This is a genomic window from Marinomonas fungiae, from assembly GCF_001418205.1.
Taxonomy (GTDB): domain Bacteria; phylum Pseudomonadota; class Gammaproteobacteria; order Pseudomonadales; family Marinomonadaceae; genus Marinomonas; species Marinomonas fungiae.
In genome coordinates this window covers 1-57,094 of the sequence record NZ_LIQF01000014.1, presented here as the reverse complement: position 1 = coordinate 57,094, position 57,094 = coordinate 1, and the positions used below count along the sequence as shown (strand labels likewise).

At 46.0% G+C, this 57,094-nt stretch carries 57 protein-coding genes and 2 tRNA genes (1 of these 59 cut by a window edge); 36 read left to right on the top strand and 23 right to left on the bottom strand.

The features are described from left to right. Nucleotides 1-1,034, top strand: partial view of an MmgE/PrpD family protein gene (locus tag ASC49_RS16525; protein WP_072242157.1) — the 3' portion only. The gene continues 304 nt to the left of window position 1, outside the view; only the last 1,034 of its 1,338 coding nucleotides appear in the window; its start codon lies off the left edge, out of view; its stop codon occupies nt 1,032-1,034. Nucleotides 1,035-1,368: 334 nt separating this feature from the next. Here the strand turns inward: ASC49_RS16525 and ASC49_RS16520 are convergent, their stop codons facing one another. Next, on the bottom strand, nt 1,369-2,406 hold the full coding sequence (locus tag ASC49_RS16520) for a methionine synthase (protein WP_055464352.1): 1,038 nt from the start codon (nt 2,404-2,406) through the stop codon (nt 1,369-1,371). Nucleotides 2,407-2,434: 28 nt separating this feature from the next. Then, the gene (locus tag ASC49_RS16515; RefSeq protein ID WP_055464351.1) at nt 2,435-3,412 is read right to left on the bottom strand and encodes a DUF1852 domain-containing protein; all 978 of its coding nucleotides are present in this window, start codon (nt 3,410-3,412) and stop codon (nt 2,435-2,437) included. 283 nt (nt 3,413-3,695) lie between these two features. Here ASC49_RS16515 and ASC49_RS16510 point away from each other — a divergent pair, with 283 nt between their 5' ends. Then, the gene (locus ASC49_RS16510) at nt 3,696-4,604 is read left to right on the top strand and encodes a DMT family transporter (RefSeq protein WP_055464350.1); all 909 of its coding nucleotides are present in this window, start codon (nt 3,696-3,698) and stop codon (nt 4,602-4,604) included. Between the two features lie 54 nt (nt 4,605-4,658). Here the strand turns inward: ASC49_RS16510 and ASC49_RS16505 are convergent, their stop codons facing one another. From ASC49_RS16505 to ASC49_RS16480, 6 genes are all read right to left on the bottom strand, one after another. Beyond that, nucleotides 4,659-5,432 carry a 3-hydroxybutyrate dehydrogenase gene (locus ASC49_RS16505; protein WP_055464349.1) on the bottom strand — a complete coding sequence of 258 codons (774 nt, stop codon included), beginning with the start codon at nt 5,430-5,432 and terminating at the stop codon, nt 4,659-4,661. Between the two features lie 15 nt (nt 5,433-5,447). Beyond that, nucleotides 5,448-6,812 carry a TRAP transporter large permease gene (locus tag ASC49_RS16500; protein ID WP_055464348.1) on the bottom strand — a complete coding sequence of 455 codons (1,365 nt, stop codon included), beginning with the start codon at nt 6,810-6,812 and terminating at the stop codon, nt 5,448-5,450. Between the two features lie 9 nt (nt 6,813-6,821). Further along, on the bottom strand, nt 6,822-7,415 hold the full coding sequence (locus ASC49_RS16495) for a TRAP transporter small permease subunit (protein ID WP_055464347.1): 594 nt from the start codon (nt 7,413-7,415) through the stop codon (nt 6,822-6,824). An 82-nt stretch (nt 7,416-7,497) separates the two neighbouring features. Continuing rightward, nucleotides 7,498-8,556: a TRAP transporter substrate-binding protein gene (locus tag ASC49_RS16490; RefSeq protein ID WP_055464346.1), complete on the bottom strand. Its 1,059-nt coding sequence runs from the start codon at nt 8,554-8,556 to the stop codon at nt 7,498-7,500. A gap of 276 nt (nt 8,557-8,832) precedes the next feature. After that, complete coding sequence (locus tag ASC49_RS16485; RefSeq protein ID WP_055464345.1) at nt 8,833-10,251, bottom strand: sigma-54 interaction domain-containing protein; 1,419 nt, start codon at nt 10,249-10,251, stop codon at nt 8,833-8,835. Continuing rightward, nucleotides 10,248-11,159, bottom strand: coding sequence for a LysR family transcriptional regulator (locus tag ASC49_RS16480; protein WP_055464344.1), 912 nt, complete (start codon nt 11,157-11,159; stop codon nt 10,248-10,250). Before ASC49_RS16480 ends, ASC49_RS16485 begins: the two co-directional genes overlap by 4 nt. Before the next feature lie 119 nt (nt 11,160-11,278). On the opposite strand from ASC49_RS16480, the gene ASC49_RS16475 reads away from it, so the two are divergent. The 4 genes from ASC49_RS16475 to ASC49_RS16460 all read left to right on the top strand — a co-directional run bounded on the left by ASC49_RS16475 (nt 11,279) and on the right by ASC49_RS16460 (nt 15,389). After that, on the top strand, nt 11,279-11,977 hold the full coding sequence (locus tag ASC49_RS16475) for a CoA transferase subunit A (protein WP_055464343.1): 699 nt from the start codon (nt 11,279-11,281) through the stop codon (nt 11,975-11,977). Nucleotides 11,978-12,013: 36 nt separating this feature from the next. Next, nucleotides 12,014-12,673 (top strand): CoA transferase subunit B, encoded by a 660-nt coding sequence (locus ASC49_RS16470; protein ID WP_055464342.1) that lies wholly within the window; start codon nt 12,014-12,016, stop codon nt 12,671-12,673. An 82-nt stretch (nt 12,674-12,755) separates the two neighbouring features. Further along, nucleotides 12,756-13,937 carry an acetyl-CoA C-acetyltransferase gene (locus tag ASC49_RS16465; protein WP_055464341.1) on the top strand — a complete coding sequence of 394 codons (1,182 nt, stop codon included), beginning with the start codon at nt 12,756-12,758 and terminating at the stop codon, nt 13,935-13,937. Nucleotides 13,938-14,012: 75 nt separating this feature from the next. Then, the gene (locus ASC49_RS16460; protein ID WP_055464340.1) at nt 14,013-15,389 is read left to right on the top strand and encodes a short-chain fatty acid transporter; all 1,377 of its coding nucleotides are present in this window, start codon (nt 14,013-14,015) and stop codon (nt 15,387-15,389) included. A 308-nt stretch (nt 15,390-15,697) separates the two neighbouring features. Here ASC49_RS16460 and ASC49_RS16455 read toward each other — a convergent pair whose 3' ends face one another. Next, nucleotides 15,698-16,267 (bottom strand): TetR/AcrR family transcriptional regulator, encoded by a 570-nt coding sequence (locus ASC49_RS16455; protein WP_055464339.1) that lies wholly within the window; start codon nt 16,265-16,267, stop codon nt 15,698-15,700. 136 nt (nt 16,268-16,403) lie between these two features. On the opposite strand from ASC49_RS16455, the gene ASC49_RS16450 reads away from it, so the two are divergent. Further along, on the top strand, nt 16,404-16,979 hold the full coding sequence (locus ASC49_RS16450; RefSeq protein WP_162265219.1) for an NAD(P)H-dependent oxidoreductase: 576 nt from the start codon (nt 16,404-16,406) through the stop codon (nt 16,977-16,979). 42 nt (nt 16,980-17,021) lie between these two features. Here the strand turns inward: ASC49_RS16450 and ASC49_RS16445 are convergent, their stop codons facing one another. From ASC49_RS16445 to ASC49_RS16420, 6 genes are all read right to left on the bottom strand, one after another. Then, a complete protein-coding gene (locus ASC49_RS16445; protein WP_055464337.1) occupies nt 17,022-17,420 on the bottom strand; it encodes an acyl-CoA thioesterase in 399 nt (132 codons plus the stop codon). 21 nt (nt 17,421-17,441) lie between these two features. Then, a complete protein-coding gene (locus tag ASC49_RS16440; protein WP_055464336.1) occupies nt 17,442-18,449 on the bottom strand; it encodes a GGDEF domain-containing protein in 1,008 nt (335 codons plus the stop codon). 146 nt (nt 18,450-18,595) lie between these two features. Then, nucleotides 18,596-18,940, bottom strand: coding sequence for a translation initiation factor (locus tag ASC49_RS16435; protein ID WP_055464335.1), 345 nt, complete (start codon nt 18,938-18,940; stop codon nt 18,596-18,598). 9 nt (nt 18,941-18,949) lie between these two features. Next, nucleotides 18,950-19,678, bottom strand: coding sequence for an RluA family pseudouridine synthase (locus ASC49_RS16430; protein WP_055464334.1), 729 nt, complete (start codon nt 19,676-19,678; stop codon nt 18,950-18,952). After that, entirely contained in the window at nt 19,675-20,616 is a 942-nt protein-coding gene (locus ASC49_RS16425) for a D-2-hydroxyacid dehydrogenase (RefSeq protein WP_055464333.1), read from the bottom strand. The genes ASC49_RS16430 and ASC49_RS16425 overlap by 4 nt, the downstream gene beginning before the upstream one ends. A gap of 9 nt (nt 20,617-20,625) precedes the next feature. Next, nucleotides 20,626-21,240 carry an arylesterase gene (locus ASC49_RS16420; RefSeq protein ID WP_055464332.1) on the bottom strand — a complete coding sequence of 205 codons (615 nt, stop codon included), beginning with the start codon at nt 21,238-21,240 and terminating at the stop codon, nt 20,626-20,628. Between the two features lie 13 nt (nt 21,241-21,253). On the opposite strand from ASC49_RS16420, the gene ASC49_RS16415 reads away from it, so the two are divergent. The 5 genes from ASC49_RS16415 to ASC49_RS19665 all read left to right on the top strand — a co-directional run bounded on the left by ASC49_RS16415 (nt 21,254) and on the right by ASC49_RS19665 (nt 27,824). Next, nucleotides 21,254-21,940, top strand: coding sequence for an ABC transporter ATP-binding protein (locus ASC49_RS16415; RefSeq protein ID WP_055464331.1), 687 nt, complete (start codon nt 21,254-21,256; stop codon nt 21,938-21,940). Further along, nucleotides 21,940-24,396: an ABC transporter permease gene (locus tag ASC49_RS16410; RefSeq protein WP_055464330.1), complete on the top strand. Its 2,457-nt coding sequence runs from the start codon at nt 21,940-21,942 to the stop codon at nt 24,394-24,396. Before ASC49_RS16415 ends, ASC49_RS16410 begins: the two co-directional genes overlap by 1 nt. A 12-nt stretch (nt 24,397-24,408) precedes the next feature. Further along, nucleotides 24,409-26,742, top strand: a complete 2,334-nt coding sequence (locus ASC49_RS16405; protein WP_055464329.1) for a DNA polymerase II — start codon at nt 24,409-24,411, stop codon at nt 26,740-26,742. Nucleotides 26,743-26,860: 118 nt separating this feature from the next. Beyond that, on the top strand, nt 26,861-27,529 hold the full coding sequence (locus ASC49_RS16400) for a TetR/AcrR family transcriptional regulator (protein WP_055464328.1): 669 nt from the start codon (nt 26,861-26,863) through the stop codon (nt 27,527-27,529). Further along, nucleotides 27,522-27,824, top strand: a complete 303-nt coding sequence (locus ASC49_RS19665; protein ID WP_072242156.1) for a glutaredoxin family protein — start codon at nt 27,522-27,524, stop codon at nt 27,822-27,824. Before ASC49_RS16400 ends, ASC49_RS19665 begins: the two co-directional genes overlap by 8 nt. Here the strand turns inward: ASC49_RS19665 and ASC49_RS16390 are convergent. Beyond that, the gene (locus tag ASC49_RS16390) at nt 27,807-28,580 is read right to left on the bottom strand and encodes a TatD family hydrolase (protein WP_055464327.1); all 774 of its coding nucleotides are present in this window, start codon (nt 28,578-28,580) and stop codon (nt 27,807-27,809) included. The two genes, ASC49_RS19665 and ASC49_RS16390, sit on opposite strands and share 18 nt — an antisense overlap. Nucleotides 28,581-28,794: 214 nt before the next feature. Here ASC49_RS16390 and ASC49_RS16385 point away from each other — a divergent pair, with 214 nt between their 5' ends. The 6 genes from ASC49_RS16385 to ASC49_RS19660 are packed head-to-tail and all read left to right on the top strand — an operon-like array spanning nt 28,795 to nt 33,161. Then, the gene (locus ASC49_RS16385; protein ID WP_055464326.1) at nt 28,795-29,730 is read left to right on the top strand and encodes a chemotaxis protein CheV; all 936 of its coding nucleotides are present in this window, start codon (nt 28,795-28,797) and stop codon (nt 29,728-29,730) included. Nucleotides 29,731-29,774: 44 nt separating this feature from the next. Next, on the top strand, nt 29,775-30,518 hold the full coding sequence (locus tag ASC49_RS16380; protein WP_055464325.1) for a hypothetical protein: 744 nt from the start codon (nt 29,775-29,777) through the stop codon (nt 30,516-30,518). A 15-nt stretch (nt 30,519-30,533) separates the two neighbouring features. Further along, nucleotides 30,534-31,529 carry a ferrochelatase gene (hemH, locus tag ASC49_RS16375; protein ID WP_072242154.1) on the top strand — a complete coding sequence of 332 codons (996 nt, stop codon included), beginning with the start codon at nt 30,534-30,536 and terminating at the stop codon, nt 31,527-31,529. Between the two features lies 1 nt (nt 31,530). Then, the gene (locus tag ASC49_RS16370) at nt 31,531-32,262 is read left to right on the top strand and encodes an HAD family hydrolase (protein WP_245624745.1); all 732 of its coding nucleotides are present in this window, start codon (nt 31,531-31,533) and stop codon (nt 32,260-32,262) included. After that, entirely contained in the window at nt 32,259-32,621 is a 363-nt protein-coding gene (locus ASC49_RS16365; RefSeq protein ID WP_055464322.1) for a hypothetical protein, read from the top strand. Before ASC49_RS16370 ends, ASC49_RS16365 begins: the two co-directional genes overlap by 4 nt. A 6-nt stretch (nt 32,622-32,627) precedes the next feature. Beyond that, nucleotides 32,628-33,161 carry a DNA topoisomerase family protein gene (locus ASC49_RS19660; RefSeq protein ID WP_072242153.1) on the top strand — a complete coding sequence of 178 codons (534 nt, stop codon included), beginning with the start codon at nt 32,628-32,630 and terminating at the stop codon, nt 33,159-33,161. A gap of 21 nt (nt 33,162-33,182) precedes the next feature. On the opposite strand, the gene ASC49_RS16360 is transcribed toward ASC49_RS19660, so the two are convergent. Next, entirely contained in the window at nt 33,183-34,049 is an 867-nt protein-coding gene (locus ASC49_RS16360) for a TIGR01777 family oxidoreductase (protein WP_055464321.1), read from the bottom strand. Nucleotides 34,050-34,204: 155 nt separating this feature from the next. Here ASC49_RS16360 and ASC49_RS16355 point away from each other — a divergent pair, with 155 nt between their 5' ends. The 11 genes from ASC49_RS16355 (at nt 34,205) to ASC49_RS16305 (ending at nt 44,363) form a co-directional block, all read left to right on the top strand. Further along, on the top strand, nt 34,205-34,582 hold the full coding sequence (locus ASC49_RS16355; RefSeq protein WP_055464320.1) for a sirohydrochlorin chelatase: 378 nt from the start codon (nt 34,205-34,207) through the stop codon (nt 34,580-34,582). Between the two features lie 44 nt (nt 34,583-34,626). Beyond that, nucleotides 34,627-36,024 carry a Wadjet anti-phage system protein JetA family protein gene (locus tag ASC49_RS16350; RefSeq protein WP_055464319.1) on the top strand — a complete coding sequence of 466 codons (1,398 nt, stop codon included), beginning with the start codon at nt 34,627-34,629 and terminating at the stop codon, nt 36,022-36,024. Continuing rightward, nucleotides 36,017-36,712 carry a DUF4194 domain-containing protein gene (locus ASC49_RS16345; protein ID WP_082443864.1) on the top strand — a complete coding sequence of 232 codons (696 nt, stop codon included), beginning with the start codon at nt 36,017-36,019 and terminating at the stop codon, nt 36,710-36,712. Before ASC49_RS16350 ends, ASC49_RS16345 begins: the two co-directional genes overlap by 8 nt. An 8-nt stretch (nt 36,713-36,720) precedes the next feature. Then, a complete protein-coding gene (locus ASC49_RS16340) occupies nt 36,721-40,170 on the top strand; it encodes an SbcC/MukB-like Walker B domain-containing protein (RefSeq protein ID WP_055464318.1) in 3,450 nt (1,149 codons plus the stop codon). A gap of 20 nt (nt 40,171-40,190) precedes the next feature. After that, nucleotides 40,191-40,499: a BolA family protein gene (locus ASC49_RS16335; RefSeq protein WP_055464317.1), complete on the top strand. Its 309-nt coding sequence runs from the start codon at nt 40,191-40,193 to the stop codon at nt 40,497-40,499. Between the two features lie 20 nt (nt 40,500-40,519). Next, entirely contained in the window at nt 40,520-40,825 is a 306-nt protein-coding gene (locus tag ASC49_RS16330) for an STAS domain-containing protein (protein WP_055464316.1), read from the top strand. Between the two features lie 246 nt (nt 40,826-41,071). Beyond that, nucleotides 41,072-42,283, top strand: a complete 1,212-nt coding sequence (gene sstT, locus ASC49_RS16325) for a serine/threonine transporter SstT (RefSeq protein WP_055464315.1) — start codon at nt 41,072-41,074, stop codon at nt 42,281-42,283. Between the two features lie 131 nt (nt 42,284-42,414). Further along, nucleotides 42,415-43,101 carry a DUF4336 domain-containing protein gene (locus tag ASC49_RS16320; RefSeq protein ID WP_055464314.1) on the top strand — a complete coding sequence of 229 codons (687 nt, stop codon included), beginning with the start codon at nt 42,415-42,417 and terminating at the stop codon, nt 43,099-43,101. A 57-nt stretch (nt 43,102-43,158) separates the two neighbouring features. Beyond that, on the top strand, nt 43,159-43,641 hold the full coding sequence (locus ASC49_RS16315) for a nuclear transport factor 2 family protein (protein ID WP_211262074.1): 483 nt from the start codon (nt 43,159-43,161) through the stop codon (nt 43,639-43,641). Nucleotides 43,642-43,654: 13 nt separating this feature from the next. Beyond that, nucleotides 43,655-43,903, top strand: a complete 249-nt coding sequence (locus tag ASC49_RS16310) for a HEPN domain-containing protein (RefSeq protein WP_055464312.1) — start codon at nt 43,655-43,657, stop codon at nt 43,901-43,903. 196 nt (nt 43,904-44,099) lie between these two features. Then, complete coding sequence (locus ASC49_RS16305) at nt 44,100-44,363, top strand: hypothetical protein (RefSeq protein WP_055464311.1); 264 nt, start codon at nt 44,100-44,102, stop codon at nt 44,361-44,363. A gap of 330 nt (nt 44,364-44,693) precedes the next feature. Here ASC49_RS16305 and gcvP read toward each other — a convergent pair whose 3' ends face one another. From gcvP to glyA, 3 genes are all read right to left on the bottom strand, one after another. After that, nucleotides 44,694-47,552 (bottom strand): aminomethyl-transferring glycine dehydrogenase, encoded by a 2,859-nt coding sequence (gcvP, locus tag ASC49_RS16300; protein ID WP_055464310.1) that lies wholly within the window; start codon nt 47,550-47,552, stop codon nt 44,694-44,696. Nucleotides 47,553-47,631: 79 nt separating this feature from the next. Further along, nucleotides 47,632-48,015, bottom strand: a complete 384-nt coding sequence (gene gcvH, locus ASC49_RS16295) for a glycine cleavage system protein GcvH (RefSeq protein ID WP_055464309.1) — start codon at nt 48,013-48,015, stop codon at nt 47,632-47,634. Between the two features lie 52 nt (nt 48,016-48,067). Next, complete coding sequence (gene glyA, locus ASC49_RS16290; RefSeq protein ID WP_055464308.1) at nt 48,068-49,345, bottom strand: serine hydroxymethyltransferase; 1,278 nt, start codon at nt 49,343-49,345, stop codon at nt 48,068-48,070. 399 nt (nt 49,346-49,744) lie between these two features. Here glyA and gcvT point away from each other — a divergent pair, with 399 nt between their 5' ends. From gcvT to ASC49_RS16270, 4 genes are read left to right on the top strand one after another with little or no spacing between them, the layout of a single operon-like run. Then, complete coding sequence (gene gcvT, locus ASC49_RS16285) at nt 49,745-50,839, top strand: glycine cleavage system aminomethyltransferase GcvT (RefSeq protein ID WP_055464307.1); 1,095 nt, start codon at nt 49,745-49,747, stop codon at nt 50,837-50,839. Between the two features lie 59 nt (nt 50,840-50,898). After that, nucleotides 50,899-51,441, top strand: a complete 543-nt coding sequence (locus ASC49_RS16280) for an elongation factor P hydroxylase (protein WP_055464306.1) — start codon at nt 50,899-50,901, stop codon at nt 51,439-51,441. After that, nucleotides 51,422-52,555, top strand: a complete 1,134-nt coding sequence (locus ASC49_RS16275) for a 4-phosphoerythronate dehydrogenase (protein ID WP_055464305.1) — start codon at nt 51,422-51,424, stop codon at nt 52,553-52,555. The genes ASC49_RS16280 and ASC49_RS16275 overlap by 20 nt, the downstream gene beginning before the upstream one ends. Before the next feature lie 8 nt (nt 52,556-52,563). Beyond that, nucleotides 52,564-53,283 carry a flagellar brake protein gene (locus ASC49_RS16270; RefSeq protein ID WP_055464304.1) on the top strand — a complete coding sequence of 240 codons (720 nt, stop codon included), beginning with the start codon at nt 52,564-52,566 and terminating at the stop codon, nt 53,281-53,283. A gap of 74 nt (nt 53,284-53,357) precedes the next feature. Here the strand turns inward: ASC49_RS16270 and htpX are convergent, their stop codons facing one another. Both htpX and ASC49_RS16260 read right to left on the bottom strand, forming a co-directional pair. Then, on the bottom strand, nt 53,358-54,239 hold the full coding sequence (gene htpX, locus ASC49_RS16265) for a protease HtpX (RefSeq protein WP_055464303.1): 882 nt from the start codon (nt 54,237-54,239) through the stop codon (nt 53,358-53,360). Between the two features lie 70 nt (nt 54,240-54,309). Beyond that, nucleotides 54,310-55,524 (bottom strand): pyridoxal phosphate-dependent aminotransferase, encoded by a 1,215-nt coding sequence (locus ASC49_RS16260; RefSeq protein ID WP_141656866.1) that lies wholly within the window; start codon nt 55,522-55,524, stop codon nt 54,310-54,312. A 66-nt stretch (nt 55,525-55,590) separates the two neighbouring features. On the opposite strand from ASC49_RS16260, the gene msrB reads away from it, so the two are divergent. Then, nucleotides 55,591-56,004 (top strand): peptide-methionine (R)-S-oxide reductase MsrB, encoded by a 414-nt coding sequence (gene msrB / locus ASC49_RS16255; RefSeq protein WP_055464301.1) that lies wholly within the window; start codon nt 55,591-55,593, stop codon nt 56,002-56,004. 54 nt (nt 56,005-56,058) lie between these two features. On the opposite strand, the gene ASC49_RS16250 is transcribed toward msrB, so the two are convergent. Then, the gene (locus ASC49_RS16250; RefSeq protein WP_055464300.1) at nt 56,059-56,628 is read right to left on the bottom strand and encodes a YajG family lipoprotein; all 570 of its coding nucleotides are present in this window, start codon (nt 56,626-56,628) and stop codon (nt 56,059-56,061) included. Nucleotides 56,629-56,765: 137 nt separating this feature from the next. Between ASC49_RS16250 and ASC49_RS16245 the strand changes: the two genes are divergently transcribed. Next, a tRNA-Glu gene (locus ASC49_RS16245) sits at nt 56,766-56,841 on the top strand. A gap of 53 nt (nt 56,842-56,894) precedes the next feature. Further along, nucleotides 56,895-56,969, top strand: a tRNA-Gly gene (locus ASC49_RS16240). The last annotated feature ends 125 nt before the right edge of the window (nt 56,970-57,094 follow it).

Genomic DNA, 57,094 nt, shown 5'->3' with positions numbered 1-57,094 from the left:
GCCCGACTATTTCGGCCGCGCTTGCGGTTGCTCAGCAAGAAGCCGTTTCGCTTGACGTTTTACATCGCTCCATTATTGCAGGCTATGAAGTAGGGTGCCGCTTAGCATTGGCTATCCAGCCAGCGCATTATAAGTATTGGCACACAACTTCGACCGTGGGCACGATTGGTGCTGCTGTGGCAACTGTAATGTTGGCATCAGGAACTCAAGAGCAGATCATGCACGCCATAGGCATTGCTAGTAGTTTTGCTGGCGGACATCAAGCTAATCTACAAGGGAAAGGCATGACAAAAGCACTACATGCAGGTCATGCGGCTCAAGCTGGAATTCTAGCGGGCAAGTCAGCATTGGCGGGTGTAGAAACCTCCATTGATAGCTTGAGTGGATTGTATGGCTGGGCCAATGCGACGACTGAGGCGACGGTAAATTGGGATAAAGCCTTTGATGGCATGTACGACTGGACTCCTATCACTAGAATGACCATCAAGAATCATGGTTGTTGTGGGCATATATTCCCAGCTATTGATGGAGTTGGACATGTTTTGAAAAAGTACCAACTTACTTATGCTGATATTCAATCCATAGATGTGTACGGGTACGATGCAACCAAAAAAATGTGTGATCGTCCCTTCCCAGATGATGCCCAGCAGGCTCGTTTTAGTTTGCAGTATTGCGTCGCGGTTCACTGTTTGACGGGTAAAGCTCGTCTGCATGCTTTTAGTGAAGAAACTTTACAGCGCCAAGATATTCGGGAGTTTGCGAAACGGATTAAGGTTCACCGAGATGAAGGCCTGAGTGCTTTATACCCTAGTGTGAGATCGGCAAAAGTGATCATTACTTTGAGCAATGGAAGCCTGATTGAGCATCATCAGAAAACTCGTAAAGGAGATCCTGAAGATCCTCTCAGTGATGCGGAGTTAGTGGAGAAATACCGAGAGTTAACACAAGGCATACTTACTGAAAGTCAACAAATTCTGTTAGAGGATAGCGTATTAAATTCAGAGGATGTTCCCATTGCTATATTCCGTTTTTAGGATGTCCTAACGAAAGTATAAGTACCTCTATTAACACTCGTTAGTTTAGAGTGCTTTGATTTTTGTCTGCTTAGGCGGATAGCTTCAATGTCATATCATTTTGTCAGGAACCTGAGGCGGGCTTTCTAATGAATATAAGCTCGCAATGAGGGAAAACTTTCCGAAAAGTGATTGGTGTTTGATCTTGTTAACAAACGGAGTTTATTAACATAGGAGATATCTGTAGGGGCGTTCTTCAAGCATGAGGCTATTATAAAAATCCCCGCACGAAGGCGAGGATTTTATTATCAAGCCTGAGACGCCCAAGGGCGTCTTTTTGTTTCTTAAATTTATATCAATCGTTTGAAGTGGCTAGTTCGTTACGAATAATTTCAGCCCCAGCGCTAAGTGCTTGGAGCTTGCCGCGAGCCACTTCGCGTGAAAGAGGGGCCATGCCACAATTGGTGCATGGGTAAAGCTTGTCAGCATCCACGTATTTCAGGGCTTCTCGAAGTGTGGTCGCTACTTCTTCAGGTGTTTCGATGGTATTGGTGGCGACGTCGATGGCGCCGACCATGATTTTTTTGCCTCGGACTAACTCCATCAGCTCCATGGGTACATGTGAGTTGTGACACTCCAACGAGATAATGTCGATATTAGACGCTTGTAGTTTAGGGAAAATCTCTTCGTACTGACGCCATTCCGAGCCTAATGTTTTCTTCCAGTCTGTATTAGCCTTGATGCCGTAGCCATAGCAAATATGCACCGCGGTCTCACATTTGAGACCTTCAATGGCGCGCTCTAGACAGGCAATCCCCCAATCATTCACTTCTTCAAAGAAGACATTAAACGCTGGCTCATCAAACTGGATGATATCCACGCCCACGGCTTCGAGCTCTTTCGCTTCCTGATTAAGAATCTTGGCGAATTCCCAAGCGAGCTTTTCACGACTGTGGTAATGGTCGTCATACAGGGTATCAACCATCGTCATAGGGCCCGGTAGCGCCCATTTGATCGGTTGTTTGGTTTGTTGGCGTAAGAACTTAGCATCCTCGACAAAGACAGGTTTTTGTCGTGATACTTCGCTTACGACCACTGGCACGCTAGCGTCGTAGCGATCACGGATCTTCACGGTTTTACGATTTGCGAAATCGACACCGTTGAGGTGCTCGATAAAGGTCGTAACAAAATGCTGGCGCGTTTGTTCGCCATCGCTAACGATGTCTGTTCCGGCAAGACTTTGCTCTTGTAATGCCACGCGCAGAGCGTCTTGCTTGGCTGCAATCAGTTCATCGCCAGCAAGTTTCCATGGCGACCACAGTGTTTCGGGTTCTGCTAGCCAAGAAGGTTTTGGCAGGCTGCCAGCGGTAGAAGTCGGGAGTAATGTTTTCATAATGAGTAGCTCTTTTCCTTATCGATTTTTAAAGGGCAATATTTCTGGACCATTGTTCAAGAATTGTTTGATAAGGTTTAATAAAGTGCTCCTCAGTAAACTTTCCTTGTTTTGCAGCTAATTGGCTGCGCTCTTCGCGGTCATATTGAATCTGTGTTAACGAGTGATCAGGATGTTTTAGGCTAGGTTTAAAGCGCTCACCCGCTGCTGCATTGGCATTGTAGATCTCTGGGCGATAGATCTTCTGGAAAGTCTCCATGGTACTGATCGTGCCAATCAGCTCTAAATTGGTGTAATCGTTTAATAGGTTACCGTAGAAGTAAAACGCTAGCGGTGCCGCACTGTTGGCAGGCATAAAGTAGCGCACCTGCAGCCCCATTTTCTTAAAGTAAGCTTCGGTCAGCGATGATTCATTAGGCACATACTCGTAGCCAAGAATAGGGTGCTTGTTTTCCGTGCGTTGGTAGGTTTTGGTTTCTGACACACTTAAGCAAATAACGGGCAACTTTTTAAAGTTTGTCTTGTAAACGTCAGAGCGCACAAAGTGCTGGAAGATCTTGCCATGCAACGCGCCAAAGTCTTCAGGGACGCTAAAGTCGGTCTGACCTTTATTGTGCTCAGGCAGTACCACACTAAAATCATAGTCGCGCACATAGGATGAGAAGTTATTGCCAATCAGTCCATCGATACGTTCATTGGTTTGCTGATCAATAATCGTGGTTTTTAGCACTTCTATACTAGGAAAAGTTTCGCCTTTGCCTTCAATGTCGATGTCAACCGACACGATATCAAGCTCAAGGGCATAACGGTTGCCAGTAGGGTTGTCCCAATGAGCCAGCGTATTAAAGCGGTTATTCATCATACTCAAAGTATCTCGCAAGTTTTGCTGGCGACGCTCACCTCGCGCTAGGTTAGCGAAGTTGGTGGTGATGCGTGTTTTTGCTGAAGGTTGGTAGTCTTCGTCAAAGCGAATTTTCGAAATTGAGTAAGTAAATTCGTGGCTCATAGTGATCTGTCATCCTATCTTGTTGGGAGGGACTCCCGGTTTGTCCTTGCCTGCTTGGGGGTTCTCCCAAGTGGCTTAACAGCAACGATGTATAAGGGCACTGTATAGAATGATTTACTATGAGTAAAATTTGAGATATTCAGGTTTTGGTGAATTTATTTAATGTTTGTTTCTTGGACGAACTATTAAGCCTAACTTATTTCGACTAACACATGCTTTATCTGTGAATTGTTGCTGTGATAGCTTGTGCGTCATATTACAAAAATGTACAAGAGCGCTCTTAATGTTTCAAAACACAGTCTTGCTATGGTTGGCCCGCTGGATAGGCCCTAAAACCGCGTTGTTCATGGTGACAGTGGTCTGGGGTGGGACGTTTGTGGTGGTGAAATTTGGCATAACGCTAAGCTCTCCTATGTTTTTTGTCGCTTGCCGATTCCTGATGGCGTCGTTGGTCATTGGGATATTGTCATTCGAATCGCTAAGACGTACGACAAAAGCTGATCTGATTGCTGCAATAGCCATAGGGCTCTCTATTACTGCGGGCTATGGTTCTCAAACCGTGGGGATGCAATACATCACCAGTAGTGAGTCAGCATTTATTACGGCCCTTTATGTTCCTTTAGTGCCATTTATCTTGTTTTTGGTGTTCAAAAAAGTCCCGCATTACATGACGTGTATCGGAGCATTAGTGGCATTTATGGGATTAGTGGTGCTTTCTGGCGGTGGTTCCAGCTCACAATCCATGAACTTTGGTCACATCATTACCGCCCTAAGCACGATTGCTTTGGCCATTGAGATCATTCTGATTAGCCACTTTGCCCCAAGTGTTAACCTTAAAAATGTCACGATTTTGCAGCTGTTTTTTGCCGCTGTTTTTGCCTTTATCAGTATGCCAATCGTCGGGGAGACTGCGTTTCCTGATTTCTCTTGGGCGTTAGTGGGCATCATTGGTGGACTGAGTTTAGCCAGTGCTTGTATTCAGCTTACTATGAACTGGGCGCAACGCAGTGTGGATTCCTCTACCGCTGCTATTATTTATGCTGGCGAGCCTGTTTGGGCCGGCATCATTGGTCGCATTGCAGGAGAGCGCTTACCTGCAGTGGCAATGTTGGGCGGCGTGTTTGTAGTGTTAGGTCTGCTGATCAGTGAGTATCGACCAAGGCTAAGAAAGCGCTCAGTTGACTCCCTATAATTCTGCTATGGGACGCCTTACCTTTGGCAGTAAGATGTCCCCTATGCCTAAAAACTATTGGCAAGTATAGCCACCATCAATAACAACGGCTTGACCGGTGATGCCTTTCGCGGAGGCGCTGGTCAAATACAAGCAGTAGTCCGAGATCTCTTCCACATCCAATAATCGCTTTTGTGGCACCAAAGGCCAGATAACCTCTTCTAAAACTTCTTCTAGAGCGACACCGCGAGTGCTGGCTAAGTCTTTGAGCTGGTTGCGAACCAACGGGGTGTCCACGTAGCCTGGGCATAGTGCGTTGACCGTCACACCGTAATGAGCCGCTTCCAAAGCTGCAACTTTAGTAAGACCAATGACACCATGTTTTGCCGAGTTATAGCCCGCTTTTCCAGCGAAGCCGATTAGACCGTTGATTGACGCCATATTGATAATACGGCCAAAGCCTTGTTCCTTCATTAATGGCATTAGTTTCTTAATGGCAACAAACGGAGCAATTAGCATGATGTCGATTAACTGTCGATAGCGCTCAGTAGGGAACTCTTCAATCGGTGCCACATGTTGAATGCCTGCGTTGTTGATCAAAATGTCTACTTTGCCAAAGTGCTCAATGGCTCGATCCATCGCATTTTCAAAATGCACTTCATCCGTGACGTCACTCTGCAATAAACAAAGCTGTGTGGAGAAACGGGTCAGATCCCTAGCGACTTGATCCAAAGCAGTTTGGTTAAAGTCGATAATGGCAACATTGGCGCCTTGTTTAAGGAACGCTAGTGCGATTTCAAGGCCAATTCCACTGGCTGCGCCAGTAATTAAAACGGTTTTATGTTTCATAACGATTCTCTTAAATTAATTCCCATACATCGATTGAGGCAGCCACAGCACAATATCTGGGAAGTAAAACACCAAACTGACCGCTAAAAGCTGAATTAAAATAAATGGAATGACACCTTTGTAGATATCAAGAGTGGTGACATTTGGTGGTGCGACACCTTTTAGATAAAACAGTGAGAACCCGACCGGAGGCGTTAAGAAAGAGGTTTGTAATGCCAGCGCGAACAAAATCACAAACCACACCAAGTCAAAGCCCAACTCGACCACAACAGGACCGACTAATGGCAGTAAAATCAAACTGATTTCTAACCAATCTAGGAAGAAGCCTGCCACGAAGGTAATTAGCAAAATTACGATCACAATACCCGCCGCAGACAGCGGGATACTTTGCAGCATTTCACTGATGAACTCATCACCACCAAGGGTACGTAGCACCACAGCAAAGGCGGTTGCCCCTAGGAAGATGCCGAATACAAACGACGTAGTGACTGTGGTTCGACGACAAACATCGGCCAGCATTTCAAACGAAAAACGCTTATTCACGATCGCGAGCAGGGTGGCTCCCAAAGCACCAACGCCTGCTGCTTCGGTAGGAGAGACAATGCCTAGGAAAATAGAGCCAAGCACCGCTAAGATCAAGCCTAAAGGTGGTAATACCGCAAGCAAGGTTTCTTTGATAAGGCCCCAAGTAACAGGCGGTAAATCCGTGGGTAACTCACAAGATTTCGGGTTCAGAAATGCGCTAGAAATGACGTAAGCAATATACAAAAAGCCCAGCATCAGTCCTGGTATCAAGGCTCCCATAAAGAGGTTGCCAACAGAAAGCGACAGCTGATCCGCCATAATGATCAACATGATGCTAGGGGGGATCAAAATCCCCAATGTGCCAGAAGAGGCGACAATGCCACTGGCAAAGGATTTAGAATAGTTCTGTTGCAGCATGACAGGCATAGACAGCATCGCAAGCAGCACCACGGATGCACCTACGATGCCTGTGGAAGCGGCGAAAAGAATGCCAATCAAGATAACGGAAACGCCTAAACCACCACGAAAACGGCCAAACAGTCGAACAAAGTTGACCATTAACTTTTCGGCGACACCAGAGCGTTCCAGCATCAGTCCCATAAAGATAAACATGGGCAATGCCACGAGCACCCAATTACTCATTTGTGCGTAGATACGTTGCACAAAGGTGCCGTATATACGCCAATTGGTCATGTAGTAAGTGTCCCAATCAAGGTACTCGTAGCCAATGATACCTACGCAGCTAAAGACTACGGCTAACCCAGCCAAAATCCAGGCCACAGGAAAACCGGTGAAGATCAGGGCAATGAAGCTTCCTAGCATTGCCATAACGAGAATTTCATATGTTTCAAACATGTTTGGCTCCTACGCAGACGTTCGTGAATTGGGTTGACGTAGGAAGGCGAGACAGCGCAGCCAACGAGAAAATGCCGCTAATGCCAGCAATACAAATGCCACCACAATGGTCGATTTGATCAACCAGCGCATGGGTAATCCGCCGGGGGCAGAGGACACTTCATTCAGCTGATACGCCCGAGAAATAAAAGGAATGGCGTAATCAATGACGATAAAGCAAAACGGGAATAGCAGTAGAGTTAAGCCGATAAGCTCGATGATGGCCCGAGTACGTAACTGACTGTGCTCAACTAAGGCATCGACACGCACATGACCATCGTGGATCAAACAATAAGATAGGCCAATCATGAATCCCACGGCATAAAGGTGCCATTGCAATTCTTCTAATGCGATGAAGTTGACGCTGAAGAAATAACGCATCAAAGCGTTAGCTACGATCAACAGCATTAATAGAATCCAAACAAACGAAATGTTACGTCCAATGGTTTCGATAACTTGTTCAATGCGTCGGCTTAACGTTGTGTGTGGTAGGGCAGACCAAGTAGTGTCTGATAATTTTGCTTCGATCTCTTCCAGATCAAGGTGGTTATCATGATTCGACATACTAGAATTCCAAATCAGAAATGAGCGAACAAGGCCAGCGTAGGCTGGCCTCTTACAACGACGTTACACAGTGTTGTGTGGCTTAGTTATTGCCCCAATCACGCGGTAAGTAGCCGAATTTCTTCCATGAGCTGTGCTCTTTTTGGAATGCTTTCATAGAGGCGTAAATATCACCAAACGCTTTGTCGCTTGCTGAGCGACGAGCCATCACTTTTTGAGTCGCTTCTTCAAACGCCATTAGGATTTCTGGTGAGTACTGATGCAGTTGAACACCTTTTTTCTCAAAGTCGGATAACACAGCCCCTTGCATTGCTTCTGCTTTGGCGATAGACAACGTGTTTGCGGCCATACAGGTGTTCTCAATCAGTGATTGAGTCTGCTTGTTTAGGCCATTCCAGCTATCTAGGTTGATGTATAAGAATTGGTTTGTACTAGGTTGGTGCCAACCTGGAAGATAGTAGTGTTTGGCGACTTGATAGAAGCCAAGTTGCTGGTCCACGGTTGGGATTGAGAACTCAGTACCATCTAGAACACCTGTTTCAAGAGCCTGATAAAGTTCCCCGCCAGGTAAAACCGTTACCGACATCCCTAGCTCTGACATGATTTCTCCGCCCACACCAGCGGCGCGGAACTTAAGCCCTTTCATGTCATCGGGGGTGTTAATTTCATTTCGGTACCAGCCCGCTGCTTCTGGGCTGATGGTGCCACATAAAATAGGGTAAACATTATGTGGTTTGAAAAGGTCTTTAAGCATTTCATTACCACCATGGAAATACATCCATGCGGTGAATTCACTGGACTCTAAGCCAAAAGGTGTTGCGCCGAATAGTGCAGAAGCTGGCACCTGTCCCCATTCATAACCCATCCAAGAATAGCCCGCATCGATGGTGCCGCTGCTGACGTTTTCAAAAACGCCCAAGGCAGGAATCACGGTATTGGGTTCAAAGACTTGCAGTTTGACTCGACCGTCACTTGCGTCACTTAACATTTTGGAGACTTCTGGCATGGTGTCGCCAAGCGCCGTTAGAGTAGAAGAGAAGGACATCGGTACTTGCCAGCGAATCTTATCGAAGTCTGCATAAGTTGGGGCAGAAAGGGTAAGCGCAGACGCGCATGACAGTGCGATAAGAGTTTTCTTCATAATGAGATCCTATAGTTATTGTTGTTTTAGTGCCTGAATGCATTCCAATGCGGAGGCAATTATCTAGCAAGAATGTTTATATCAATAATGATGCCAAATATTAAAAATCATTATAAAACAGTTTTTTAGGTGGTTTTTTATGAGAGCTTTAGATTTTAGAAGAAGGTGCGGTCCGAGAAATCGGACGCTTTGTGATGGTTTGTTAGACAAAAAAGGAAATAAGAGCGTCCGAATAATCGGATAGTGTTCGGCTATTCGGACAAAATGCGTGATATTTTAGATTAGTTGGTGTTTGCTTAGCTTTTCATAGAAGGTGGATTTGCTAATGCCCAACTGTTTCGCAGCCAATGTACGATTACCAAAAGATTGACTAAGTGCTTGTTTGATTGCGTGTTTTTCAGCCCGATCCATTTGCTCTTTGAGAGTGCCTGTTGCTGCGTAGACGTTGCCATCATTATGTACAACGGAAAGCTCTGACTGCGTATGATCACGTAAATTAGCGGGCAAAAGTGACAAAGGGATTTTACGATCCCGTGCCGTGAAAAACGCCGCTTCCAAGATGTTTTCCAGCTCACGTATGTTACCAGGCCAATGATATTCCAACAGAGCAGTCATGGCTTGTGCTGTCAGCTTTGGTGCGCGACGACCAGTTCGACGTGACAAGGCTTGTAAGAAGTGCTCAGCTAATTTGGCAATGTCCTCTTGTCTTTCACGCAGTGGTGGCAGTGAGACATTGACGACATTAATGCGGTAATAAAGGTCTTCGCGAAATGTCCCTTCTTTGATCAGAGTTTCTAATGGGCGATGGGTGGCGGTAATCAAGCGGATATTGACGGGACTTGGTGATGTGCTGCCCACGGCCTCGACTTCTCGCTCTTGCAGAACGCGCAGTAGCTTCGCCTGCATAGATAAGGGCAAGTCGCCAATTTCATCCAAGAACAAAGTGCCGCCATGTGCCAACTGAAACTTACCCGCTTTACCGCCTTTTTTGGCCCCAGTAAATGCACCTTCTTCATAGCCGAACAGTTCACTTTCTAAAAGATTCTCAGGAATAGCAGCGCAGTTCACTTTAATAAACGGTGCATCGGCTCGCTCTGAAAGTTGGTGAATGGCATGAGCATAAAGCTCTTTCCCTGTCCCAGACTCGCCTCTTAACAGGACGGTGACATCGCCCGACGCGACTTGAGTAATGGTTTGATTCAATTCTTTAATGGCTTTGCTGTCGCCGACGATATCTGCCAAGCGGTAATGGCTGCTTGTGGGTAATTCTTGAGAGTTCTTCTCTTGTGCACGGAATTCATGCTCTGCAAGTAGCGCTTTAATATGACTGTTAATACGCTTCCACTCATAGGTGTCGTGGAAAATAACCGTACCCACAGCCCCGATGACTTTGCCTTGATCCGTAATCGGAAAACGACTGGCGATCATATTACTGCCACGTATTTTTTGGATGGATAGGCGCTCAGCTACACCTTTTTCAATGGTGATATGCATCCGCGTGTTTTCAATGACATCAGTGACTTTCTTTCCTTTGACCTCGTCCGCATTAACCCCTAAAAAGCGAGCGTATGGACGGTTCAGGAAGAAGATCCGCGCGTTGTGATCCACGACGACGACCCATTCTTCCAGGGCATCTAAAATGGTGCGATAGGTATCCGCCGCTTGGCGCAGTTTCGATGACTGTGATGTTTTCATGAGGCGGACTCACTCTGAGTAATCGGTTGAGTAAAAGCATCCATTAAGGTGTCGAGCATAGCGGCTGCGGCAATAGAGAGCATGGAGCGTGGCTTACAAATGACGCCAACCGTCCGTGCTATAGAAGGAGACGTAATGGGCCGTTCGACCACGTTCTGCTCGCGAATCTGTTGCCGGCACGTTGCAGGGACCACCGCCACGCCCATGCCTTCACTGACCATTCGAATCACAGTGGTCAATTGGTGGGCGTCAAAGGCAACAGTCAAATCAATATTGGCGTCTTTCAGTGTATTTTCAATCATCTTTCGGACACTGGAGGGGCGCTGTAGGGTAATGAAATTGTGTTGTAACAAAGCCGCCCAAGTGAGTTCTTGTTGGGAAGCCAGCGGATGGTGATTAGGAAGAATAGCAATAAATTCATCGTTATACAGAGGGTAAAACGTCAATCCTTCCGAATGCTGGGGCTCAAAGGTGACACCCAGTTCAACACTGTTGTTGGCAACCCGTTCCACCACGATATCCGAGAGCACATCGTCTATGGCGATTTGAATATTTGGAAAGCGCTGATGGTACTGCTGAATCGCTTTAGGGAGTAATGAGCCAGCGAATGAAGGCATGGCCGCGATAGAGATTTTTCCCATTTGCAGTGCAAAGCGTTGCTTCATTTCGTCTTCTGCGTCTTGCCATTGTGCTAACAAGCGTTTGGCAATCGGAACTAGGGCATCCCCTTCGGGGGTCAAAGCAATGGTTCGAGTTGTACGGGTGAGTAGCTTCCCTCCCAGTGCTTCTTCAAGCCCTTTGATAGCAAGGCTTAGGGCTGGTTGAGATAAGTGTAGCTGATTGGCGGCTTGAGCAAAGCTTAACGACTCTGCGACGGACAAGAAGGCCTTCACTTGTTTGATATTCATTTGTTTTTCTTATTAATAAATATGAAAAATAAAATTAATTAATCTTTACCAATAAGTCAAACTGTTTGCCGTACATCCCAGACAGCATTAATCACACAATAATAATTAGGAGTGGCGTGATGGCGGGTTTTGACAAAGTAGTCGTATCCTACGAAGAGGCCATGTCAGGTCTAGAAGATGGCATGACCATCATTGCCGGTGGCTTTGGCCTCTGTGGCATTCCAGAAAATCTCATCGCAGAAATCAAGCGTCGCCAAACCAAAGGCCTCACCGTTGTATCGAACAACTGTGGCGTAGATGGCTTTGGTTTAGGCATTTTATTAGAAGATAAGCAGATCAAAAAAATGATCGCGTCTTATGTGGGGGAAAACGCATTGTTCGAGCAGCAACTGCTGAACGGTGAGTTGGAAGTCGACCTCACTCCTCAAGGTACCTTAGCAGAAAAAATGCGTGCAGGGGGGGCTGGGATCCCAGCTTTCTACACGGCAACAGGTGTTGGTACACCCGTCGCCGAAGGCAAAGAAACGCGTTGCTTTCATGATAGAGAATACCTTTTAGAAGAGTCCATCATCGGAGACTTTGCCATTGTGAAGGGCTGGAAGGCCGACCGCTTTGGTAATGTGATCTACCGTCATACAGCACAAAACTTTAATCCACTCGCGGCAACGGCAGGCAAGATCACCGTGGTTGAAGTCGAAGAGATTGTCGAAGTGGGCGAACTTGAGCCGTCTCAAATCCACACACCAGGTATTTATGTGGATCGCGTCATCCAAGGCTCATTTGAGAAACGCATTGAAAAAGTCACCGTTCGTTCTTAACGGTTTCTCCTAATCCAACAATAATAAGAGGTTGCTATGGCTCTTTCACGAGAACAAATGGCGCAGCGCGTGGCTCAAGAACTGCGCGACGGTTTTTACGTAAATTTGGGTATCGGCATTCCAACGTTGGTGGCGAACTATGTCCCTGAAGGTATGGATGTCATGTTGCAGTCAGAGAATGGTTTGCTAGGTATGGGGGCTTTTCCGACGGAAGAGACCTTAGACGCTGACATGATCAATGCGGGCAAGCAAACTGTGACAGCAGTGGCGGGCGCTTCGATTTTCTCATCAGCTGAATCCTTTGCCATGATTCGAGGTGGTCACGTGGACTTAACCGTGTTGGGAGCTTTTGAAGTGGATGTAAACGGTAACATCGCTTCGTGGATGATCCCTAATAAACTAGTGAAAGGAATGGGCGGCGCCATGGATCTAGTGGCTGGCGCAGACAACATTATTGTCACCATGACTCACGCCTCTAAAAGTGGCGAATCAAAGCTACTGTCTAACTGTTCTTTACCATTGACGGGTAAAGGCTGCATCAAGAAAGTCTTAACCGATCTGGCTTGGTTGGAAATCGAAAATGGCTGTTTCGTTCTAAAAGAGCGTGCGCCAGGGGTTTCCATTGACGAAATCAAAGAGAAAACGGCGGGTGAATTAATCGTTCCTGATTATGTTCCGGAAATGACGTTCGCATAAGGCTTGAAATCCCGTTTGGTACGGGGTCATTCAACGCCGTTATCATTCTTATGATCATGGTTTAAGACAAGAGGAATCCATTATGAAAGCGGTAATCGTGGCAGCAGGGCGAAGTGCAATCGGGGCTTACCAAGGGGCGCTATCGCCATTGAGTGCGGTAGACATTGGTACTCAAGTGTTACAGGGCTTATTAGACAAGCAGCCTTCGTTAGCACAACACATTGATGAGGTGATACTTGGTCAAGTGTTAACCGCAGGCTGTGGCCAAAACCCTGCACGTCAAACGACTTTAAACGCTGGACTTGGGAATCATGTTTCAGCGATGACCATCAATATGGTCTGTGGCTCAGGCTTGAAAGCGGTTCAGCTTGCGGCCCAGGCAGTACTTAATGGCGGTGCAAAAATGGTGGTCGCAGGTGGTCAAGAAAGCATGAGCCAAGCACCTCATGTATTGCCGCAAAGTCGCACGGGCAAAAAAATGGGCCATTGGTCAATGTTAGACACCATGATCACTGATGGCTTGTGGGATGCTTTCCACGATTACCATATGGGGCAGACCGCGGAAAACATTGCGGATCAATGGCAAATCAGTCGTGCTCAACAAGATGACTTCGCAGCAAGTTCACAGCAAAAAGCGGCCAAAGCTCAAGAAACAGGGCGTTTTCAGGATGAGATCATTCCTATCACCATTCCGCAGCGTAAAAGCTCACCTCTTGTCATTGCAGAAGATGAGCAGATTCGTCCTTACACTACGGCTGAGTCTCTCGCGAAATTGCGTCCAGCCTTTACTAAAGAAGGCAGTGTGACCGCGGGTAATGCCTCCACTTTGAACGATGGCGCTGCCATGGTTGTGGTGACCACAGATGAAGAAGCGAAGCGTCTAGGTCTGCCAGTGCTAGCCACCATTGAATCTTCTGCAACCTCAGGTGTTGATCCGAAAATTATGGGCACAGGCCCCATTACTGCCACCCAAAAAGCGATGCAAAAAGCACAGTGGCAAGTTGCGGATTTAGATTTGGTTGAAGCTAATGAAGCCTTCGCTGTACAAGCGCTGTGCGTGGGCCAAGAGCTAGGGCTCAACCCTGAACGAGTCAACGTCAATGGCGGTGCGATTGCCTTAGGCCATCCGATCGGTGCCTCTGGATGTCGCGTATTGGTGTCACTTATTCATGAAATGCAGAAACAAAAAGCTGAAAAAGGATTGGCAACTTTGTGCATCGGCGGAGGCATGGGCGTTGCCATGTTGATCAGTCAATCACACTGAGTTCGTTCAGTAAAAACAAGTGGTAAAAATAGGGCCACAAGCCCTACCTAAAATAACTATAAAATCGGGAAACATATGTCTCATTCAATGACTCAGAAAACTGCTTTACAACGGATAAGCTACTTCTTCGTAACGCTATTACAACGTTACTTACCTGATCCATTCATTTTTGCGATTGTCCTAACACTGGTGGTGTTCGCATTGGTGATGCCCAGTACTGGGCAAGGCCCTGTACAAGTAGTTGAAGCTTGGGCAGGTGGCTTTTGGAAGCTGCTAAGTTTCTCTATGCAAATGGCTATGGTTGTGGTGACAGGTCATGCTATGGCCAGCGCACCTGCGTTTAAACGCAAATTGGCGATTATGGCTAGTATTGCCAAAACACCAGGCCAAGCCATCGTATTGGTGACAGTAGTTAGTGCCATTGCCTGCTGGGTTAACTGGGGTTTTGGCTTAGTTGTTGGTGCCATTTTTGCCCGTGAGCTTGCCGCTAAAATACGCGGTGTGGATTACCGTCTATTAATTGCCTCTGCATACAGTGGTTTCTTGTTTTGGCACGCGGGTTTGTCGGGCTCGATTCCATTGGCAATCGCAGGTGGCGCAAACATTGAAACAGTAACGAATGGCGCAGTGACCGCGGCGATCCCAACGTCTGAGACGATTTTTTCACCGATGAACATCACTATATTGCTGGTGATGTTGGTGACCATTCCGCTATTAAACCGTTTAATGCATCCTGCGCCGCAAGACACGATTGAATTCGATACCTCAGAATTACTAGAGTCAAATGACTCTGAGTCGATTGATAAAGCGTCTATGACACCTGCAGAGCGCATGGAAAATAGCCGTGTGCTTTCTGGTTTAATCGGTCTAATGGGCTACGTGTTTGTCGTGTACTACTTTATCCAGAACGGCTTTGCACTGAACCTAAATATCGTGAACTTCACCTTTTTGTTCAGTGCCATCTTGTTGCATGGCACACCAAAAAGCTTACTAAACGCTGTATCCGATGGCGCGAAAAACTGCTCTGGCATCCTACTGCAATTCCCATTCTATGCAGGGATTATGGGTATGATGACAGCAGTCGGGAGTTCTGGTGACAGCTTAGCAAGTCTTATTTCTCAAGGCTTTGTGGCGATTTCCAATGAAACCACTTTCCCACTATTTACCTTTCTAAGTGCTGGCATTGTGAACTTCTTTGTACCATCTGGTGGTGGTCAATGGGCAGTGCAAGCACCGGTCATGATGCCGGCTGGTGCTGAGTTAGGTGTGGATGCCGCGAAAACCGCCATGGCAATAGCGTGGGGTGATGCTTGGACCAACATGATCCAGCCTTTCTGGGCACTGCCTGCCTTAGCCATCGCAGGGCTTGGAGCAAAAGATGTGATGGGCTACTGCCTACTCGCTCTACTAGGTTCCGGCGTCATCATTGGTCTAGGTTTAATGATTTTCTAACGAAGTTATTCCGCTCCTTCGTTAAGCAAGCGCCCGAGAAATAGGGCGTTTTTTTTATTTGGACGGTATCTTTGAATGGAATAGCAAGGGGGAAGGGAAGCCACCCTTGCTTGGCTTCCCTGGTTTTTGTCTTCAAGACAAATGGTTGATGGTGCTCAGCCAAGGAGGGCTTTTTGACGAGTTCTACGGCGTTTGCTAGCAAATTCGGTATTGACGAATGAAAGCTGCTTCATGATCAGTAGGAGTTGTTGTCTTAAGTTGGCGAGATTGTCTCATGGTACCGACTTAATCTCATGTCCCTAAGCTTCTTATATGTTCTTACCACTTAAATACTGCCACACAATATCTGAAACCACTTGGCTCATAATTTCTAGGTCTAAAGATAGCCCTGTAACCGTAATGGTATAGCCTTCGAAGTAGGGCAGGAATATCGCTGTTGCCATTTGTGCGGATGAAGTATCTAGGGCAATGAGGCGCCATTTCTCACTGAGTGTGTCTGCAACTTCTTGGTAATAATGATCTATATATTCTTGGATCTCAGGGTTTTTACTGGCGATGGCCCAGTACTCTTTGAAAATTCGACACATATCTGATGTTTCATGGGCTTGCGTTAAGAAGCTTCGAATAAAAGGCTCTAGTTCATCTTGATGCTTTAGGCTTGGCTGCTGTTTCAGGTCATCTAGGCATTGGCGTAAGTAGCGGTCTGCAATGGCTGTAAGCAAAGTGTTCTTGTTTTTGAAGTAGTACTGGACGTTGCTTAACGAGAGTTGGGCAAGTGTCGCCACCTTACGCATGCTAATGCCGTGATCGCCTTCCGTTTTCAGTAATTCTGTTGCGACATCAAGAATGATATTCGCGGTGTCTATTTTTTTTGGCATGTTCATGGCCTTTTTGCACAGTCTTTTTATAAATAGGTTTGACATTTTAGGTCGATCGACCTAAATTTACAAAATTAGGTCGGTTGACCTAATCTTAGTTTTGTGCTCAATACATTAAATGGACTAAATGAATGCTATGAAAATTCTTAATCTTGTATTTCACCCTGATTTAACCCATTCGAGAAATAATCAAACTTGGAAGTCGCAATTTGAAGCCTCAGGTAAGGTCGCGACTAGTCGTGATCTATACAGTGAGTATCCGGACTTTCAGATAGATGTGAAGAAGGAACAAGCGCTATTGTTGGAGCATGACCGTATTGTGCTGCAATTCCCAATGTATTGGTATTCAATGCCGCCGTTGCTAAAGAAGTGGTTGGACGACGTGTTCACTCACGGTTTTGCTTATGGAGTGGGTGGCGATAAGTTGCGCGCAAAAGATTTACAGCTAGTGGTGTCTGTTGGTGGTCGACAAGAATTTTACACGGGCTTTGATATTTTTACCTCTGTGCCAGACTTGTTGCGACCGTTTCAAATGACGGCGAATTTAACACAGATGAACTATTTGCCACCGGAATACATGTTCAATTCGGATGCTGCTAGTGAAGGCATTATTCAGGCATTTGGAGAGCGCTTGGTTGAGGTGATTGATAATCCAAAACGCTCCGATGCGCGACAGTATCTTTATGAAAGTATGGATCTAGCATCTCTATAAATGTGTCATCGTGGGGCCTTGCTATGAGAGTGGCCCCTTTTGCTAGTTAAAAAGCTTTTGCACGTCTTTGTAAACAGCTGGTCGTCCGGTAGCGCTAATAGAAGCGATAATAAAGACGGCTTGGGCGCTAAGCTGATTAGTATTGTCTATAAAGATAGATTGAGTAAACTTTGACTTGAATTTACTTATTGGCTCGCATTGGCTTTCAACGCGAACAGTCATACCGCTTTTTAAAGGAAGCTTGTAGTCAACTTCAGCACGCATGACGACCAAATGAATCCCATCGCGGGTGATGTCAGCGAAATCTAAACCTTTTGATTTGATAAAAGTGTGACGAGCGTGTTCCAAATAATTTTGGTAAACCGCATTGTTCACGATGCCTTGCATGTCACATTCGTAATCACGCACTTCAAGTAAGGTAATGTGTTGAGGGGAGTCCATAAGTTAAATAGTCTATCCAGATTAACGACTGGCCGTTCGGTTGCGACCCTGACGTTTGGCATTATCCAGATAACCACCTGCACGAGCAATTAGGTTGTTGGGGCTTTCTTGACCGATAATGGTGGCGACGCCAAACGAAACTTTGATTTGCTCAATGATACCTTGGCCAGAGCGACTCTTAAAACGTTGCTTGTTTAAGTGGAGACGTAATTCTTCAGCATACTTAATGGCAAAATCCAATGTGGCTTCATGTAGAATGATGGCAAAGCTGCCACCCTCTAGACGTGCAAGGGTCGAGTTAGCGAGTTTCTTGCTGCTTAATATCCGGCTAATATGGCAGATCAGGGCTGTTCCAGCACGGCGACCGAACTCGTGATTGATCTCTTTTAAATGATCTATATCCATAATTAACAAGGATAAATCATCTTCAGAATCTGGAATTAAGCTATAAAGTTGACGTTCAAGTCCTCGTTGATTGAGCAGTTGCGTTAGCGGATCAAGGTCGGCGTTGTTCTTAATCTCATTAAGTTCGGCCTTAAGTTTCAGTACTTCAGCATTGACTTGACTAAGGGCCTGAGAAAAGCTCTCTACCTCTTCCAGTGCTTTTTTAGTGCTGTGGTCTAGGTAATGGATAACCTTGTCTAAATGCTTTTGACGATCAGCGCGACTAAGCACATGGCGACTTTTGTCCATGGCTGACTGCAGGGCCACCAAGTTTTCCGTCATGTTGTGAGTTTCATTGGAGACAGTGTTGATGAACTCTTCGAGTTTTTCTTTGTGCTGACTATTAAAGCGAGCTTCTTCTGACACCAGAAATTGGTGGAAAAGCTCTTTAGAAATGAAGCTTGGTAGACTGCCTAAGCGACCAATCGTCGAGTCGACCAATTGGTTAAGCTTAGGAGTTGATTGACGCACATATTCGTACCAAATACCGTAGTTGTAGGGCGTCGGTGCGATGTCCATTTTTCGCATCAGAGGTACTGCTTGCTGTAGCAACGCATGAGCTTGGCGTGGACTGTCGGGGTGCATTCAAACCTCATTAGTGAATTTGTATTCATATGAATTTAACAACACTGATTGAAAAATCAAAACAAAAATCATTGATTTACCGAAGTTTTTTGTGTGCAAACTGTATCGCCAAGCTGTCTAGAAAAGATTATGTAAGATTTTGTAAATTATCCACCAGCAATTTTTGCCTTAATCCCTTGGCTTTCAAGGAAGGTTTTAATCTTTTCCCGTTGATCCCCTTGGATTTCAACTGTGCCGTCTTTGACGGAGCCGCCCACACCACAATGATTTTTTAATTTCTTGCCGATAACTTTTAATTCCTCGGCCGTCATCGCTAGATCTTTAACTAAAGTCACACCTTTTCCTTTGCGTCCTTTAGTTTCTAGTTGAATTTTTACATTGCCTGAGCCCAAAACTTTTGAGCTGTCGTTGCAAATGCAGTCATCTAGACTGTTTTCACACTCGGGGCAAATTCGACCTTGATCAGTCGAGTAGACAAGCTTGTTCTTCATAAAATGCTCTTAATCGAAGGTTTGTGTTCTTAACGTGTGGAGTAAAGTGCTCATGTCCTCTGGCAGCGACGCCGAAATGTTCAGGCGCTCTTGGCTGACAGGATGTGTAAAGGATAGGTTTTCTGCATGCAGCATTAAGCGCAGATTTTCCGACCAATGGTCGCGCATGGCTTGGTTATGATGGCGACAGCCGTAGCGTGTATCACCTAATAAAGGGTGGAATATATGCTTAAAATGACGGCGAATTTGATGGGTTCGCCCCTGCTCAGGCTTGACGCTAACAAGACTTAAGCGCATTTGTTCATATCGGCTTACTGGAACAGGAATTTGAAACGTTTCTAGCGTAGAAAAATGGCTGATAGCTTCTTTTTCCGTGCCTTCAATTTTGAAACGAGCACGGCCTTTTTCTTCGTTCAATTTAGCTAAGGGGTAATCAATGACGCCTTCGGGTTGAGTGTGTCCACGGACAATCGCAAGATAGTTTTTATCGGTTGTGCGCGCCATAAATTGCTCCCCCAAGCGGCGACAAACTGTTTCATTGAGTGCCATCACCAGTACGCCAGAGGTGGCTCTGTCTAAGCGGTGAATAGGGTAGACCCAGCGTCCTAATTGTTCATTAAGGCGTTGCACCACAGCGTCCTGTTCATGTTTGGCTAAGTCAGTGCGATGGACAAGCAGTCCGCTGGGTTTATTGACGACGACCAAATCGTCGTCAATATGAAGGATTTCTAGGCTCATTTGATCTGTTGTTCGATAAAAGACGTCATATTATCACAAGCAATCTGAAGAAGGCGTGCCATCGATGACTCACTGGCCCATGCTACATGTGGCGTTAGAATGAAGTTTGGCAAATGCGCGATGGATTGGAGTATGTGATCCATTGGCATTGGTTCAACTGTCGCAACATCAAAGCCCGCACCTGCAATACGCTTTGTTTTAATGGCGTCCACTAAATCTTCTTCATTGACCAATCCACCACGCCCAGTGTTAATCAAAATAGCGGTGGGTTTCATGATCGCGAAAACGTCTTTGTCGATCACATCGCGTGTTGTGTCCGTTAGAGGGCAGTGCAAACTGATCACATCAGCCGCTTGGATCGCTTGATTAAACTCGGTGTAACCGTCTCGCACCGTATCTGCATTTCGGTGTTCGGCAAAAATGACGTGCATACCAAACGCGCGGGCAATTTCCGCCACGCGATTGCCTAAGGAGCCTTTACCAAGTAAACACAAGGTACTGTTTGCAAGGTCATTCAAAGGAAAATCGAGAAAGCCGAAAAACTCAGACTCAGCCCAGCGACCTTGCTTTATCGCCTCACGGTAGCGGGTTAAGTTACGGCGCAGCTCTAGCATCATGGCGAAGGTATGTTCCGGCACGCTAACCGTTGAGTAGCCTGCCACATTTTGCACTGTGATCCCTAAATCTTTACAAGCCTTTAGGTCTACGTTATTGGTGCCTGTAGCCATGACTTGGACGAGTTTTAGATGTGGGCATTGTTGCAAGGTATTGCGTGATAATACCACCTTGTTAGTCATTACGATGTCAGCATGTTGGATGCGTTCCAGAACATTCTCGTCACTTGAGTTATGGAAAAACTGTGTTTCTGACACGCCATCAGGCATTGGGATAGGTGTGTCTTCTGGAAATGATCCGCGATCCAAAAATACCGCTTTCATCGTAAGTCCTTATGGTAGATTGAGCAGGGGCAGCAAAGTAGGTGCGATGTTCTCAAGCACGACTGGCTGGCCGTCAGCGTTGGGATGTAAGCCATCATTTTGCATCAGAGTGCTATCAAGTGCCACGTTTTCTAGCATAAAAGGCACATAAGCCAATTGATATTCCTTGGCTAACTCGCTGTAAACATTAAAGAATTGAGTGGTATAGGTGCGGCCGTAGTTGCTTGGCAAATGATTTCCCACCAACAGTACCTTGGCGCCAGTTTGCTGAGATTGGTCAATCATGTGAGCGAGGTTTTGCTTCATTTGATTGAGCGGATAACCTCGTAAGCCGTCGTTTGCACCTAGCTCAAGGACAACCCATTTGGGCTGATGTGTTTCTAATAACTTAGGTAAACGAGATAAGCCGCCTTGCGTGGTTTCCCCACTGATGCTGGCATTGACCACGTTGACATCGGGGTGGCTGCGATTTAATTGTTGACTCAGTAAACTAACCCAACCTTGTTGCTGTCTTAGATTATAAGCAGCACTCAAACTGTCCCCAAACACCAATAGAGTATTGGCATGGGCATTAGTAAGAAGTGACAAGAAACACAGCAGTACAACACATACTTTAGACATCATAGGCAACCTATTTATGCAAGACACGGACACTATGTCGGCTTTGACAATAGAAAAGCTTAACCATTCCGTTACAACAAGCAACGGGAAATTGGATATTCTCAAAGGAATCAATCTGCACATCAAGGATGGTGAATCCGTTGCCATCGTCGGTGCATCGGGCTCTGGTAAATCCACCTTGCTAGGTTTGATGGCTGGTTTAGATCAGCATAGCCAAGGCAGCATTCGCCTATACGGGGAGGCGTTGGAGTCTCTGGATGAAGAAGGACGAGCAGTACTTCGCGGTCGTTATGTCGGTTTTATTTTCCAGTCGTTTCATTTACTACCCAGTTTAACGGCACTAGAAAACGTTATGTTGCCTAACGAGCTAAAAGGCAACCGTAAGGCCGATGACCGAGCGCGAGAATTGTTGCAGAAAGTGGGCTTATCCCATCGTATGGATCATTATCCGCGCCAACTATCGGGTGGAGAACAGCAGCGTGTGGCCATTGCGCGAGCCTTTGCCTCGGCACCAAAGATTTTGTTTGCGGATGAACCCACCGGTAACTTAGACGGAAAAAACGGTATTTTAGTGGAAGATTTACTGTTCGACTTGAACAAGCAGCAGGGTACTACGCTAGTGGTTGTCACCCATAACCCAGAGCTGGCTGGACGTTGCGATCGACAAATCGAAATTCACGATGGCGAGCTTAAGGAGTCCTAATGTTTGCATGGCGCTTATTGATTAGGGAATTCAAGACAGGCGATGTGCTGACGTTGCTGATGGCCTTGGTGTTGTCGGTCGCCACTGTGACCGGCATCGGGCTGTTTGTGGATCGTTTACAACAATCGTTTGAAGTGCAGTCTGCCAACTTATTGGGAGCGGATCGCAGTGTACGTCGCGATGATCCTGTGCCGCAGGCGTGGATCGAGCAAGCCCAAGATATGAGCTTAGAAACCGCGCAAACGGCGTCTTTTTCTTCCATGGTGTTTGGTGGGGAAGGACTGCATTTAGCTCAGGTCACAGCAGTATCTAATAACTATCCCTTGCGTGGCGAATTTATTACCGACCAAGCTTTGTTTGGTACTGGGGAAGCCAGTTCACAAGCCCCAGCATCGGGTGAAATTTGGCTATCTTCCCGTTTAGCGAGTTTGCTGTCTGTGGAGCTTGGACAAACCGTACGCGTTGGTGAAGCGCCTTTAACCGTGACGAAATATTTGGTACGCGATCCAGGCAGCGCCACGTCAGCGTTTTCGATTGCTCCACGGGCAATTATGAATGAGCAAGATTTGTCTGCCACGGAAGTGATTATCCCTGGCGCGCGTGTGCGTTATGCCTTCTTATATGCTGGTGGCGCTGATGAGCTGGAGCAGTTCGATAACATTCTAGCGCCGCAATTAGGTGAAGGTGAGCGTATTCGCACACCGATCGAACGTGGAGAACGCGTCGGTAATACGGTAAATCGAGCAGAGTCTTTTTTATTGTTGGCGGGAACCTTAGCGGTGGTGATGTCGGGCGTGGCCATGGCGCTTGCCTCTGCACGCTATGTTAAACGTCATTTAACTCAATTCGCGGTGATGAAAACCATGGGGGCAACACCTCAACGTTTGGTGCGCTTGATGGTGTTTCAAGTGACCCTTATTACCTTGCTCGGCATTGTCTTGGGTTCAGCGTTAGGCTATTTAATTCAAGGGCTGATTGCAGACTTATTATCTTCGTTGATGAGCGCGGCTTTACCAGCGCCGACACTTATGAAGCTTTGGTTAGGGGCGGCCACCGCGATCATCTCGATTCTAGCGTTTTGTGCGCCTTTATTAGCCCGTCTAGTCAGTGTGCCGCCGCTGCGAGTATTGCAGCCAAGTGCTGGTTTACAGGTTCGCTCTTCTTCCTTGTTTTTATTCGGCCTGATTGGCATGTACGCTCTGATGGTGATCTACGCGGGTGGCTGGCGTTTGCCCAGCATTGTTATGGTTGGTTTAGCCATTGTGACTGGCTTGGTGTTTCTTGTGGGGTGGGGGCTATTCTCCATTAGTCGCCGGTTGTCGAAGCAATCTACCACAGGCTGGCAGGTGGGACTTGCTGCCTTGCATCGACGCTTAGTGTCGAATCTGTTCCAACTATTAGTGTTTACCTTGATCATCATGCTCAGTTTAATACTGGTCGGTGTGCAGAGTAACTTGATTCGAGATTGGCAAGCGCAAATTCCCGAAAATACACCGAATCATTACTTATTTAATGTGCAAGAAGCACAGGTGACAGGCATAAAAACCTATACCACCGACAATGATATTGCTGCGTCCGATTGGTTTCCGATGGTGCGTGGACGCGTGATTGCCATCAATGGTGAGGACGTTGAAAAGCTTTTTCCAGATCAACGTAATGAACCTGAAATCGTTGAGCGCGAAATGAATCTGACCTGGGCTAATGAAATCGGTTCTGGCTCTACAGTGATCGAAGGTGACTTTGCTGCCGAGGGCATTTCAATCGAACAAAAAGCAGCGATTGAGGCGGGTGTTGTCATAGGTGATGAGCTAACCATCAGTATTGGTGGTTTGGATTACACCTTACCGATTACCTCAATACGCACGGTGGATTGGCAAAGTATGCAACCAAATTTCTATTTGATCTTGCCGCAGTCCGTATTGTCGGATTATCAAGCTAACTACGTCAGCAGCGTTTTTCTTAATGAAAATAATGCGGCCGATTTCTATCGCTTTATGGCGAATTACCCAACCGTATCTATGTTGAATATTGGAGAGCTTCTCAAACAGGTGCAGGACATTATTGCTCAATTAGCGAATGCCCTAAAAATCGTGTTGGCGTTTATCTTAGGTGCGGGTGCTTTGGTGCTGATGGCCAGTGTACGCTCAACCCTTGATGAACGTTTAGAAGAAGGTGCTTTACTGCGTACTTTGGGGGCGACCAAGAAAATTGTTCGCCAAGCGTTATTGATTGAGTTTGGTGCGCTTGGGCTGTTTGCAGGCTTAATAGGCGCACTAGGCGCAGAGCTTGCGTTGGTGGGTTTACAGCACTTTGTGTTTGATATGGAAGTGACTATACACCCGCAATTATGGCTGGTTGGCCCATTGGCTGGCTGGGGAATTGTGACAATTATAGGTGTATTTGCGAGCCGAGCTGTGCTAAAAGTGCCGCCCATTCGTTTATTAAGATCTATCTAAGTACACAATTTCATGTTTGAGCCACAGCAAGGATACATCGTCAGTCGTCACAGTAGTGATGTGAAGGGTCGTCTTGAGATCCATTACTATGTGAAGACTGACGCCGCCACCGTCAAAGTTTCGATTGCCAATCCAGAAACTCTGTTTTTTACCAATGCCCCAATGGAAGCTCTAGCGACCGATGTAGAAGGGGTGAAGTGTGAAGAAAGTCAGCTTAAATCCTTCTCCCATGAAGCGGTTTGTGTCGTTCGTTGCCAAAGCCTACTACTGCAACAGCAAATGGTGGCGATGGTCAAGAAACTGGGTTATTTGGTTTACGAAGAAGACATCAAGCCCGAAGATCGCTATTTAATGGAGCGACATATTCGTGGACAGGTCGCCTTTGTTGGCGTGCCGGATGCGTCAGGTATGAGTTTTAGTCAAGCCAAGCTGAAAGCAGGCGAGTATCAGCCTAACTGGCAAGTGTGGTCATTGGACATCGAAACTTCTGTATCCCGTAATGAGTTGCTGTCCATTGGCATCACTAGCGGTGAGCGCAAGGTTGTACTGGTCGTCTCACCGCAGTCCTCTCAAATTGAAAATGTCTATTGCTTTGCTGATGAGCGTAAACTGCTCATGGCATTTATCAAATTTGTACGCAAGCATTCTCCTGACATCATCATTGGCTGGAACGTCATCGGTTTTGATTTGATGTTTCTCGATCAGCGCTTTAGGTACTTAGGTATCAAGCCTGCTTTAGGGGTTCAAGGTGAGAATTGGCGCGTACGCGAAGCCAAAGACAGCGGTAAAGTTTTTGCATCGATTGCTGGGCGAGCGGTACTAGATGGCATCACCATGCTCAAGGTGGGTGGCTATCATTTCAACTCCTACAGTCTCAACAACGTTAGCAATGAGTTGTTGGACGAATCTAAGCTGCTAACCGGTGGTGATCGCTGGCAAGAGATCGAACGCATGCACCGTGAAGAGTTAGATAAGTTTGTCGCCTACAATCTACAAGACTGTGTCTTAGTTGAGCGTATTTTCGAAAAGCTTCAGTTGATAGAATTGCAGCAAACCCGTGTTGACCTCACTGGTATTCCCCTGTCACAAACTGGCGGCTCTGTGGCGTCGTTTGAGAATCTGTATTTACCACGCTTGCATCGTAAAGGTTGGGTGGCGCCAGCTTGGAGTGATGATAAGTTTGTCCCAAGCCCCGGCGGCTTTGTCATGAACTCACTGCCTGGGCTTTATAAAAATGTTTTGGTGTTCGACTTTAAAAGCCTATATCCAAGCATTATTCGCACATTCTATGTTGACCCTTTAGCACGTGTGGTAGCGCAGGCGTTGGCGCAGGACGAAGGTTTGGTACCAGGCTATCGCGGAGCATCTTTTCAACGTCAATTTGCGATTTTGCCTGAATTGGTTGCTGAGCTTGCTCAATCACGTGAAAGCGCCAAACGTAATGGTAATTCGATTTTAAGTTACGCCATCAAGATTATAATGAACTCCTTTTACGGTGTGCTCGGCTCACAAGTTTGCCGTTTTTATCATGCAGAATTGGCCAGCTCCATCACGATGCGCGGTCATGAATTGCTTGGAAGAAGCAAGCAATGGATGGAAGAGCGTGGCGCTAAAGTTATTTATGGTGATACGGACTCCTTGTTTATCACCTTGTCAGACTCGCTGTCTGAAGATGAAGCGTGGCGGGCTGGCAAAGAGTTGTGTGAGGTGGTTAACCAATGCTTGAGCGAGTGGTGCGGTGATTATGCGGATATCGACTCGCACTTAGAGCTTGAGTTTGAAACCTTATATACCCGTTTCTATATGCCGACTATTCGCGGTCAAGAAGAAGGTTCGAAAAAACGTTATGCGGGCTTAAGTAACGGCGAGATTGTCTTTAAAGGTTTGGAGGCTGCTCGCAGCGATTGGACACCTTTGGCGAAGCGGTTCCAGGTTGAGCTATTTGAGCATCTGTTTTTTGACTTAGATCTGGATAGTTATGTTTCTGAATTTGTTAGCGATTTACGACTAGGAAAGTTCGATCACGAGCTGATATATTCGAAGCAGTTAACACGCCCGCTGGCTAAGTACACCAAAACTCAGCCACCGCATGTTCGCGCAGCTAAGATGGCCGATGAGCTTCGTTATCAGCAAGGTCTGCCGCCAGAATATGATCGTGGTCGTAAGCGAGTGCAATATGTTTATACGCTCGCAGGTGTGATGCCATATCTGGGTGAAAGTGATTTAGACAATCTGGATTATCAGCATTATATAGATAAACAAGTTCTGCCGATCGCGGAAGGGGTTTTTCAAATGCTTCATTTGAATGTTGTTGATATACTGACCCCGCAGTATAACCTTTTGTGATGTATGGTAATTAGGGCTGGCGTGTGTAAGTCTAGCTAATGGGCCTGATCCATTAGCTTGCCGGTTTTACCGGCTACCACAACGTTAAGGAATGACAGTTGAGTAGAAGAGTATAAGCATGGTGACACCCCCGAAACGAGTTCTAACCCAAGACCGGTTACGTAGCGCAGTGCAAAATTTGCTTCTGGAAACAGATTGGACAGAAATTACTGTGCAAGATGTGTCGGTCAGCGCTGGCGTCAGTATTGGGACCTTTTATAATTACTATGACAGTAAAGATGAAGCGCTCGCCGATGTGCGTACTTGTCTGTCCGCATTGATTCAAAAAGACCTTAACAGCTTATTGCTGACCCAATCACGAGTGGAATGTCGCATTTCACTGTTGTTAAAGTATTTCGTAAATATTCTCAATGCTAAGCCAACTTGGGCGAACTATTTTTATCGTGCTGAAAACTTTTCAGAACGTATGGATGGCGGTTTAATGGCCTTGTTAGAGCCCTTGGTGTTAGAAGAAATGCTGTCGAATAAAGGGCGTGTGCACAACGCTAAAATAACCGCCTCTTTCATTGAAAATGGTTTTTTTCCATTGTTAAAGCAATATCATGCCAATGGTATGGCATTGCCCGATGGAGAAGCCTCTCAAATCGTGTTGTTGGCTTTATCGTCAATGGGCCTAAGTGGGGATCAATTAGAACAGGCATCCAGTTTAGTGTGTCCAGTGACGCCGTTGGCTGCATTGCCACAATCCATTTTTGAGCTGGAGAAGGCGCAAGCGGGCCATGTCTGATATTCAACTTTACGGTACCCTAGGTTGCCATTTGTGTGAGGATGCTGAAGTTTGGCTACAGCATTTTTTTCCTATGCTGCAATATGACAAGGTTGATATCGCCAGTGATGAACACTTGGTGACGCTTTATGGTTTGCGTATCCCTGTGTTACAGATCGGTGATGGTGTAATGGATTGGCCTTTTGATCCAAGCCAAGCCCAATCCTTACTTAATCAAGTCTCTTCGCCGCAGCCAGCAAAGCAACAAACGCCGCCAAAAGCGCGGCGAGTATTTATTCTAGGCGCTGAAAAATAACTGACGGGTATTGTCACTAGCTTGCGCAATGACTTCTTCTAATGCAATACCTTTTACCTCTGCCACGGCTTGCGCAATGTAAGGTAAAAATTTTGGATGGTTTCGCTTAGGGCGAGGACGAATGTTTCGCGGCAACAAATAAGGCGCGTCGGTTTCTAGTAGCAGTCGATCTAAAGGCAAGTACGCTAAAGCCTCGACCAGTTCCTGATTGCGGCGCTCATCCAAGAGCCAGCCTGTAATGCCCACACTTAAACCTAAATCCAAATAGCTTTTCAGCTGATCTTTGTTGCCTGTAAAACAGTGAATCACCCCGCCTTTCGGAAGAGAAGCCTGTGCTAAACGCTGAGTTAACTCGGCAAAAGCATCCCGTTCATGTAGGTAGACGGGCTTTTGTGCTTTTTCTGCAACGATTAGCTGCGCTTCAAAAGCGCGAATTTGCTCATCTGGTGTGGAGTAATTACGATTAAAATCTAGCCCCATTTCCCCCACCGCCACTGCCTTAGGATCAGCCGCAAAGGCTTGGATCAGTTTGTCGCTGTCCTGAACGTCCCAGCTGGAAGCATGATGCGGATGACAACCTAGCGTGTAATGCATATCAGGATAGGGAGTACACAGGTCAGAAAGTAGATTGGCTTCTTGCATATTTGAGGCAATGCAGATGATGCCCTGAACACCTTCGTGTTGATAATCCTCACGAAACTGCTGCAAATTGTCTAAGTAAGAGGAATGATCTAAATTGACACCAATATCAAACATGCTGGCTCCAAGAATAGTTTATAACGCTAGTTTATCAATGACTGCGGCGGAATCAGAATGCTTTATTAGGGCTCAGGCTAATAAATCGACTAATTTGTTTATAGATCATGACTTAACGGTTTTGACCATCAAAAAATTACTGTTATGTTCGGGATAATTCACTATCATGATGATTATTGACCCCAGCGTTTAAAACTTAATATTGGAGAATGTTATGGCAGGAATGTTAGATGCGGTGGACCAGAGAACGCAGCTGGTAGGTGAAAACCGACTAGAGTTGCTGATGTTTCGTCTGGGTGGCATGCAACTATTTGCTATCAACGTCTTTAAAGTACAAGAAGTCGTGCAATTGCCACGTCTAAACTTAATGCCGCACCGCCATCCTTCTGTGGCGGGTGTAACGCATTTCCGTGGCCGCACCATTCCTGTTATTGATCTGTCTGAGTCCATTGGTCTGCGTCCAATCGATAAAGACAAGCCTTGTAACCTGATCGTCACTGAGTATAACAATACCGTGCAAGGGTTTATGGTGGGAGAAGTTGATCGCATCATCAATATGAATTGGAGCGATATTTTGCCGCCGCCAGATGGTACGGGGCGTCAGCATTATTTGACCGCGATCACACGTGTAAACGATCGTTTGGTGGAAATTATCGATGTTGAAAAAGTACTGGCGGAGATTTCGCCTTACGACACTCGTGTCTCTGACCACATCATCGACAAAGATCTTCTGTCGATGGCCAAAGGTCTAGAGGTCTTGGTGGTAGACGATTCTTCTGTGGGTCTAGCTCAGTGTAAATCAACGCTCGATCATCTAGGCATCAGTGTTCATTCGGCAACCGATGGTAAGCGTGGTCTTGATCTTCTTAAGAAGTGGGCAGCTGAAGGTGAAGATGTTCCGAATAAGCTTTTGATGTTGATTACGGACGCCGAAATGCCTGAAATGGATGGCTACCGTCTAACCCGAGAAATTCGTGAAGATCCTCGATTGAAAGATCTATACATCGTTCTGCATACTTCTTTGAGTGGTAGCTTTAACAAAGCCATGGTGCAAAAAGTAGGTTGTGACGATTTCTTATCAAAATTCCAACCTGATAAGCTTGCGACCATCATCCAAGATCGTATGCGCGCGGTAGTTGAATCCGAATAAGGCAACTGTAAAAACACCTTGAAGACCTCAAGGTGTTTCCTTTTATGTTATTACCTATCTATCTTTTTCTCGCATCCTTATGCGCTGCACTGGTCAATAAACGTTTGCGTATTGACCCTTTAATTGTGATCTTGCCGTGTGCTTTATTAGTCATAGACGACTTAACACTACTGCGCGATCTATTTGCTAGTCTGCTGCCTGTTATGTTGTTGTTTGCTTTGATGCAAGTTCTGCGGCATAGAGCGCACTTACAAGTGGAGAGCATTACTCGTTTAGGGGCGGGCTTGTCCCTTGGCGGCTTTATTGGTGTGCAGTTGTTATTTTTGTTGCCAATGAGCTTCACGGTCTTAGTTGCTTTACTAATCATTGTTTCTGTAACCCAAGTGTTGCTACTGCAGCGTGGGGGCTGGTCGTTAGATAAGATCCCAAATTCATTGAAAGTGTTGACCGGCATGATCATGGGGGCAGCGCAGTTTGTTAGTCTTAGTTCTGGTCTAGCCTGGCTGCAAGATAGGCAATCCAACAACCTGCTAGGTAATCGTTCTGCTTTATGGGCATTTTCTTTAGTGGGGGCGCTGATAGGCTTGCTGGCATTACCGTCAGACTTTGCATGGCAGGCGCTTTCTTTTCCCCATATGCTGGCCGCTTTATTAGGTGGTAATACGGGTCTTTTACTGCAGCAGCGTTTAACATCCAGTGCATTTGAATCCAAAGTACTGGATTGGATCGTATTGGCGATGTGTTTAAGTGTCTGGGGACACTTGTTGTTTAAACACGTTATTTTTTAACATAACGGAATGGCTATGAATCAGAAAAACAGTTTGATTGGGGTTCTTTTGATGAACCTTGGTACCCCCGAAGCGCCGACGCCTGCGGCGGTTAAAAAATACCTCAAAGAATTTCTGTCCGACCCTCGTGTGGTCGATGTCAATCCGCTTATTTGGAAGCCTATTTTAAACGGCATTATTTTGAATGTGCGCCCTAAAAAAGTGGCTAAAGTGTATCAAGAAGTGTGGATGGATGAAGGGTCGCCGTTATTGGTGCTCGGCCAGCGCTTGACCAAGAAATTGGATCAGGCTTTGAACCAAGACGGCCAACGTTTTGTTGTCACCATGGCCATGACCTATGGTCAGCCCAGTGTTGAAAGTGCAGCGAAGCTATTTCGTGAAAACAACGTTGAGCAGATTTTTGTGTTGCCCATGTATCCTCAATTTTCTCGTTCAACCACGGCGGCCGCTTACGATCGACTCATGGCATCATTGAAACGCTGCCCCCATTGGCCGGCTTTAAGCATGATGCAGGATTATGCCGACCATCCGATCTATATTGATGCTTTGGTAAAATCCATCAAAGCGCAATGGGACAAGCAAGGTGGTAAACGTCATCTAATGTTTTCCTATCATGGCGTACCGAAACGCTATGTTACAGAAGGTGATCCGTATCAACGTCGTTGTGAAGCTACTACGGCAGCTGTCGTTCAGCAACTAGGCCTAGGGGAAGATGACTATACCCATGCTTACCAATCCCGCTTTGGTCGCGAAGAATGGTTAAAACCCTATGCAGATGAGACTATTCGCGCTATGCCAAACAAAGGTATTAAAGAACTGAACATGATCAGCCCAGCGTTTGCGATTGATTGTATTGAAACCTTAGAAGAAATTGATATGCAGTTGCGAGAAGAGTTTGAAAGGGCTGGCGGTGAAAAATTTGATTACATCGCTGCATTAAATGACTCACCTGATCATGTCACTTTATACAAAGCCCTTGTTTTAGAAAACACCCAACACTGGATGAATTGATTTGCAAAAACCTATCCTGACCACCATTGCGTTTGACGCAGACGATACCCTTTGGCGTAACGAAGATGTGTTCTTAAGCACTCAGGAGTACTTTGTCCAAATGTTGGAATCGTACCATTCCCGCGAATACATTTTGGAGCGCCTCAATGAAGTGCAAATCGAGAACCTGTCAAACTTTGGCTACGGCATCAAAGGATTTACGCTGTCTCTGCTAGAAACTGCCATAGTGCTTACGGAAGGGCGTGTTACAGGCTATGAGATTCATGAGATCATCCAATTAGCCAAGCAAATGCTGGCGGCTCCAATTCAATTACTTCCCGGGATTGAGGCCCTGCTGAAGTCTCTACATGGTAAGTGCCAGTTAATGGTCATCACCAAAGGGGATTTGCTTGACCAAGAGGGGAAATTAGCTCGTTCAGGTTTGAGTGAATACTTCGATTGGTATGAAGTGGTAAGTAATAAGAAGACCGCTAATTACCAAAAAGTATTTGAGAGTCTGCAGTTAAATCCAAGTGAAGTGCTGATGATTGGTAATTCGATGCGCTCAGATGTCTTGCCGGTGTTAGATGCGGGGGCTCATGCTTTGCATGTGCCGTATCATACTACTTGGAGTCATGAGCAGGTGACGGAGGCAGAATTAGCGAATTATCCAATGATCCCAACCGTCCCTTCGGCTGAGGAAGTGGAGCAGTGGGTTAGGGCACATTTTTGCTTAAGTGGGGAAATCAAATGATGGGTGTAAAAAAATGCTTAGCGGTAGCAGGACTATTGGCGAGTACGATCATGATGCCTTTGCATGCCGAAGAAGAAAACGCTTGGGAAAATATCAAACAAACGGCTGCTAACGCAGCAGATAAAACCCGTGAAGTGGCAGGTGAAGTAGCCGAAAGAACTCGTGAAGTAGCTGGCGATGCGGTAGAGCGCAGTAAAGAAGTAGGCGAAGATATTGCTAACAGCAAGGCCTGGCAGAAAACCAAAGAAGTGGGTAATGCAACGGCTGAGGCGGCTAAAAATGGCGTTAACAAAGCTAAAGGCTACGTCAATTCTCATGCTTGCGACAAACAAGACAAGTTAAACTGCGAAGCGGAGTAACAAAGTTTGAGCCGTGATGACAGCCATGACACTAAGGCTAGGGCCGTTGACTCTTGGGAACAAGAGTTCCTAAATCAAGACGGCTCTGGTTACATAGGCACACCAAGTAAGCGTTATCGTTGCCCGAAATGTCATGGCGTCTTACAGCTCAAACAAGGGAAAAATGGTGCCTTTTGGGGCTGCGAAAATTACCCGAAATGCGATTACAGTGCCAACGATGAAGACGGACGTCCGGTTCGGCCAAAAAAATACTTTTGCCCATTATGTGGTGGTCAGCTGCGCAAGAAGACCCATAGTGGTAATACTTTTTGGGGCTGCAGCAACTACCCCGATTGTAAATTAACCCTAGAGGATGTGAGTGGCGAACCTTCCTCGTCACGCAAATATCCTTGTCGAGCATGTGGCCATTATTTGGTCCGAAAGAAAGGGGTGAAAGGGTATTTCTGGGGGTGTATCAAATACCCAGAATGCAAACATACATTGCCGGACGATAAGGGGCATCCTGTCCCCAAAAAACTTCGTTCGTCCGGCGATCAATAGTCCGATTAAAGTACACGACGATTAAGTTAAACTCTTGAGTGCTTCATCAATGGATTGATATTCAAACGTAAACTTCTGATTCATCAATGCCTGTGGCACCACATGCTGGCCTTTGGTCAGCAATTGACTCATGTCGCCGAGCAGTTTTTCAAGCACCACAGTGGGAGTGGGCAGCACAGTAGGACGGTTTAGGGCTTTACCATAGGCTTTGGCAAACTCGGCTTGGGTAATGGCTTGCGGTGACACAAGGTTATAAGTGCCTTGGTATTGTTCGTCTTGCATGGCTTGCAGAATAAAACGACACACATCGTGAATATGAATCCATGGGAAAAATTGTTTTCCGTTGCCGATTTTCCCCCCTAGTCCTAGCTTGAAAGGCCATTCCATTTTTGCCAAAGCGCCACCGTGACCAAGCACTACGCCTAGTCGAAAAATAGTGGTTCTTACACCAGCATCTTCAAAATGGTGTGCTTCTTGCTCCCATGCCGAACACAAGTGGTGAGTGAAACCACCATTTGGAGGCGTATCTTCAAGAAAGGTTTTGTACTCATCAAAACCATAGTATCCCACTGCCGAAGCGTTGAGTAACACGCTAGGTTTTTGTTTTAAGGCATTAAAAAGCTTGCGAGTAAATTGCACGCGACTATCAAACAGTTCTCGTTGGCGCTTCGCTGTCCAGCGTTTTGCAGCGATATTGGCACCAGCAAGATTGATTACCACATCAAAATAATGTTCGCCTAAGTCATCCATATGCAAGGTTTGCACGTATCGAGGAATAGCGTTTTGATGCTTATGAACCAATGCGAAGGACTCATGGCCTGCTGCGGTTAACAAAGGATAAAGATTGTTTGCGATAAAGCCGTTTGCTCCTGTCACTAAAACTTTCATTTGCGACTCCTAAACGTGAAGGTTTTTTAAGTTTACGACAAAAATTCAAAAATAGATCAAGAAGTTACTCCCAAATTACGCCCTTAAAGTCGGTAATCCCTTCTTTTTAAAAGGGTAAATCGCTAAAATATCCCACTTATGATAAAGGTAGACCCATGCAATTAGAGCAGTTTGACCATATTATTTTGTTAGCCCACGGCAGCAGCGATCCACGCTGGAAAGTGCCTTTTGAGCAGTTATTGGCAAGGGTCACTGGTGTCGTCTCAGAAGATAAGGTAACGTTGGCTTACATGGAATTGTGCACGCCTTCTATTGAAGACGTTTTGCAGCAACTTCCCTCTGAAACTGCCAACATCGCGGTGTATCCTTTGTTCTTTGCGCAAGGTCGTCATTTGCGAGTAGATGTACCCGAGCAGTTAGAGCAATTGAATACTGAGCAACGTACTTTGACGCTCCTGGATCCGATTGGTGATGACCCCGCTGTTGTCGCTGCCATGGAGAAAGCGATAATCTCTAAACTGACGTCAGAGTGATTTGAATTTCGTCAGTTTAAAAATAAAGAATGGATTGGTTCTGAATGCTATTCACCCATTTGCCCGATGAAATATTCCAAGCTCTATCGGGCTCCAACAAAGCGCTCATAGAAGCCGTATTGTTCGATCTGTCTGATGTGTTTTATGACCATGCAGAAGATCCTATTAAAGATAAATCCACCATCATTGAAGCGATAGAAGACTCGTTGCATAAGCTCGACACACTGGCTTGGCACGACGATCTTAAAGATGGCTTTGATTCGCCGAAAACCATTCATGAGTACGCGTTGCGTATCTATCACCGTTTGGTCAACACTGGCTGGTTGATTGAAGAGCAAGAGTTGTATCGTGTCAGCGTGCTGATGTCGCCTCAGGTCTCTATGCTGCTGCGCTCCTTGGTAGAAATTAGCCGTCACGGTAAGCGTAATTACGGTGCCACGGTACTAAGTATCTTGAGTAACCTTGAATCGGTTGCTAAGCATCCGCAAGAACGAGGTGTAACACTGAGTCAAACAGCGGAAGCGGCACGCGACTTCTCAGCGCATTTGAACCAAATTCTATTAGGCATTCGCAGTCTTCAACGTGAGCTGTTTAACAAACGTGAGCCAAAAGAGATCGTCGCAGGATTCTTTGATTTGTTTGTGGAAGGTATTTTGATTGCCGACTATAAAACCATCAAAACCAGCAATAACCCGTTTCGTTTTCGTCGTCAGATTTTAGAGCTGACTCAAAGCTTTCTCGCTGAAGCAAATTTGATGGGCAATATCGCCCAATGTTATGCCGATCAACAATTAATCTCGGTAGATAAAGCGTTAGCTGCGGTCGAAAAAGATTGTCGCGATATCATCCAAACCTTCACCACCATCGATCAGCGTTTGGATCGTATTGATGAGTACCGTTACCGCTTGGAAAAACGTGCCGCTGATACGGCCCGTTATATGGACTCTTCTCGTCCTGGCTTGGCTAACAAGGTGGCAGGCATCATTGCTGATGTCGCCAAGTTTGAAAAATTACCAATCTTGAAAAACATGGTCAGTGTTAAAGCGGTAGGGGTTGAATCTTGTGCCCAACCAGCGAAACGTCGTGAGCCACCACCGCCGCGAGTGATTACTCAGGTGGAGGTTTCGCAAGCGGCGATTGCCTTCCGTGACCGCCAACGTCGCTTCCATGAAGCGCGTCAGGTGAGTGTTGCCAAGCTACAAAGCTACCTTGATCGTCAGCTGTTAGAAAAGCCGGCGATGCATATTTTGGACTTCACCATCGAATCCGTAGAAGATTTTGTTTGTTTCGATCATTTACGTTACATCGGTTCTTTGGGCGTCAATGCCAAACGCATTGAGAAGTCGTTTGATGTTATTTTCACAGATCAATATATCAACGTTCACGAATTCGTCGAATGTCGAGAGTTTAATGTAGTGCGCAGGAGCAAATCTCATGCTTAGAGAATTAAAAAGGGTCGTAGAAGAGTCCGGTAAAGACCCGCAAGAGTTTCAGCAGACTGCGAACTATTTACTTGCCAATCAATTTGTCAGTGCTTTTAAGCACGGTCAACGTCGTCATTACTTATTGGTAGAGATGTATCAACAGTACTTTAGCAATCTGTTTGACGCGTTGGGTATGAAGCTTTACGTCAATGAGAACGAACGTCTAGCGGGTGTGTTGCCGGTTGAGCGTGAAGCCTTTGTCCGTTTGAAAACCGATGAAACGCTATTCCTATTGGTGATGCGTCAAATCTACGAAGAAAAAGTAGAGAACTTTGAAATCGACAACGGGTTCGTATCGACTAACTCTGTGGCTATTTTGGAACGCTACGTACAGTTGGTAAAACGCGAAATTCCAACAGAAACGCGCTTCAAAGATATCCTGACGCTGTTCAGCAAACAGGGGGTGATTATTCGTGGTAAAGCTTACGACGAAGACGCTAAGAACTTGATGATTAGCATTACTCCTGTAGTACGTTTGATTGTTACCGAAGCGTATTTACGTCAGCTTGAGTCTTTCAATGGCTCGGATCCTGATGAAGACGAAGTCATTGACGAACAAACAGAACAGGGTCTTGATGGTCAAGAGAATGGCAGCCAAGCGGCGGTTGACCCTGATCCAGAAACACAAGAAGAAGCGGTACAATAGGAAATTGCATGAAAAAGTTAAATCGAATTGTTCTTGTAAACTGGTACCTATTGGGCGCAGAAGAAATCAATATTCGCGGTAACACAGCCATCATTGGTCCAACCGGTTCAGGTAAATCGTCCTTGTTGGATGCGATCCAAACCGTGCTAACCGGTGCTAGTAAGCGTCACTTAAACTACAACGCCAGTGCCAACGATGGTAAAGCGTCTGGTCGAAGCATCCGCTCCTACATTTTGGGGATGATCGACTCGGGGCAAGCGAGCGAAAAAGTCACTGGTGTGCAAACTCGTCAAGACGCAATCTGTTACTTGGCCTTGGTGTTTGAAGATTCCAACACCGGCAAAGAGTCAACCGTTGGTCTATGCTTGTCAGCCTCCTTAGCAACACCAGAAGAAGATATTTTAGGTCGTTTTGTTCTGTCGAACTACGGCGTTCGTCGCGAAGACTTTATTGAAGTATTGGGTGAGAAGCAGTACCAAGCTAAACCTTGGCAAGAAGTTCGTGAAGCCATGAAGAAAGTCTGCCTAGACCCATTTATCAAGTCTGGCAGTGCTTCAGCAACTCAATATATGAACCGTTACTTGGAAGAACTGAGCCCAAGTGCGGAACATTTGATTACTTTAGATTCGTTCTTAAAGAACTTTAAGAACGCTTTGAAATTCGTACCCATTGCTTCGCCAACGCGATTCGTACAGGATTTTGTTTTAGCTGAGCAGCCGTTACAAGTGGGTGCTTATCAGAAATCTCTTTTGGAATACCGTCAGCTAGAAGCCAAAACGCAAGAAGTCGCCAAACGCATCGACGATCTAAAAGCGATCCAAGTCGAGTGTGATAAGAAACACCAGCAAGAACAAACCGTAGTCAACTATCAATGGATTGCCACCGAAGCCCGCTTTGATCAGCTGGGCAGCAAACAAGACGAAATTCAAGATCAATACGAAAACTTCAAAGAGCGTGAAGAAGAGATCGACGAGGAAATCGTTGCGCAAGCGAACCTGCTAAAACAACTGCAAACCCAGCTAGTTCGACTTGAGCAACAGTATGAGCATTCAGATGTAGGCTTGAAGCTGCAGCAGCTTGAACAGAACAAAAAGCTATTGACCCTTGAAGGTCAAGAAGACCGTAAACTGGTGATTCAAGCCCACCAAGTTCTGCAGTTATTAGGTGCATTGCAGGCGTTTGAAGATGTTTTGTCTCAGGATATTCGCAACCTGATTACAGAGGCACAAGGGCTAGCGGGTAGCATTGATAGCTCAGGCAATATTCTCGGTTCAGCAAAAGCGGTAAGCCGTTTGTTATCTAGCATTAATAACCTGCTAGATGAAGGTAAGGGCGCTTTGTTCCAACAGCGTACCCAGTTAAACCGTAATATCTTGAATTTGAAAGATGAGTGTCGCCAGCTTGAGGCCGATGTTAAATCCTTGAAAGGCGGTACCACACCGCTGTCGCCAAACGTGAAGCGACTGATTGAGTTATTGGATCACGCTAACATCAAAGCAACACCGCTTAGCCATTTAGCCGAAGTGACCGACCATAAATGGCAAGATGCCATTGAAGGCTACCTTGGCAGCCAGCGTGAAGCCCTAATCGTTGAGCCAGATGATGCGGAAGAAGCGATCCGTATCTTCCGTGCCCACCGTCGTCAATTGATGGGTTGTCGAGTGATTGACACGACGCAAACGCGTTTATGGCTAAATCGTGGTGATAATAATTCGGTGCTACGCTTTATTCGCTGCAATAATGATCATGCTCAGGCTTACTTGAACCGCCGTTTAGGTGGCATCAAACCCGTTGAAACCGAGCGAGAGCTGTTACGCGAAGACAGTGCGATGACGGCTGATGGTATGTTGAAGCTTTCGGGTACTATCTCAACCATCCGCTTCTTACCACACATGATGGTGGGCATTAATACTGAAGGGATGCGCCAATCTCGTGAAGCTCAGCTGCAACAGTTAAGTGGCGAATTGATGGATTACATGAAGACTGACCAACGTCTTGAGCAAGCGGACTCGATGTTGGGGCGAATCATGGCGTCGAACCAGTTTGATCCGCAATCACTGCAAGATGCTGGTATTGCAAATACTCGTGTAGCACAGGATTTGGCAGATGTTGAAGCTCAAATCGCCGCTCTCCAACAGCGCGACGATACGGATCTGCAAGAACGTATTGAAAGCCTGAAAGAACGTATCTCTGGCATTGAGTTAGAGCGTAAGAAGCTTGATCGTGAGCGACAGCAAATTGCTGAACAATACGGCTCCTTGAATACTCAGAAGACCCAGCTATCTGAAGCCTTGTCGGCATTGGACGAAGAACGTACACGTATTACTTCAAACCCGTTATTTAACGCAGAATACGCCAGTGAGCGATACGATTTGTTGGAAAATAGCATGGTTAACGGTGGCGCGATTTACAAAGAAGCCATCAGTCGTTCTGAAAAAGCCATGGAAAAGGTCAAAATGTTTGACCAGAAAGTGCGTAAGGAAGTGGCTGATCACTATGCGAAATACCATAACAGCAGCCTAGACGATGATATCCAATTGGATTATCTAGAGTCTAAATTTGAAGAGTTCGAGCACTATGTTACGCATCAAATTAATGTCTTGAATGATACAGAGCTGGCAAAATACGCAAAGCGTGCCGAGCTTGCGCGTCGGGAAGCAGAAGAGACGTTCCGCAGTGACTATGTGTCGAAGCTGAAAGATTCCTTGGATCAAGTGGCGCTGATCATCAAAGAGCTTAACCACAGCTTGAAACGCCGTCCATTCAACCACGAAGTCTACCAGTTCCGTTACTACCCGAACGGTGATATGAAAGATATCCTAGACTTGGTGGCGAAGTTCAGCTCGATGGATCAAGCGAACGTAGGTGGCTTGTTTGATCCTGAGCAAACGGGTGATCCTGAGCATGCTAAAGCCATTGCCTTGATCCAAGAACTGATCACAGACGATGAGAAGCAAAAAGACTTAGCGGATTATCGTAAGTTCTACAACTTCGAGGTCGATATTCTAGATCTAGAAGGGCAAAAGAAAACCACGCTATCGCAACGTATCCAAACTGGCTCCGGTGGCGAGCACCAGATCCCATTCTATTTGGCGATTGCGGCGGCCTTGTCGACTACCTACCGCCTGCATGAAACGATGGAGGGCGATATCGTCGGTGGTTTCTCGTTGGCGATGTTTGACGAAGCCTTCAACAAGATTGACATGGCGAAAACGTCGACCTGTATGGGCTTTATGCGTGATATCGGCCTGCAGGTTATCGCTGCAGCTCCGGATGACAAACGTGCAGTGATGGCGGCTAATATGGACACCATTATCAGTGTTTGGCGTGAGGGTGGTGCGGTATCCATTGACGTGGCATATCCACAACAGCGCGGTCAAGCCTTGCTAAGTGGCGACCATGAGTTAGATAATGATGGTCCACAACAAAACTTAACCGAAACAGCAGAAGCAGAATAAACGCACATCGCGGAGGCAGTATGACGATTGAAAGTGAAATTCGAGAAACTATTCAGCGAGCGTTTAATGTTCACCATATCGAGCTGGAAAACGAGAGCTACAAGCACAACGTGCCAGAAGGTAGTGAGTCACATTTTAAACTGACCTTAGTGAGCAATGTTTTTGTTGGTAAACGTGCCGTACAGCGCCACCAATTGGTTTACGGTGCGTTAACGGATCAAATGAAGAAGATTCATGCGCTTGCGTTGCATCTATACACTGATGAAGAATGGGAAGCTCGCCGCTATGAGGCGCCACTTTCTCCAGATTGTATGGGCGGCGGGCACTAGGTGCTAAGGATTAGAATAATATGAGCATTTCAGTTACCGAACATAAGAGTAAGGGAATCGTTGAAATAGCTGTGCTAGGTAGCTTTGATTTCTCACTGTTCAATGATTTCCGTAGTGCCTATGAGAGCTATGTTGGTGGTGAAATTCAACATTTCATCATCAACATAGAAAGCGTCGAATATCTAGACAGTGCGGCCTTAGGGATGTTGCTCAGCATGAAAGCTGGGCTCGGTGAAAAAGTAGAAATTAAGATTATTGGCGCGAATGACTTTATTCGTAATATTCTCATGATCTCACGCTTTGATAAGCGCTTTACTATTATCTAATCACCAAGATCCACCACCTCAAAAAGCCAAACTCTTTGAGTTTGGCTTTTTTGTGCGATGTGTTTTGGTTTGGCTAATAAATGAGCAGTCTATTGGTTGTTACAGCCAACAATTAAGCCTTTACTTGTCGTGTATGCTAATAAATACCGAAAATTTATTGGAATCGGCATAAAAAATTGGCTAAACGGTTCATTTCTTTCTTTTGATGTTTTATGGTGCACGCTTAAAAATTGATGGACAGGTTTCATGGCTTCAAGCACTACTCCAACGCTGTTTCAGCGTTACATGAATGGCAGCCTTGTGTTGCAAATTATTGTTGGCATTATCTGTGGTTTGGCGCTTGCTATTTTTGCCCCTAGCGCAGGTCAATCCGCCGGCATCTTAGGAGACTTTTTCGTCAAGGCTCTAAAAGGAATTGCCCCCGTCTTAGTCTTTATCCTAGTGATGGCTTCCATTGCTAATCACAAGAAAAATCAAGAAACCCATATCAAGCCAGTGCTGCTGTTGTATTTGATTGGCACTCTGATTGCCGCCATTACAGCTGTATTATTTAGCTTTGCTTTCCCAAGTGAGTTGAATCTTGTTGCGACCGATATTAGTCGCTCCGCACCAAAAGGTATTGGCGAAGTGTTGCATACCTTGGTGTTCAATATGGTGGATAACCCAGTAAACGCGATCGCTACGGGTAACTATATTGGTATCCTGGCTTGGGCGGCTTGTATTGGTATCGGTTTACGTCATGCCAACGAAACAACGAAAGCCTTACTGCAAAATCTAGCTGACGGGATCACCACAGTCGTGGGTTTTGTCATTCGTTTAGCGCCTTTTGGTGTATTTGGTCTTGTGGCCAACACCATTGCAACGACAGGCTTTGATGCACTGCTAAATTACTCTCATCTGTTGATGGTATTAATTGGCTCCATGTTATTTATTGCACTGGTGAGCAATCCGCTGCTGGTATTCCTGACTACCCGTCAGAATCCTTACCCATTGGTATTTCAATGTCTAAAGTCTAGCGGCATCACTGCTTTTTTCACCCGTAGCTCGGCGGCTAACATCCCTGTGAATATGGCCTTGTGTGAAAAATTGGAACTGGACGAAGATACCTACTCTGTTTCAATTCCTTTGGGTGCAACCATCAACATGGCCGGTGCTGCGATCACCATTACAGTCCTAACACTGGCTGCTGTGAATACGCTAAACATTCCTGTGGACCTGCCAACAGCCATTCTGTTGAGCATCATCGCCGCAGTCTCTGCTTGCGGCAGCTCAGGTGTAGCAGGGGGGTCATTACTACTGATCCCACTGGCTTGTAGCCTGTTTAATATTTCCAATGAAATCGCCATGCAAGTGGTTGCCGTGGGCTTTATTATCGGCGTGTTGCAAGATTCTGCTGAGACCGCGTTAAACAGCTCAACCGACGTAATCTTTACCGCAGCGGCCTGTCGCCGAGCGTAAGCTATCTGCTGTAAACGTGATCAAAAGCGAGCTAAGGCTCGCTTTTTTGTGTCCAATTTTCATGTATTCTTGAAGGATTCGATTTCCGCTACTGAAAATTTTCAAAGGATAGTAAAAAGGATTTAAACGTTATGAAACGACTTGGCGAAAGTATTTGGATTTTTGAAGGGGATACGGTTCAATTTTTTAGTATGCCTTACTCAACTCGAATGACGATAGTGAAGTTGGCGAGCGGCGGGCTTTGGGTTCACAGCCCCATTAAATTAACCCAATCAATCACACAGCAGTTACATGAATTGGGGCCTGTGGAACACCTTATTGCACCAAATCACTTACACCATCTGTTTCTCAAAGAATGGACCGAAGCGTTCCCCGAAGCCCAAGTGTTTGGTACAGATGAAGTCATAAAGAAACGACCTGATATTCACTTTGATGGTTCTTTCAACACGCCACAGCAATGGCCTTGGTCGTCTGATATCGAGACAGAATTATTTACCGGATCGACAATGATGGAAGAGTGCGTCTTCTTTCATCGATTGTCCCATACCCTCATAGTCACAGATTTAATCGAAAACTTTTCCGCGCACCACTTCAAGCCTTGGCAAAGAGTGATCGCCGGATGGGTCGGAATCTTGGCCCCTAATGGGAAAATGCCGTTAGATTGGCGCCTCAGCTTTTTATTTTCAAAAAAACAAAGCCGTAAGCATTTAGAGAAAATCCTCTCTTGGCAGCCAAAAAACATCGTCATGGCCCATGGCGAGATTGTACAAGAGCAAGCGAGTGACTTTTTAGACCGGTCCTTTAAATGGCTCAAGTAATTTCTAAATAGGCGACTAACTTGTACAATGATTTTCATAAAACAAATGGAGATTGTGATGAAACGAACAGCAGCACTACTACTAACCCTTGGCGCCTTAACCCTGCCAATGGCTTACGCCCAAATACCTGTCACCCCAGCGCCTAATCAGCAAGTGCTGCTTGAAAGTGATAACCCACAATTGAAAGATAATAAAAAACTCGTCTACGACTTCTGGCGTGAAGTTTTCGAAGGTGGCCATCTTGATAAAGCCGACCAATATCTTAGTGAGGACTACATTCAACATAACCCTAACGTCCCAACGGGTCGTGATGGCTTTGTGAACTTCTTTGCGCAATATAGCCAACCTAAACCGATTCGAGATGAGATTTCTGGCCCACTGGTCTCTATTGTCGCGGAACGCGATATGGTAATCCTAAGCTTTGTCCGCGAGCATCAAGACCCAAATGAAGCAGGTAAAACTTACACCACGACATGGTTTGATATGTTTCGAATAGAGAATGGCAAGATTGCTGAGCACTGGGATCCGGCGGTTAGGTAGTTTAGGAGACCAAATGAACAAGCAGTTAGTATTGAATACATTAGCTAAAGATATATTTCGTAAACAAGCCGACTTCGATTATATCTCAGCAAGAGTGAATTTTAGGTTGGGTCTGAGACAACAGTTCTTATGGTCTGCTCAGCAAGCGATAGAAAAGTATCTTAAAGCGATACTTTTATTTAAAGGTATTACCTTAAGCCTAAAGAATATGGGCATAACCTTAATCGTTTGCTTGAAAGTGTTGTTACTCTCAATTATTTAAAACTTGATCTCCCAAAATGGACCAATGACTTTTTAAGATACTTAAGTGACTTAGGTGGATTTAATCGATACATGTCTAAGTCATCCTTCAACCAAAATGATTTTTTGTTCAAGCTGGACGAGATTGTTTGGTCGATTCGTAGATATTGTAGGCATTTTCCTGAAAAGAAGGCTTTCCCGGCTTGAAAGAGGCATGCGTGGATAGCGCCAATAATAAGTTATATAAAGAAAAGCCAACTTTGTATAACTTGATAGATGGTGAGCTTGAAAAGATATTAAAGCGAAAACCAAGGGATGAGGCGCGAAAAGCCCTTGTTTGGGGGAATTTATTTTATGGTGCCAAAAATAGAAAATCTGTTTCTATAAAGACTATATCTTCTTCAGAGGTAGCAGTTAAAGACCGACATTGGTATGAAGAGGTTATCAAGGGATTCAATATCGAAGATTACATAAAACCTTAGCATTTCCTTAAATGTTGTTGGTGGTCTTTCATGCGTTTATTTTGCGCAGACGCGTCGGTGGTGAGGTACGAACCGAGACATGCGCAAGTAAAATGAATTGCATGGAAGGGCGCAACAAAGTCGTTACCATGCACCGAAGCTGATTTGCTGCTGATCCAAGGATGTCTATTTCTCATTAGAAGGCTACGGAACGGAGTGCGCTCGACGGGAGCAATGTTCCCTCGCGCAGCGAGGTCCTGCAGGACCGAATCGCGGGACACAGCCGGTTCATACAAAACGAAAAAGGCGAATCCTCGGATTCGCCTTTTTAATATCTAAACTAGCCAGAGATTAGTTCTGGTAGCTTTCTACTGGTAGACACTCACAGAACAAGTTACGGTCGCCGTAAACGTTGTCGATACGGCCTACTGGTGGCCAGTATTTGCGAGCAGCAATCCATGGTAGTGGGTAAGCCGCTTCTTCACGAGTGTAGGCGTGTGACCAATCTCCAGCGAGTAGCGATGCCGCTGTGTGTGGTGCGTTGACTAGAGGGTTGTCTTCTAGTGGCCATTCACCTGCTTGAACTTTCGCGATTTCGTTACGGATTTGGATCATTGCATCACAGAAACGGTCAAGTTCTTCACGGCTTTCCGACTCAGTCGGCTCGATCATCAGTGTGCCAGCTACTGGGAATGACATCGTTGGCGCGTGGAAACCAAAGTCCATTAGACGCTTCGCGATGTCCTCTTCAGAAATGCCAGATTCTGCTTTGATCGGACGAATGTCGATAATACATTCGTGCGCTACCGTGCCATTTTTACCCGTGTAAAGCACAGGGTAGTGCTCACCTAGGCGTTTCGCGATGTAGTTCGCGTTTAGGATCGCGTTGAACGTCGCATCACGTAGACCACGGTCGCCCATCATCTTAATGTACATCCAAGTAATCACTAGGATACTTGCTGAACCGTAAGGCGCGGCAGAAACTGCACCGTGTTGCGTTTCGTTCTGTACCACAGGCGACACAGAGTGACCTGGTAGGAATGGCGCTAGGTGTGATTTAACACCGATAGGACCCATACCTGGACCACCACCACCGTGTGGGATACAGAATGTTTTGTGAAGGTTCAAGTGCGATACGTCACCACCGAAGCTACCTGGAGGCGCGATACCTACTAGAGCGTTCAAGTTAGCGCCGTCGATGTAAACCTGACCACCGTTGTCATGTACGATTTCACATACTTCACGAATCTGCTCTTCAAATACACCGTGAGTAGATGGGTAAGTCGCCATGATGCAGCTTAGGTTATCAGCGTGTTTCTCAGCTTTTTCTTTCAGGTCTGCTACGTCGATGTTGCCGTTCTCGTCACACTTAACGATCACAACTTTCATGCCGGCTAGCGCCGCAGATGCTGGGTTAGTGCCGTGCGCAGAGCTTGGAATTAGACAGATGTCACGCTGATCGTCGCCACGAGATTTGTGGTATTTGTCGATCGCGATAAGACCTGCGTATTCCCCTTGCGCACCAGAGTTTGGCTGCAATGAAATCGTGTCATAGCCTGTCGCTTTAGAAAGCATCGCGATTAGGTCGTTAAGCAGTGCTTGGTAACCTGATACTTGTGCTTTTGGTGCGAATGGGTGGATGCGGCCGAATTCTTCCCAAGTTACTGGGATCATTTCTGATGCAGAGTTAAGTTTCATCGTACATGAGCCCAGTGGGATCATGCTTTGGTTTAGGGCGATGTCTTTCACTTCTAGCTGACGCATGTAACGCATTAGTTCCGTTTCGCTGTGGTGCGAGTTGAACACTGGGTGCGTTAGGATGTCGTCCGTACGTAGCATGCCTTCTTCGATACCAAAGCCAACTTCTGCGGCCAGTAGCTCGTCAGACAGCTCAACACCGAAGCTGCTAGCTAGGTTGTATAGGTCTTCAATTGTGCTGGTTTCATTGAAAGACAGAGATAGTTCAGTGCTGCTCGCGTGGTAAAGGTTGATGCCTTTATCTGCTGCACTCTTGAAGATAGCTTCTGTCTTATCAAGGGTCTTAACAACTAATGTGTCGAAGTAAGTGCCGTTGAAAGAGTAGTGACCTTTCAATGCTTTAGCGAAGATGTTGGTGAAGCCCGCTACGCGGGAAGCGATTTTCCTCAGACCTTTAGGGCCATGGTAAACCGCATAGAAGCCCGCCATCATCGCCAGTAGGGCTTGCGCCGTACAGATGTTCGAGGTCGCTTTCTCACGACGGATGTGCTGCTCGCGGGTTTGCATCGCCATACGAAGTGCTGGCTTATCGTGGCTGTCTTTTGACACGCCGATAACGCGGCCCGGCATAGAGCGTTTGAATTTGTCTTTCGTTGCAAGGAATGCCGCGTGAGGACCACCGAATCCCATTGGTACACCGAAACGCTGCGCGCTACCAACAACGATGTCAGCGCCCATGTCAGCAGGGGATTTCAATAGCACTAGAGCCAGTAGATCAACTGCCGTTGTAACTAATGCATCCTGTGCATGTGCTTGGGCAATGATGTCTGTTAGGTCGTTTACAGAGCCGTCAATACCTGGGTATTGAACGATCACGCCAAATACGTCGTAGTTGCCTAGGTTTTCGATGTCATCAACGATAACTTCAAATTCCAATAGCTCAGCACGAGTTTTTACAACGTCAATGGTTTGCGGCAAAACATTGCTTGCAACAAAAACGCTGGTCACTTTCTTTTTGCTTGAGCGTTGCATCAGCGTCATGGCTTCAGCAGCGGCAGTTGCTTCGTCTAATAGCGAAGCGTTTGAGATTTCCATGCCCGTTAAATCAATGATCACTTGTTGGAAGTTCAACAATGCTTCCAAGCGACCTTGAGAGATTTCTGGTTGGTAAGGCGTGTACGCTGTGTACCAACCTGGGTTTTCTAGTAGGTTACGTAGGATAGGCGTTGGCACGAACGTGTCGTGGTAGCCCATACCGATGTAACTGCGGGCAACTTTATTGCGGCCTGCAATTTCTTTTAGCTGCGATAGTGCATCATGCTCACTAACCGGCTGCTTAGACATATCAAGATTGGCCAAACGGATCGCGTTTGGAATGGTCTTCTCGATAAGTTGGTCAAGAGAATCGAAACCTAAGGTATTAAGCATCGATAGTTGTTCGTTCACATCTGGTCCGATGTGACGCGCGATGAATTCGTCTTTGCCTAGCAAATCGCGGATACACGACGTCATGGAAAGTCACCTATAAAAGAAATTACAGAGAAATGGGGAAAGTAAAACACCCCTCATGGGTGAGGGGTGTTAATATCGATTACTCGATAGAGCTAGCGTACGCGTCTGCGTCCATTAGCTTGTCTAGTTCGCTAGGATCGCTAAGCTTGATTTTTGCAATCCATGCGTCACCGAAAGGAGATTCGTTAACAAGCTCTGGCGAATCGTCTAGGGCTTCGTTAACTTCAATCACTTCACCGGAGACTGGTGCATAGATATCTGAAGCGGCTTTCACAGACTCTACTAGAGAGAATTGTTGTGTCGCAGTCGTTTCAGAGCCCACTTCTGGAAGTTCTAGGTAAACAACGTCACCCAATAGTTCTTGAGCGTGATCAGTGATGCCAACTGTTACAGTGCCGTCACCGTTGTCTAGAACCCATTCGTGTGAGTCTGCATATTTCAAGTTTGATGGAATGTTGCTCATGGCGATCTATCCTATTTATGTAGCCCGAGGGATCACCTCGGGCAAGAGCGAATTAGCGGTATAGAGGGAAGCGTTTGCAAAGCTCTTGTACTTCTGCTTTTACGCGAGCTTCTACTTCTGGGTTGCCTTCTGGCATTGCTACTAGACCGTCAAGAACGTCACTGATTAGGTGGCCTACTTTACGGAATTCTTCTACGCCAAAACCACGTGAAGTCGCTGCTGGAGTACCTAGACGGATACCAGAAGTGACCATTGGTTTTTCAGTGTCAAACGGGATACCGTTTTTGTTACAAGTGATGCCAGCGCGCTCTAGAGCAGCGTCTGCAGCATTACCTTTAAGACCTTTTGGACGTAGGTCAACAAGCATTAGGTGAGTGTCAGTACCACCCGTTACGATGTCACAGCCACGCTCAACCATTACTGCAGCTAGTGCTTTAGCGTTGTCTAGTACTTGTTGGATGTAGTCTTTGAATTCTGGTTTAAGAGCTTCACCGAATGCAACCGCTTTACCAGCGATAACGTGCATTAGTGGGCCACCTTGGTAGCCAGGGAATACAGCTGAGTTGATCTTCTTAGCGATGGCTTCATCGTTAGTTAGGATCATACCGCCACGTGGGCCACGTAGAGTTTTGTGAGTTGTCGTTGTTACAACGTGTGCGTGACCGAATGGAGTTGGGTGAAGACCTGTCGCAACTAGACCTGCGATGTGTGCCATGTCAACCATTAGGTACGCGCCAACTTTGTCAGCGATTTCGCGGAAACGTGCGAAGTCGATTTGACGAGGAATAGCAGAACCACCCGCGATGATTAGCTTAGGTTGGCATTCAACCGCTTTCGCTTCTAGTGCATCGTAATCGATCAATAGAGTTTCAGGGCTAACTTCGTACTGAACAGCGTTGAACCATTTACCAGACTGAGCTGGCGCTGCACCGTGAGTTAAGTGACCGCCAGAAGACAGTGACATACCCATGATAGTATCGCCTGGTTGTAGAAGTGCTAGGAAAACAGCACCGTTTGCTTGCGCACCAGAGTGTGGTTGAACGTTTACGAACTCACAACCGAAAAGTTGTTTAGCACGATCAATTGCTAGTTGCTCAGTAACGTCAACGGCTTCACAGCCACCGTAGTAACGTTTTTCTGGGTAGCCTTCCGCGTACTTGTTAGTCAGTACAGAGCCTTGAGCTTCGATTACTGCTTTAGAAACGATGTTTTCAGAAGCAATAAGTTCGATGCCAGTTTCTTGGCGGTGTTGCTCTTCTGCGATTGTCGCGTATAGCTCAGCATCGCGGTCTTTAAGCGCTTGGCTGAAAAAGGCTTCAGTGTTAGCCATTTTTAAGATCCTCTTGATTGAATTTCATGTCGATGACACTCAGAGATGAACTTTATTCTATCAGTTTAAGACTTAAATGACGTGAAAAAAGATCATCTCACCTTTCGTACTAATCATCTGCATTGTTATGAGATTCAGGCATCATAAACAAAAAGTTTCCGATTGGAAACACGTGTCCAGAAACAAAATACGTAGTTTAGACAAAAATGTCGCAAAAGGAAAAATCGACCTGGTGGTCAAATTTGTATGCCGATTGTATGGCGTTTCGAGCATTGCGCAAATTCACATTGCTATAACCATCCTATAGTTGCAATGATTTAAATTTACTAAGATACTTTGTTTCCGATTGGAAACAGCCCGAAACATCCCATTTTGATTTAATGTTAACCAGAGGTGCTCATGAAACGTACTCCTTTATACCAAGCACATGTTGATGCCGGCGCGCGCATGGTCGAATTTGCTGGCTACGAAATGCCAGTTCAATATCCAATGGGGGTGAAGAAAGAGCACCTATGGACACGTGAAGCAGCGGGTCTATTTGATGTGTCGCACATGGGGCAAGTGATCCTCACTGGCGCAAATGTGAAAGATGAGCTCGAAAAGCTTTTGCCTGTAGACGTCAAAGGTCTTGAACTAAATCATCAGCGTTACGGCATCTTTACAACTACTAATGGCGGTATCTCTGACGACCTAATGTTTACGAACTGGGGGGATGACGCCATTTACATGGTGGTGAACGCTGCTTGTAAAGAGCAAGACGTGGCCCATCTGACAACCAGCCTTCCTACGACTAAAGTAGAGGTGGTAGATCGTGCATTGGTTGCGTTGCAAGGGCCAAAAGCGCGTCAAGCCGGGTCTCGTCTTCTACCTCAATTAAAAGATTTGCTATTTATGCAATCGACTAAGCTTGAGTGGAATGGAGTTGAGCTTTGGGTGAGTTGTTCTGGCTACACAGGTGAAGATGGTTACGAAATCTCCGTGCCTAACGAATCCGCAGAGGCTTTCTGTGCAGCGCTTACAGCACTAGAGGAAGTTGAGTGGATTGGCCTAGGTGCACGTGATTCACTGCGTTTAGAGGCGGGCTTGTGTCTTTACGGCCATGACTTGGATCAATCTACTACTCCAGTAGAGGCGTCGATCACTTGGGCGATTCAGCCAGTGCGTCGTGCAGGTGGTGAGCGTGAAGGTCACTTCATCGGTGCAGATGTAGTGCTGGCGAACTTTGCTCAAGGTGTTGCTCGTAAGCGAGTTGGTTTCATTGTCGATGGAAAAGCACCTGTGCGCGAAGGTGTTGATATTGTTACTGAGACAGGGCAACTTGCTGGTAAAGTTACCAGCGGTGGTTTTGCACCATCGTTGGAAAAGCCAATTGTGATGGCCTATGTGCAAACTGCTGTATTAGATCAGCCACTTTTCGCTTCATTACGTGGTAAACTTATCCCACTTACTCCAGCGAAAATGCCTTTCTTCCCATCACGTTACTACCGTGGCTAATAGATAGTTCATGTCTAAGCTGTCGTGTGGGTGCGGGGGCTTAGATTTAGAGAAAAAATGTGAACGCAAGATTTTTAGAAAAGACGTTTCACGACGTCTTTTTTTCTGCTTATAACACGGTGTTAAAGGGAGGCTTTGAAGAGCCATTCTATTTAGCACAAGATCCTCAAGGCATTAGCCAAATTCAATATCGCTATGATTACCCATCCAGTGCTTTGCACGAAGTGAGTCATTGGTGTGTGGCGGGGCCCGAACGTCGTAAGCAAGACGACTTTGGTTACTGGTACGCGGAAGATGGCCGCAGTTTAGCGCAGCAAAAAGAATTCGAGCAATTTGAGGTGCAGCCGCAGGCTTATGAATGCTTATTGCATTGGTCTTGTGGTATGCGCTTTGATGTCAGTGTCGATAATCTAGGGTTGCCAGATTACGATGCCACGCCATTTCGCGTTGCTGTGTTACAACGTGCGCTAGAATTAATTGAAAACGGACTTCCTGAACGAGTGCTGGCATATGCTACGGCACTGTATGTCAATCATTACCAAGCGCCTGCCGCAAGTTTGTTATTCCATTTAAGAGAGTGTCATGAAAATTATTGCCGATGAGAACATGCCGAATGTTGTCAATTTGTTCAGTGATCTAGGGGAAGTTACTTTAGTTAATGGTCGTACTTTGACAGCAGAACAGTTAGTCGATACTGATGTGTTATTGGTTCGTTCCGTGACAAAGGTTAATGAGGCTCTCCTAAGTGGTACGTCTGTTAAATATGTTGGTAGTGCAACCATTGGTACGGATCACATTGATACGGAATATCTAAACTCGCAGGGAATTGGTTTTAACAGTGCGCCAGGTTGTAATGCGGATGCGGTGGCAGATTATGTGTTCAGTGCCTTGGCATACCTTTATATGACTAAAGGGGTGCGTTGGCTAGGGGCTCGCATTGGTGTGGTTGGGCAGGGAAATGTTGGTCGCTGTGTGGCGGCGCGTTTTGTGGCGCTAGGCTGCGAAGTGGTGGCGTATGACCCTTTCTTGCAAAAGAGTGTGCCTGGTGTGACGTTAATCTCTTTAAAAGATGTAATGGATTCGGATGTCATCTGCTTGCATGCGCCGTTAACCAAAACTGGGCCTTATCCGAGTTTTGATATGATTAATGATGAATACGTGGCGAAGCTTAAAGCGGGGCAAACGATTGTTTCGGCGGGGCGAGGTGGTGTGATTAATGAGCAAGCACTTATCAAGCAGTTTTATGCTCTGGAAGGTCAGCTAAACTTAGCCTTAGATGTTTGGCTAGGCGAGCCTCATCCTAATATGGAATTAGCGGCATTGTGCGATATCGCGACGCCGCATATTGCTGGATACAGCAAACAAGGTCGTGAGAAAGGAACTTGGTATATTTATCAATCCTTATGTCAATTCTTTGATATCTCTGCAAAAAGTAGCTTTGCGGATGCGGTTAGTCAGGGTAGTATTTGTGAATTAAAAATGAATTCTAGTCTTGAGCGCGATGAGGCGCTCGCGCGGGCTATTCAAGCTTGTTTTGATGTGGCGCGAGACAGTGCTCGTTTTAAACATGTGATGTCGAGCTTTGCCAAAGATAAAGGCTTTGATTGGCTGCGTAAGAATTACGTTGAACGTGATGAGTTCAATACGACAATAGTGAAGCACGCCAAGTTTGCTCATGATCTTGCGGCATTAGGGTTTCTTCATAAAAGCCACTAGGAGTTGGGATGGCGGAAGTTAAACAGGTAGATTTTAGTGACGTCTCAGTGCCGATGGGATCGAATGTTCAAATTGAGTTTATTTCCCCGCCAGGACGCTATACGGTAAAAGTCCTTGGTCGTATTCCTGGTCGCTCCTTAATTGTTTCTTGTCCAAGAGTAAATGGTAAGAATATTATTGTTCGTGACAGTCAGGTGGTGAATGTACGCTTAATGTCAGCTACCAGTGTTTGTGCGTTCTCTTCTAAGATCGCGAAAAGTTATCTGGAGCCTGCTGGGCATTTACATATAGCGTATCCAGAATATGCTGAGACGTCGGAGGTGCGTCAGGCTGTACGTGTTGAGGCACGCCTGATTTGTTCTGTAGATCCATCAGGAGAGAGTCCAATTTCGGAGCAGTCTACCGGTGTGGTAATAGATTTAAGTACTGGCGGCTGTAAAATGATTTCAAGGGATGACTTTGGCTTTGTGAATCAGACCATGCGCATTGCTTTGAACCTAAGTATTGGTGAATTTAAGCTTATTCTAAAACTGGATTGTGAAATTCGAAGCCAAGAAATTCAGTTGCTAGAGCAGTTGCAAGCCACTATTGCGGACAATGCTTTCTTATCTCGTATGGGTGTTGAATACATGTATGTGTATGGCATCAAGTTTAACAATGTCGAAAAAGAGCAGGGTATTCCGCTGTTGGCATATATTCTCGATACGATTGCCAAGAAACAGCGATAATTCAATGGATTAGATCATTGTTTAAACCATAAAAAAGGCCCATGCGGGCCTTTTTTTAGTTTTGATGTCGTAGATTACAGTTGTTGTAGGGCTGCAATACGATCGTTGATCGGTGGGTGGCTTGAGAATAACTCACCGAAGCTTGATTTACGGCCGCGGCGAATGCCAAACGCTACCATGGTATCAGGCATGTGGGATACTTCGTGCTCACTTTGAATACGTGCTAGGGCAGCAATCATAGCGCCTTTGCCTGCTAGGCGTGCACCAGCTTCGTCGGCACGGAATTCACGGTAACGTGAGAACCACATCACGATCATGCTCGCCAAGATGCCGAATAGGATCTCAAACACCATGGTAGCAATGTAGTAACCCCAACCAACAGAGCCTTCACCTTCTTCATCGCGGCGTAGAAACTGATCCACTGCGTAGCCAGCAATACGAGCAAAGAACATAACGAATGTGTTTACTACGCCTTGGATAAGCGTCAGTGTCACCATGTCGCCGTTAGCTACGTGACCAATCTCGTGCGCCATGACTGCTCGGATTTCGTCGGGTGGGTATCGATCTAGCATGCCGCTTGAAACGGCGACAAGCGCGTCATTCTTATTCCAACCAGTAGCAAAAGCGTTTGCTTCATGGGCTGGGAAAATCGCCACTTCAGGCATTTTAATGCCAGCTTCTTTGGCGAGTTCTTGGACGGTGGTTAGCAACCATTGCTCTTTGTGGTTGCGTGGTTGTTCAATGACTTGCGCTTTTGAGCCCCATTTAGCCATTTTCTTTGAGAGCAATAAGGAAATGATACTGCCTGTAAAGCCGAAGACGGCACAGAAGATCAATAGGGAAGTTAAGTTTAAGCCGCTACTAGAAATGTAGCGCTCAACGCCTAAAACACTCAAGACGATGCTGGCTACGACCAATACCGCAATGTTGGTTAAAAGGAATAACAATATACGCATGTTAGAGATGCTCCAGAGTGAAAGTACTATGGAGCATCATGGGGGTAGTTAGTTCCTTTTCAAGTAGGAATTAATTACGTAAGCGCGATAAAAATTTAGCAAAGCGCTCCATTGCTGGCTGCAGTTCCTCTACATGAGGAAGGAAGACAATGCGCAAGTGGTCTGGCGTCGGCCAATTAAAACCAGTGCCGTGAACCAGGAGCACCTTCTCTTCTTTTAAGAAACGTAGAGCCACATCAACGTCATCCTTGATGTTGTACATCTTAGGATCGAGTCTTGGGAACAGGTACATGGCACCTTCTGGTTTATGGCAGTGAACGCCAGGGATGCTGTCTAGAATTTCCCAAGCTAGGTTGCGTTGTTCATACAAGCGGCCGCCAGGAGCGGTTAGTTCATAAATGGTTTGATAGCCACCTAATGCCGTTTGAACCGCGTGCTGTGCGGGTACGTTGGCGCATAGACGCATTGAGCTGAGCATGTCGATGCCTGAGATGTAATCTTCAATACCTGTTGTTGGGCCAGTAATGATCATCCAGCCTGAGCGGAACCCTGCAGTACGGTACACTTTCGATAGTCCACCAAAGGTGACACAAGGTACACGGCCTTCAGTTAACGTTGCTGTTGGGATGTGTTGTGCACCGTCGTATAGAATCTTGTCGTAGATCTCGTCAGAAAATAGTAATAAGCCATGTTTTTCTGCTAGGTCCACTAATTCTTTTAAAATCGCTTCGGAGTACACAGCACCCGTTGGGTTGTTCGGGTTAATGATCACTAATGCTTTAGTTTTATTGGTGATCTTAGATTTAATGTCAGCGATATCTGGTTGCCAGCCTGCAGACTCATCACATAGGTAATGACGTACATAACCGCCGGATAGGGTCGCTGCGGCAGTCCACAAAGGATAATCAGGTGCTGGAATTAGGATTTCGTCGCCATCATTTAAGAGGCCTTGCATTGCCATCACGATTAATTCACTGACGCCGTTACCCATCCAAACGTTTTCGACGTTGGCTGAGCGAATGCCCAGAGCTTGGTACTTTTGCATCACAGCTTTACGGGCGGAGAATAAGCCTTTTGATTCACAGTAGCCTTGGGCGTTGGGTAGATTTTTAATGACGTCTACAAGGATTTCATCCGGTGCCTCAAAGCCAAATGGTGCTGGGTTACCAATGTTCAGCTTTAGAATGCGGTGGCCTTCATCTTCCATGCGCATGGCTTCTTTGAGGACTGGGCCTCGAATCTCGTAGCAAATATTAGCGAGTTTGTTTGATTTACGTATTTGCACCACGCTTCCTCATATATAGTGATGGAATCAGTTATAATTCTGGGACGTTAATTCGGAGTCTTCAATATGAGCGATGACCAAAAAACTTTTCAACACAAGGCACTTACTGACGAAGAGTGGAAAGAACGTCTGCCTGAAGAAGTGTATCAAATAGTACGCAAGAAAGGCACTGAGAGAGCATTCACTGGACGTTATGATAAGTTTTATGAAGAGGGTAGCTACTTCTGTGTTTGCTGCGGTGCACACTTATTTGATTCTGATGCGAAATATAACTCAGGATCTGGCTGGCCAAGTTTTTATGATGCCGACACCAAAAACATAAAAGAGATAGAAGATCATTCTTGGCACATGCGTCGTGTTGAGATAGTTTGCAGTCAGTGTGAGGCGCACCTTGGACATGTTTTTCCGGATGGACCTAAGCCAACGGGTATTCGATACTGCGTGAATTCAGCTTCCATGGAATTTAAAGCAAAAGATTAAGCTTAATGTAACGCTGACTATATAGTGGCTATATAGTCAGCGTTGCAAAATGGTCTATTGGATAAGCAGATTTACGAGCTTGGTATCATTGAAGGCACGATCTACTGTTTTACCAAGTAGAGCGTTAATTTCCTTTTCTACATCTTCACGATCGGGCATGGTGCCGTACTGATCGATCTTTTCTGATTTAAACTTCGCGGTGTAACGCAGATCACCTTTTACTACCGTTGCTTGGATTTCTGCTGACAGCTTGGCTTCGGTCTTTAGTGCAATCGTCCGCGTGGTGTAATTAAGTTGGGTCAGATCGAACATCAAAATGGTTTCAGGCAGGTTACCTTGATCTGGTTTGAAACCGTACTCCGTAAGTTTGTGGCCGATATAGCTTTCTAATGCGTCATGGGTATCGTTGCCAATAACAATCTTTGCTCGTTCACGTAAACCTGTTTCAATCTCGCCAATGGTTTTGAGTGAAAAAGGTTTAACAGAGAAGTTAATCTGTTGTTGATTACTATATTTGTGTGTGGATGTCGTACTCGTTGGTGCAATATTTATAATGTGAGTTGTCGAGCAGCCCTGTAGCGTTGCTGCTGCTAAAATAACCGAACCTAATAGGAATGCTCTCATGTAATGTGTCTCTTGATGGGTTTTTGTTCTGGAAGCCGATTTTTTTCGCTTAGAATACATATATTTAAAAAAAGTTGTTGATTTTCCGTTTGGTAACAGTAATATACGCACCCGCTTACACAGCAAGGCGCTACAGTGTCCCATTCGTCTAGAGGCCTAGGACACCGCCCTTTCACGGCGGTAACAGGGGTTCGAACCCCCTATGGGACGCCAATCTACGGATTGGCAAACCAGAGTAGCTTAGCTGAAGTTTGTGAAAGCTTAAAGCGGGAATAGCTCAGTGGTAGAGCACAACCTTGCCAAGGTTGGGGTCGCGAGTTCGAGCCTCGTTTCCCGCTCCAATTTCTCTTCGGAGAATTCCTCGAAAGAGGGCGCTTCTACGGAAGCAAATGATGTGTCCCATTCGTCTAGAGGCCTAGGACACCGCCCTTTCACGGCGGTAACAGGGGTTCGAACCCCCTATGGG

Bases quoted from the DNA above. Each gene is read 5' to 3' on its own strand.
- ASC49_RS16520 (WP_055464352.1), bottom strand. From the start codon at position 2,406: ATGAAAACATTACTCCCGACTTCTACCGCTGGCAGCCTGCCAAAACCT.
- ASC49_RS16515 (WP_055464351.1), bottom strand. From the start codon at position 3,412: ATGAGCCACGAATTTACTTACTCAATTTCGAAAATTCGCTTTGACGAA.
- ASC49_RS16510 (WP_055464350.1), top strand. From the start codon at position 3,696: ATGTTTCAAAACACAGTCTTGCTATGGTTGGCCCGCTGGATAGGCCCT.
- ASC49_RS16505 (WP_055464349.1), bottom strand. From the start codon at position 5,432: ATGAAACATAAAACCGTTTTAATTACTGGCGCAGCCAGTGGAATTGGC.
- ASC49_RS16500 (WP_055464348.1), bottom strand. From the start codon at position 6,812: ATGTTTGAAACATATGAAATTCTCGTTATGGCAATGCTAGGAAGCTTC.
- ASC49_RS16495 (WP_055464347.1), bottom strand. From the start codon at position 7,415: ATGTCGAATCATGATAACCACCTTGATCTGGAAGAGATCGAAGCAAAA.
- ASC49_RS16490 (WP_055464346.1), bottom strand. From the start codon at position 8,556: ATGAAGAAAACTCTTATCGCACTGTCATGCGCGTCTGCGCTTACCCTT.
- ASC49_RS16485 (WP_055464345.1), bottom strand. From the start codon at position 10,251: ATGAAAACATCACAGTCATCGAAACTGCGCCAAGCGGCGGATACCTAT.
- ASC49_RS16480 (WP_055464344.1), bottom strand. From the start codon at position 11,159: ATGAATATCAAACAAGTGAAGGCCTTCTTGTCCGTCGCAGAGTCGTTA.
- ASC49_RS16475 (WP_055464343.1), top strand. From the start codon at position 11,279: ATGGCGGGTTTTGACAAAGTAGTCGTATCCTACGAAGAGGCCATGTCA.
- ASC49_RS16470 (WP_055464342.1), top strand. From the start codon at position 12,014: ATGGCTCTTTCACGAGAACAAATGGCGCAGCGCGTGGCTCAAGAACTG.
- ASC49_RS16465 (WP_055464341.1), top strand. From the start codon at position 12,756: ATGAAAGCGGTAATCGTGGCAGCAGGGCGAAGTGCAATCGGGGCTTAC.
- ASC49_RS16460 (WP_055464340.1), top strand. From the start codon at position 14,013: ATGTCTCATTCAATGACTCAGAAAACTGCTTTACAACGGATAAGCTAC.
- ASC49_RS16455 (WP_055464339.1), bottom strand. From the start codon at position 16,267: ATGCCAAAAAAAATAGACACCGCGAATATCATTCTTGATGTCGCAACA.
- ASC49_RS16450 (WP_162265219.1), top strand. From the start codon at position 16,404: ATGAAAATTCTTAATCTTGTATTTCACCCTGATTTAACCCATTCGAGA.
- ASC49_RS16445 (WP_055464337.1), bottom strand. From the start codon at position 17,420: ATGGACTCCCCTCAACACATTACCTTACTTGAAGTGCGTGATTACGAA.
- ASC49_RS16440 (WP_055464336.1), bottom strand. From the start codon at position 18,449: ATGCACCCCGACAGTCCACGCCAAGCTCATGCGTTGCTACAGCAAGCA.
- ASC49_RS16435 (WP_055464335.1), bottom strand. From the start codon at position 18,940: ATGAAGAACAAGCTTGTCTACTCGACTGATCAAGGTCGAATTTGCCCC.
- ASC49_RS16430 (WP_055464334.1), bottom strand. From the start codon at position 19,678: ATGAGCCTAGAAATCCTTCATATTGACGACGATTTGGTCGTCGTCAAT.
- ASC49_RS16425 (WP_055464333.1), bottom strand. From the start codon at position 20,616: ATGAAAGCGGTATTTTTGGATCGCGGATCATTTCCAGAAGACACACCT.
- ASC49_RS16420 (WP_055464332.1), bottom strand. From the start codon at position 21,240: ATGATGTCTAAAGTATGTGTTGTACTGCTGTGTTTCTTGTCACTTCTT.
- ASC49_RS16415 (WP_055464331.1), top strand. From the start codon at position 21,254: ATGCAAGACACGGACACTATGTCGGCTTTGACAATAGAAAAGCTTAAC.
- ASC49_RS16410 (WP_055464330.1), top strand. From the start codon at position 21,940: ATGTTTGCATGGCGCTTATTGATTAGGGAATTCAAGACAGGCGATGTG.
- ASC49_RS16405 (WP_055464329.1), top strand. From the start codon at position 24,409: ATGTTTGAGCCACAGCAAGGATACATCGTCAGTCGTCACAGTAGTGAT.
- ASC49_RS16400 (WP_055464328.1), top strand. From the start codon at position 26,861: ATGGTGACACCCCCGAAACGAGTTCTAACCCAAGACCGGTTACGTAGC.
- ASC49_RS19665 (WP_072242156.1), top strand. From the start codon at position 27,522: ATGTCTGATATTCAACTTTACGGTACCCTAGGTTGCCATTTGTGTGAG.
- ASC49_RS16390 (WP_055464327.1), bottom strand. From the start codon at position 28,580: ATGTTTGATATTGGTGTCAATTTAGATCATTCCTCTTACTTAGACAAT.
- ASC49_RS16385 (WP_055464326.1), top strand. From the start codon at position 28,795: ATGGCAGGAATGTTAGATGCGGTGGACCAGAGAACGCAGCTGGTAGGT.
- ASC49_RS16380 (WP_055464325.1), top strand. From the start codon at position 29,775: ATGTTATTACCTATCTATCTTTTTCTCGCATCCTTATGCGCTGCACTG.
- hemH (WP_072242154.1), top strand. From the start codon at position 30,534: ATGAATCAGAAAAACAGTTTGATTGGGGTTCTTTTGATGAACCTTGGT.
- ASC49_RS16365 (WP_055464322.1), top strand. From the start codon at position 32,259: ATGATGGGTGTAAAAAAATGCTTAGCGGTAGCAGGACTATTGGCGAGT.
- ASC49_RS16360 (WP_055464321.1), bottom strand. From the start codon at position 34,049: ATGAAAGTTTTAGTGACAGGAGCAAACGGCTTTATCGCAAACAATCTT.
- ASC49_RS16355 (WP_055464320.1), top strand. From the start codon at position 34,205: ATGCAATTAGAGCAGTTTGACCATATTATTTTGTTAGCCCACGGCAGC.
- ASC49_RS16350 (WP_055464319.1), top strand. From the start codon at position 34,627: ATGCTATTCACCCATTTGCCCGATGAAATATTCCAAGCTCTATCGGGC.
- ASC49_RS16345 (WP_082443864.1), top strand. From the start codon at position 36,017: ATGCTTAGAGAATTAAAAAGGGTCGTAGAAGAGTCCGGTAAAGACCCG.
- ASC49_RS16340 (WP_055464318.1), top strand. From the start codon at position 36,721: ATGAAAAAGTTAAATCGAATTGTTCTTGTAAACTGGTACCTATTGGGC.
- ASC49_RS16335 (WP_055464317.1), top strand. From the start codon at position 40,191: ATGACGATTGAAAGTGAAATTCGAGAAACTATTCAGCGAGCGTTTAAT.
- ASC49_RS16330 (WP_055464316.1), top strand. From the start codon at position 40,520: ATGAGCATTTCAGTTACCGAACATAAGAGTAAGGGAATCGTTGAAATA.
- sstT (WP_055464315.1), top strand. From the start codon at position 41,072: ATGGCTTCAAGCACTACTCCAACGCTGTTTCAGCGTTACATGAATGGC.
- ASC49_RS16320 (WP_055464314.1), top strand. From the start codon at position 42,415: ATGAAACGACTTGGCGAAAGTATTTGGATTTTTGAAGGGGATACGGTT.
- ASC49_RS16315 (WP_211262074.1), top strand. From the start codon at position 43,159: ATGAAACGAACAGCAGCACTACTACTAACCCTTGGCGCCTTAACCCTG.
- ASC49_RS16310 (WP_055464312.1), top strand. From the start codon at position 43,655: ATGAACAAGCAGTTAGTATTGAATACATTAGCTAAAGATATATTTCGT.
- gcvP (WP_055464310.1), bottom strand. From the start codon at position 47,552: ATGACGTCGTGTATCCGCGATTTGCTAGGCAAAGACGAATTCATCGCG.
- gcvH (WP_055464309.1), bottom strand. From the start codon at position 48,015: ATGAGCAACATTCCATCAAACTTGAAATATGCAGACTCACACGAATGG.
- glyA (WP_055464308.1), bottom strand. From the start codon at position 49,345: ATGGCTAACACTGAAGCCTTTTTCAGCCAAGCGCTTAAAGACCGCGAT.
- gcvT (WP_055464307.1), top strand. From the start codon at position 49,745: ATGAAACGTACTCCTTTATACCAAGCACATGTTGATGCCGGCGCGCGC.
- ASC49_RS16275 (WP_055464305.1), top strand. From the start codon at position 51,422: ATGAAAATTATTGCCGATGAGAACATGCCGAATGTTGTCAATTTGTTC.
- ASC49_RS16270 (WP_055464304.1), top strand. From the start codon at position 52,564: ATGGCGGAAGTTAAACAGGTAGATTTTAGTGACGTCTCAGTGCCGATG.
- htpX (WP_055464303.1), bottom strand. From the start codon at position 54,239: ATGCGTATATTGTTATTCCTTTTAACCAACATTGCGGTATTGGTCGTA.
- msrB (WP_055464301.1), top strand. From the start codon at position 55,591: ATGAGCGATGACCAAAAAACTTTTCAACACAAGGCACTTACTGACGAA.
- ASC49_RS16250 (WP_055464300.1), bottom strand. From the start codon at position 56,628: ATGAGAGCATTCCTATTAGGTTCGGTTATTTTAGCAGCAGCAACGCTA.